Genomic DNA, 55364 nt, shown 5'->3' on the forward strand with positions numbered 1-55364 from the left:
TGATGGGGGCTTCGATGCCGTCGATCCAGCCGACGCCGCGTTCGTTGTCGAGGTCGGTGGCGTTGATGTGGATCATGACGGTGGGGGCGGCGCCGCCCATGGTCGGGGTCTTCGGGTCGCGGGCGGCCGATTCGAACACGGCGCGGAGGATGTCGGCGCGTTTCTCCCCGGCGGTGCGGCGGTCGCCGTCGTAGCGGGTGTCACCGGTGAAGGGGTCGGCACTGAAGCGCTCGGTGCCGTCTTCTGCCGGATCGAGGCCATCCAACGCGGTGTCAGCGCCGTCCACGCCGCTGCCGTCAGTGGGTTCAGCGGGTTCGGTGGGTTCAAACCGTGGCGTGCGAGACCGTGCCGACAGGTGGGTGTCGAACAGGGTGTCCATGATGCCGCGTAGTTCCGGGGTGACGTCGGCGCGCAGCGGGTAGAGCCCGTTGCGCAGCAGGCCGAAGGTGAGGGTGCTCTTCGCTTCGGTCGCGTCGTCGCCCGGGGCGGTGCCGTCGGGGTCGAGCCGCCCCTGCCACTCCAGGGCTTGGGCGCGGAGCAGGTCGGGGGCGAAGCGGATGCCCGCCCCGGGCAGCCCCGCGGTCTCCGGGGTGATCGCGCCGGTGGCAGAGGCGACCAGAGCACGTTCGACGTGGTCGAGGTCGTCCTGCATGACCGTGCCGTGCAGCGCGGTGAGAGTAGTGGCGATGATCTCCGCCGACTCGATACCCAGCTCGCCGCTGCCCAGCCCGTCGGCGATGACCGGATACCGGGCGGGCACGGGAAGGCCCATCGGGGTGCGTTCGACCGTGGTTTCACCGAGTTTGAGGCGGCGTTTAGCTTCGCGGCCGGAGATGCCGGCGAGTTGGCTGATGAATTCGACCCGGTTGCGGCATCCGTTTCGGTAGGCCAGCGACCCGCTGCCGAGGTCGGTCTCAGCACGCACCCCGATGTCGGTGGTCGAACGTAGTCTGACACCATCAACCTTGCGACCGAGACCTTCGAGGGCGGCCAGGACCGCGATGGCCTCGGCATCGTCGAGGTACCCAAACTTCACACCGTCGAACGCCGCAGCCAGAATCGACCCGGCCTGAGCGACCGCCGCCACCAGGGATCCCTCGGGTTCCGGCACAGGGCCGGGTGCGGCGGGCGGGGCGGTGAGGGTCATGGCGACGGTGCCTCCTTCACCCACAATCCTAACGCAAATCGCCAATAAAGGCGAGAGAATCTCAATAATATGATGACGTAAGTTCAGAAGTTTCTTCTTATCGCTAAGCGCCTTCCGACCGACTCAGAGGTACACCCCGCCACAAGCGGACGCCGCAGGCCCGGCCGGTTCGCCGCCAGACAGCCATCGAGCCCCGAAGGTGGAGTGCGCAGACCCTGGCCCAACGATAAGTTGGACACGTCGTGGCTATGCGGCCGAAGGAGCATCATGTCCACAACACCCCGCCTTCGCGGACCCAAATTCTCCACGCTCACCTGGATCGTGCTCGGAGTGTCACAAGTGCTGTTGCTCGTGGCCGCATCGACCGGCGGTTTTTCCGGCCTGTTCATGATGATTGGCTCGATCGGCGCCTTTACCGCCATCTACGTGCTGGCCACCGGCCGCCAATCCTGGGCTGTCATCCCCACGCGCAAGGTTGCCGGAGTCGTTCTGGCCGGGGCTCTCGTGGCGGTCATCGCCGGATCGTCGCTGGCGGCGGCATCCATCGACACCAATCTGGCGAGCTCGACTGCCCACCCGACCGCGACCGCCGCAACACCGACACTGACCCCGACCCCGACGCCGAGCCCGACGCCCACTCCCGTGGCCTTCACCGACGAAGCGCCGGCGGATCCGGCCACCACGAGGCCGGCATCCGAAGGGGCGAGCATCGTTCTGGCCGATACCGCAGCGACCGACACCACGGCCGTCGCGCTGCTGGCGACCCTGGCTGTGAAGGGACGCGCGCCCAAGACCGGGTACGACCGCAGCGGGGAATTCGGCACCGCCTGGCTCGACGTCGACCAGAACGGCTGCGACACGCGCAACGACATTCTGGCGCGAGACCTCACCGGCTCGGTGAAATCGGGCAGCTGTCGGGTTTTGACCGGCACGTTACTCGGGCCGTACACGGGAAAAACCATCAATTTCGTGCGTGGAAACGCGACATCGTCGCTGGTCCAGATCGACCACGTGGTGGCTCTGTCGAATGCGTGGCAGACCGGCGCCCAGCAACTCAGCCAGGCCCAGCGGGTGTCGCTGGCGAACGATCCACTCAACCTTCTGGCCGTGGATGGGCGCACGAACTCCAGCAAGGGTGACGGCGACACGGCCACCTGGTTACCGCCGGTGAAGTCGTACCGGTGCGCCTATGTGGCACGCCAGATTTCGGTCAAGGCAACCTACGGATTGTGGGTGACCCAGGCCGAGCACGACGCGATGACCCGCATTCTCACGGCCTGCCCCGACGAGCGGGCTACGGCATCCGCTTTTGCGCCGGAGCCAGTGGTCGTGGCCCCCGCTCCGGTGGTCGTCGCGCCGGTTCCTGTCGTCGTAGAACCGGCACCGGTTGAGCCCGCTCCGGCAAGCGCCTCTTACGAAAACTGCACTGCGGCACGAGCGGCGGGCGCCGCCCCGGTGTACAGAGGCGACCCTGGGTACGGAGACCACCTCGACGGCGACAACGACGGAGTCGGCTGCCAAAATTAGCAGTCCAGCGGGCGCAATACGGGCCCAGGACTGCGCCCATAGACCTCACAAGCGGATGCCGTCCCGCCCGTCGGCCGGGTCGCCTCCGCGTCGCAGACCGTCGCGACCGCCGACTCTGAACTAACGCAGCTCCGACCTAACGCAGCTCCGACCTAACGGCGACCGGCGAACAGGGCGTGCAACAGGGGGGCGACCGACGCGACCATGATTACGGTGCCCAGCACCGCGTCATCCGCTCGCAGAAGTACACCGGCGATGAGCAGTGCGCCGAACAACACGGCCGAAACCGCCTGCCGGGTGGAGCGTTCGAGGCGCGCGACCCGCTTCTCCAGGCCCGGGCTGGCGACGCCCACCGAGCCGTCTTCGACTCGGGTGATGAACTCATCCAGTCGCTTCGGCAGACGAACGGCGAGACCGACCGTCTCCATCGCCTGCTTAATGATGTCCTGCACCAGGTTGCCGCTCTCGTCGCGCAGCAGTTGCGCGGCGTAGGGCTCGACGGAGTCCCACAGGTTGAACGCGGGGTTCAGCGCACTGGATACCCCGGAGGTGAGTGACATCGCCCGAATGATGAGCAGAAAGTTCTCGGGCAGCTGAAACGGCAGTGAGCGCACGACGTCGCCGAATTGCACCGCGAAGTCGCGGAACTCGCGCGGGTCGACCTCGCGCAACTCGGCGAAGCCCATTCCGCCGAACCGGGCGAACAGGGTCGTCATCGCGCGTTCGAGTTCCGTCGTCTCGGCCGAGGGAAGGAGCACGCCGACGTCGTTCATAGCGTTGACCAGTCCGCGCCCGTCCCGTGAGGCGGCGGCGATCAGCATTTTGCGCAGTCCGGTGCGTGTACTGGTGGGAACCTCACCCATCATGCCGAAGTCGATGAACGTCAGCTTCCAGCCACGCTCGCTCTCTGCGTCGGAGGTGACGAAGATGTTTCCGGGGTGCGGGTCGGCGTGAAAAAAGCCCATCGTGAACATCTGGTCGAACATGACCTCGGCGAAGACCGGGGCCACCTCAGCCGGGTCGATCCCGGCAGCACGCAGGGCCTCGACGTCGGTGATCTTGATCGCCGTCACGTCTTCGAGGGTGAGCACCCGGCGGGTAGTACGCTCCCAGACGACACCGGGCACGCTCACCCGGTCGTCGTCGGGGAAGGCCGCCGCAAAGCGCTCGGAACTGGCTGCCTCGTGCAGGTAGTCGATCTCTTCGAGGCTGGTCTGGGCGAATTCCTCGACCAGCGCTGGCATGTCGACGCGGTTGTACACCAGCCGAACGTGGCTGAGCCACCCGCCCACCTTGCGCAGGGCGGCGAGGTCGACGTCGATGATCTCGTCGATTCCGGGTCGCTGCACCTTGATGATGACCTCGTCGAGTCCCGTGTCAGCGGCATCGAGTGCGGTTAGTCGGGCTCGGTGCGCCTGCCCGAGCGATGCCGCCGCCACGGGCGTCTCGTCGACCGACGTGAAGGCCCGCTCGAGCGGCATGCCCAGCTCGGTCTCGATGGCAGCGCGAATGGCCGCGAACGATACCGGCGCGACTTCGTCTTGCAGCCCCTCGAGTTCTTTGGTGATCTCGGGCGGCAGCACGTCGAGGCGCGATGACATGAACTGCCCGACCTTGATCATGAGACCGCCGAGGTCGGCCGCGAGCACGTGAAAACCCTTGGCGAAGCGTTGCATCCGCTTGGAGCGGGTGCGCTCGGCGATTTTGACCAGCCCGATGCGAGGCAGGAACAACTCGAACCACCACGTTATGGCGAGATACCAGCTGGCAAAACGCAGTATGCGGCGGTAGCGGGCGCGCATGTTTCCCGCGCCCGAATTCGAGTCGTAGCTACCTCGTCGAGCCAGTGGCACCCGTCAGTCCTGGGCGAGGATCGAGTAGAGCTTGCGACGGGCGTCGTCGAGCACCGTGACGGCTTGCTTCACCTGCTCGGGCGAGCCGGTGCGGCCAACCTGTGCCGCTGCCTGGGCGAGCTCGATACCGGCCTTCGGCAGTGCCGCATGGCCAGAAGGCGACGGGGTGGCTTCCCAGGGCGCGCTGGTGTCGGCGTCAGCGACAGCGGCGCGACCCTCGTCGGTCAGGGAGTAGATCTTGCGCCCGTTGCTCTCTTCGGCGCTGATCAGGCCTTCGTCGGCCAGCAACTGTAGGGTCGGGTAGACCGATCCGGCGCTGGGCTTCCAGCTACCGCCGCTGCGCTCTTCGATTTCGTGAATGATCTGGTAGCCGTGCATCGACTGTTCCGCGAGCAGCGCCAGCACTGCCGTGCGTACCTCGCCGCGGCCGGCGCGGGTGCCGGTCTGCTTTTCGAACCGCGAGCGGAACTGTTCCATGGCCTGCCAGATGCCGTCGATGTTGCCAGCGTTGAACCCGCCTGTTGGGAATGTATTGCCCATGATTGCCTCCTCTAGGAACTGCGAACGATATACAGCGATATCTCAACGATACCCAGCGATGCCTGCGAACGACACACCCAAACGGATGCTCAGGGTTCGCTCCCAGCCAGCGCCGATTTTAGCAATCACCATCGATCGAGAGAGAGGCGGCCACGGGTCTAGCGTTGAATCATGGAACACACAACGCTGCCCCTCACCCACATCGCGAACGTTCGGGCCGACGCCGCGGTTGAACCCGGCCGACTCGGGCACAGCACGGTTCTCGCCTCCCCCGGCGTGCGCGTGGTCGTGCTCACCTTTGAGGCCGGATTCACGCTCAAGAAGCACTCAGCGCCCAAGATCCTGCTCATGCAAGCCCTCGACGGGAGCCTCCGCGTCACCGCCGGCGGGCAGGTCACCGACCTGGTGCCCGGCGCCCTGCTGCGGCTCGATGCCAGCCTCGAACACGAGGTCGAGGCGCTCGAGGAGTCGCGGCTGATGCTCACCCTGATCGGTTAGACGCCACCTGCGAGAATAGAACCACCATGAAGACTCTCCTCAACATCATCTGGCTCGTGCTCTCCGGGTTCTGGCTGTTCATCGGCTACATGGTGGCAGCCCTCATCATGTGCGTGCTCATCGTCACAATTCCCTGGGGAATCGCGGCGGCACGCATCGGCGTCTACGCGCTCTGGCCGTTCGGTAAAACCGTGGTCGACACCCCGAACGCGGGCGTCGCGTCCCTACTCGGCAACGTCGTCTGGGTGATTCTGGCCGGCTGGTGGATCGCCCTCGAGCACCTGCTCTCTGGCATCGCGCTCTGCATCACCATCATCGGCATCCCGTTCGGCATCGCTAATTTCAAGCTGATCCCGGTCGCGCTCATGCCGCTCGGCAAGCAGATAGTCGACACGCCCTAACGTTCATCGGTCGCACGCCAATGCTTTGCAGAAAAGCGGATGCCGCCGGCGCCGGCACCACAGGCAGGCCTGGGTCGAACTTTCCCATAGAAAAGTCTTACGCTTCGTATTACGCTGGCATCATGGCGATAGTCAACTTCCGCACCGACGAAGTCACCCAACAGGCACTCGACGAGCTCACAGCCGAGGGCTCAACCGTCTCCGCCGCGATTCGTAAGGCTTTACTCGATGCGGCACGCCAGAAGCGGCGTAATTTCATGCGGCGCGAGTCCACTGCCCTTCTGAATGACGCAGCCGACCTCGCAGAAAGCCGTGCCGCGCTCCGCGATATGGACGACCTGCGTGCGTGGTGACATCCACCGGCTGCGCGCACCTCACGGCACGCGTGGCCACGAGCAGTCGGGCGAGCGTTTCGCGGTCATCCTGCAGTCCGACGATCTGATGCTGTCGACCGTCTTGGTGGCCCCGACCTCTCGTTCTGCGCAACCCAGAAGCTTTCGCCCGACAATTTCGATCGCGGGCGAACGAACGCAGGTGCTCGTGGAGCAGACATCCCCTGTCGCGCCCGAACGTCTCGGCGTGCTGATAGGTCATGTCAGCCGCGAGGAACTCAACAGCATTGACGATGCCCTCCGTCTCGCCCTGCAACTGGACTAACGGCGCCGGCCGAGGCTGACGTACGCGATTCGCCGGTCGAGGAGCCGGCATGCCTTTCGCCGGCATCTCGAGACCTGGCGAGACCACCTGTCGAATCTCAGACGGGGAGAGCCCTGCGGTACGTGACGTGTGTGACCAGTTCCCGCCCCACCGAGCTGAGCTTCTCAAGCTTGAGGTCGTCTAGCCCCGCCAGCAACGGCTCGCCGGCGCGCAGCAACGCCGTCGCGATGTGCAGCCGCAGTTCGTCGATCAGCCCGGTTGACAGGTATTGCCGCGCAGTGGCGACCCCGCCCGCGATCGCCACCTCTCGCTCCCCCGCAGCGGAGCGAGCCTGCTCCAGTGCCGATTCGATGCCAGCGGTGACGAACGTGAAGGATGTCCCGCCTTTCATGGTCAGCAGAGCTCGCGGGTAGTGCGTCAGCACGAACACCGGCGCGTGGTACGGCGGGTCGTCGCCCCACCAGCCCGTCCATTCGTCGTCCCACTCGCCGCGGCCAGGACCGAACATATTGCGCCCCATGATGTAGGCGCCCGCGGTCGCGATGGCGGCGATCTCGGCGGCGTTCTCGTCGGGCCGCTCGAAGCGCCAGCGGGCCAGACGTTCGCCGCCTTCTCCGAGCGGATGCTCCAGACTCTGATTCACGCCGGCCGCGTAGCCGTCTTCCGAGACCATCATGTCGCAGGTCACTGTCATGTCGATCGCTCCTGTTCTGGTCACACTGATTGGTTACGACCGGGCGTCGCGCACGAATGGTCGGCCTAACGAGATCAAGACCCGGTCTGCGGTGAGCAGGGTCATACCCTCCACGTATGCCTGCGCGAGAATCAGACGGTCGAACGGGTCATGTCGGGCGAGTTCAGGGAAGACTCCCACAGCCTCAGCGTGGCGGTGGTTCAACGGTAATTGTTGGATCCCATTGGCGCGAGCAACAGCGGCGAAGTCCGGCGGAACGGAGAGCTTGCCCAGCATGGTCTTGATCGAGATCTCGAAGAGCGAAACTGGAGACGAGTAGACCTCGTCGCTCTCGGCCAACAGACGGAGGGAATTCGCGCCGAACTGTTTCGGATCGCCGAGCACCCAGAGCAACGCGTTGGTGTCAAGAAGGATCATCAGTGTGCAGGGGTGCGTGATCACCGTAAAACATGGCATCGATCTCGTCGTTCGGCCACGAGAATGCGTCTGTGGCCACCCAGATCTGGCCCTCGAGCGCCCCGAATTGCAGCCCGTTACCGCCTTGATGAGGCACTAAGTCGGCAATCGGCTTGCCAGCCCGGGCGATGACTACCCGCTCCCCACCCTCGACGCGCTGAAGCAGTCGCGATAATTGGGTCTTTGCGTCGTGGATGTTCACGATCTCGGTCATGCAGCCAGCGTACTTAGTCCACTGGACTAAGTCCAGATCTGCTGGGTTATCGCCGCGGGCGCATGCAGGCCTGTCGATACAGATATCCAGAACCCGGGCATCTACGATTGCAGGGCTCACGCCCAGGTGATCAGCGCGGCGCGTGCTAGCCGACGGGAGGCATCCGTGTCGAGCCCATGCGACGACAGACCCCGCGGCGGCAGCAGGCCGCCCGTTCCCGCCCAGCCGAGCACTCTTCGGGTGTCCGAGGCGTCGTTCAGAGCTGACTCGTTTCCATATCGACCGCGCCCACCGAAACTCCACCCCACCATGGAGGTGAGCAGGTCGAGCGACTGGCGTGTGCGCTCCCATTCCCCGGCGTCACCGGCGGCGACCAGCAGCAGCAGGAGCAGCGCGCAGTCGTGGCCGTAATCGGTGCGTTCCACTGGAAGCCGTGCCGCGACGTGGTGCCAGAGTTCAACGGGTGTCTCGCGCAATTGGGCACCACGCTTGGTCAGGCGCAGCTCGCCCCGATACTTGCGTATCAGGCCAAATTGCGTGAGTGTTTCACGCAGAATGAGCAGCGGGTACGTTTGCGCTTCCCGGTTCGCCTCGCCCTGCCAGCGCTTGTCTATGTCAAGCTCTCGCATCAGCGCCTTGACGTGCACGGGCGGAAGATATCCCGCGCTGGTCAAACGGATGCCTGCGCCCACATGTTCGAGGAAGGCACGGATCACCGCGGTGGCTGCCGCCGCCTCGGGCTCCCCAACCTCAACCGGCTCCTCCACTTTCGCCGCCGCAAGATAGCCCGCGAGATGCCGCTGCGCCTGTTCACTAAGGCCCGCGAGGAGAACGACGAGTGGGGATGGCTCTTCGCCGGCATTCGACTGTTGACGTAACGAAATGAGCGCGGTTCGCGACCCTGCCAGCCGCTCCAGGCCCCGGTTGATCTCGGCGAGATCGATCTCGTCGACGAACGCGTGCAGGCCCATCTCGAAGGCGATCTCCCGTTCCTCCGGGTAGTCAGGAGCCACGGTGCCCGCGGCCACCGCCAGAAGGTGCTCCCAGCCATGGATCCCACCCACGTCTTCAGCGGGGCCTTGGCGGCGGCCGTCGATGCAGCGCACTGCGGCATCTGTCGCCGGCAGCACCTCTTCAAGTTTGATCGTGTGGTCCCAATCGTCGCCGAAGTCGTAGGTGTAGAGCAGCGAATCGCCCTTCTTTGCCACGAGCTGGTCGAGCCGCAACTCGATCTCCAACATGCCCTCCTCACCCTCCGCAATGTCGTAGGGGGTAAGGATCTCCTGCGTCTGACGAGCGTAGCGGTCGCCGGTCAGCGCGAAGCGGTGCAGGTGGCTGTCGGTCCAGCCGAAGGATGTCTGCAGGACGGCGTGCAGCACGTCGAGAGTCATATTTGACGGCACGATGACCCGCCGCCAGATCGGCGGATGCGAATCCTCGAGGTCAACGCGCAGACGGAACTGTACCGGAGTGGCCGGCGGCTTCTTCAGCGGAAGCGGCTTCAGCGGCGCTTCGGGGAATGTCCCGGTTGAGAGGTCTCGCATGGCAGCGCCCACTGAGGGCGCTCCCGCGACAGATATCGCGCCGAGCCGTGCCTTGAATTCGGCGAAGTCGGTCAGGTTGTCAGACTTGAAGTCTTGGTTTCGCGGTGTCGTCATACCAACAGGTTATTTGGCCACGGTCGACCGCGCGCCGCTTCACAAGACCTTCTTCAGTGCGCTAGCGCGGAGTTCGCAACCGAATCGCGCCCTTGGCGGTCGACGGGTCGACCACGACTCCGCCTTGGGTAATCTGCAATTCGCCGCGGGCGACCATGCGGCGTGCGGCTCGGCGGGCCGGCTCCATCAGGTCGCGCCATTCCTCTCCGCCGATGGCTCGCGCCGCGTCGGACGGGCAGATCGTGGAATCGTGTGCCCGGGCCTGGAGCAGCGTCACGATGGTCGCTTCGAGCTTCAGGTCTGTTGCATTGACGCCGTGGGAGCGGCACGCTGCCGAGCAGTACTTTACCGAATCCCAATTCTTGGCCCACTTTGCGCGCCCCTCGATGCGTCGCCCGCACGACGCGCAGGTCTTATCCACCCGGGCGGCTGCGGGGTCAGCATCGGAAGGCGTTGGTTGACGGTGGGCCATGACCTCTATCTTGCCCGGAGAGCCGAGATAGTAATCACTGATTATCGAATAAAGCCTCGTGACCTTTCATTGATCCGACCGCTTCCAGCCATGCGGATGCTGGCGCGCTATCCCGCGAGCGGGAGAACCTCCGGCCGTGGCTTCTGCTTTTCGTTCCACAGGTCGTAGGCAGTCTGCATTCCCAGCCAGAGTTCCGCGCTCGTCCCCAGAAGCAGGCCCAGCCGCACGGCCATGTCCGCGGTCACACCGGAATGGCCATGGCGAATGCGGGAAAGCGTCGCCCGAGTCACTCCGAGGCGCCGTGCGGCCTCAGACAGACTGACCTCCCCGAGATAGTCCTCAAAGAGCAGACCCGGGTGAGGCGGGTTGTGCATTCCGGTCATCTTCGTTCCTGTCCTCCTGGTCCATTCGTTTTGTGGAGCCCACAGAGCCGTGTCTAGGTATAGCAAGAGCGTACGGCGCCTGCAGCGTTATTTGTGAGTAATCCTGCGCAGTACTTGCTGACTCTAAAGTGCCACTCAGAGCGATCAGCGGAGCGGAAACGCACCCGCCAGCCGGGCGAGAGCAGCCTCCCCCACGATCGGGATGCCATAATCGCGGGCCTTGCGCGCCTTGCCCGAGAGGGAGTCCGGATCGGCAGCCACGAGCAGCGTGACTTTCTTGGTCACCGCACTTTTCGGGGCGAAGCCGCGGGCGAGTAGCTCCGATTCCCAGTCACTGCGCGGCCGGGTCATGTCGCCGGTCAGCACCACGAGGTCGCCGAGGTGCAGTTCGAAGTGTGCGCTCGCCACCGCGACGATGGCTTCTTCCGGCTCGTCCAGGGCGGCGTCGAGGGCATCCGCCGAGATGTCGAGCAGGTTGGCGACGTCGACGAGGTCGGCCATCTCATCCGTTGTGAGCACGCCGTCGCCCCAGGCGATGCGGGCGAGCGCAGCGAAATACTCCCCGTGCAACAGCTCGCAGCGGTGCCGGCTGAGGCCGAGCTCCTCGGCCAGCTGCACGAGCGCCTGCGCTTCGTGGGTGGAGAGCTGCCGGTCGAGCAGGCAGCGGTCAAGCAGGGCGAGGTAGTCCTGGTGTTCAGCCGGCCCGGTGATCTCGGGCAGCCGCACACTGATGCGTTCCAGAAAAGCGGATGCCGTCTGTTCCGTTGCGAAATCCGGCCGCGGGAACCACGGGCGCTCCGACAACGACAGGGTCGGCCACCGGTATGCGGCGGCAAGGTCGAGGGCGTCGGCCCACAGGATCGGATCGGCGGCACCGGAGATGTAGTGGCTGAGCAGTTGGGCGGTGGCGTAGGTATCGACCGAGGCTCGGTGGGCGCCGGTGAGATCGATGTCGTAGGCGGCGCAGCAGTCGGCGAGCGACCGACCGGTGCCCGGTAGAAAGTCACGGGCGAGCTGCATGGTGCACAGGCTGATCACCGGTTCGAAAATCGGGTAGCCGGCGCGGGCGAGTTCGGCGAGCAAAAAGCGGGTATCGAAGGCGGCGTTGTGGGCCACGATGACGCGGCCGTCGAGCAGCGCCACGAGCTGGGGGGCAATCTCGACGAAGCTGGGCGCGTTCATGACATCGGCGGCGCGCACGCGGTGGATATCCTGACGCCCGAGGTCCCGCCCGGGGTTGATGAGCGTCTCCCACTGCCCTTCGATCTGTCCGTCAGCGCTGACATGCGCGACGGCCACCTCGATGACCCGGTGACTGCCGCCCGCAAAGAGTCCGGTGGTCTCAAAGTCGATGACGGCGAAACCGGGCATGTTGCTTCTGAGCTGAGGGTGGTGGTTTCTTGACTGTAGCGAGGGACAGACGTGGGCGCGGACCTCGGACGAGGGGTCATCAGCGGTTACGGCGGTACGGCCTGTACGGTTTGCGGTACCCGACCACCGGCTTAACGACCGGCACCGACGGGCTCCCGTCGATGGACAGCGTCGCCTATCAAGTTCCTCGGTCAGACAAAGTCAAATTTGTACGATTCGTCAATCCCATCCGCCCAGGACGTTCACCACAACGACATCGATCGCCCCAGCGGTCAGCAATTTCCGCTCAGCAACCGGCGAAGCGGCACCAATGGTCGCATCTAAGTCTCGAATATGTCCGACGGAGCCCAGAAATCGTCGGAGCCATCAGCGTCCGCGTAGAAGAGACTTCTCACATGGTACTCGGCCGTTCCGTCCTGTCGCTGCCTAATACCCCTCACCACAAACCTCTCGTGAGATCTGTCACGCTTGTAAATGTCGTTGCCAATTTCCCGGCCAAGTGGATCGACCCATTCTGCAACGTCCTGTTCCTTCCGAGCTTGCATGGCGCAGCGAGCCTCCATTCGCGCCTCGTCAAGCTCGCGTGACAGCCGTTTTGCGGCGTATCGAGCGTCGTCACGTTCGCGCACGAGCTGCCGCACCGTCTCTCCGTAGCGAAGGATGAAGCCGCTCAGTTCGCCAAAAGTAGTCGGCGGGATCTCGTCACGGCTAGGGAGGGCGGTAAGGATCTTTTGGAGAGAGGAAGCCATGACGGCAGATTCACCACGTCCAGCCGAATTGGGGCGGATGATGCTTGTTTCGGTCACCATTTCCCACGGAATCGCCATCGGAGCGCTAGAGCGGCTGTAGGCGGAAACCGTGTACCCAGCGTCCCCGCGAGTCACGCGCAGCGTGCGGCCATCGGTGAGTTGGAGGTCAACGACTGTATCAGGCGCGAGAGTTTGCAAATAGCTGTCGAAATTGTCGTGACTTGAAATGGGGTTCCTCCCTTGAAATGGTTGACGCTCGCGCAGGAGTCGCGAATCGCTGTTCCCACTGACGCAGGTAGTGGCGGTTCGTGAATGAGAAATGGGCAAAGGTTACCGGCGCTGAATGTCGCTGACTTGAAGTTCACTACGCCTACGGTACTTTGAATAGTGGCTTCTGTGAGCTTCACCGGTGGTGCGGGTGAACGCCGCTGTTTGGTTTCTGATGCGCGCTCTTCAGCACCACTATCGGTGTGGTTAAGCCCCACCAGAAAGGCTCTGTCGACTCGATGATGGCCTCGTGGTGAAAGGAGTGCCGGTAATGGTGCGAAAGATCAAAGCGAAGCTGGTGTTTCACCTGCGTAATCAAAGTCTGTCGCGACGAGCTATTGAGTCCCCTCACACAAACCCGGCCTGCGCGGCCACACCATCCCGCTGATCGAGCCTGCCGAGATCGCCATACGACCAACGCAACTTTGTCTCCATCAGCGGTTGCGGCGGTACGGCGTGAACGGTTTGCGGTACCCGACCACCGGCTTAACGACCGGCACCGACGGGCTCCCGTCGATGGACAGCGTCGCCTTGCAGCGCGGGTAGCGGCGGCAGCCGAGGAACGGGCCGCGCTTGCTGGTGCGTTCGAGCATAAATCCGCGGCCGCACCGCGGGCAGACGATCGAGTGCAGCTCCTCGCCGATGGCGTTTGTGCGCAGCACACTCTGGTCGCGAACGAGTTCCATGACGAAGCGTGATTCGCGCTTGTCGATCGTCACCAGGAGTACGCTGCGCCGCGCGCGGGTCAGCGCCACATAGAACAGGCGACGTTCTTCGGCCTTCGGAAATTCTTCGGCGGCCGGCATCGCGAGACGCAAGACCGGGTCGTTGGGGATGGTGCTCGGGAACCCCCATTTGCCTGAGACCAGGCCGGGCATCACGATGTAGTCAGCCTCTCCACCCTTGGAGGCGTGAATGGTCGTGAACGAGATGTCGAGCAGATCCGCGAGATGTTTGCAGCCATCCAAATAGCTACTCTGGTGGCGATACCGACCGAGCACAAGCACCGATAATTTGCGGCCTAAAGCGCTGGGAACCGCGCCACTCGCAACGCGGGCGTGCAGGGTCGTCAAACGATGACGGATGGCTGCTGCCACGACAGTATCGGCTTCGACCGTCATGATTTCCACAGGTGGCGCATACTCTGCGGTCGACGAGACAACGCTCTTGGCGATCTGCACGGGGTTTTGCATGACGAATGCGCTGGAGACATCCGCTATGGATTGCGGAAAACGAAAGGTGCGCTCGAGGCGCATGGTCTCGCTCGGGCCGAACCAGGTCTCAAAGTCGGTCATGACCGACACATCGGCACCAGCGAAGCGGTTGATGCTTTGCCAGTCGTCGCCAACCGCGAACAGGAAGCGTCCCGGTGTGGCCACAAGCGCCCGAGCCAGGCGGGCGCGGGCATAGCTGGCGTCCTGGAATTCGTCGACCATCACGAGGTCGTACGGGCTGTCCCAGTCTCCGTTCTCGAGGTGCTGTGCCGAGAGCGTGAGCATGTCCTCGAAGTCGATGCAGTCGTCCGCTGCCAGCTTCCCGTCCCATTCGCGGCGGATAGCCGCAAAAAGTCTCAGAAACGATGCGTCGCGATAGCGCACCGGGCCGTGGGCTAGTTCTGCGAGACGAGCGGTCAGCTGTTCGTCTGTGAGGCAATTGCTCTTCGCGTGGATGAGGAACGTGCGGAACGTACCCAACAGGAGGGCATTCTCGACCGGTTTCTGGCCGACGGCGAGCCGATCGGGGTCGGGCTGAAGGGAGATGCCCCGTTTCGTCAGTTGCTTTGCGAGCGCGGTAAGTGCCGTGCCACCATAGAGCTCGCCCCTCGTGGTCTCGAGCAGTGTGGTTCCGTTGGTGCGATGCAGCTTGCGCTTCCACGCGACGTCGTCCAAATACCCCTCGAACGGCGACGAGCCATCTGCATCGATCGCCCAATGCTCGTGGTAGGCATTGATATCTGGATAGTAGAAGTCCGGCCGGTAGTGCCCGTGCTCGGCGTCGGCGGTCTCAATCTCGTAGCGCGTCTCGTAGATGTAATCGACCCCGTTGAAGAAGAGCCAATCCGCGATTATTCGCTCAGCGGGGCTCCGGACAGGAACGCCTTGCAAAGTCTGAAACCCCTCGCTCGCACCGGCCTTCTCTCCGTCGTCATCAGGGTAGTCACGGGCCAGCACAGCGCGAAAGAAGTCCCACTCGGAGCGGAACATGACGTCGGTGGCACGCAGCCGGTCCACGATCAGGCCAAGTTGTTCGATGTCCTTACCGCCCTCGAGCCAGGGCGCTAGCGACGGCTTCTTTCCGGTGGCCTGGCCGATGACTTCGAGGCCGAATGCGTGAAATGTGCGGGCGACGACCTTGTCTGCGTCAAGTCCGAGCGGGGTGAGGCGGTCGCGGGTGCGCTGCTGCAATTGTTTGGCTGCCGCCGAGTTGAAGGCGAGCATGAGTATTTTGTCGGCCGAAATGAGGTTGCGGTGCAGCGCGTAGCCGGCCTTGGCCACCATAGTGGAGGTCTTGCCAGAGCCGGCGGATGCCACGACGAGCATACGGTTGTCAAAACAGATCACGGCGCGGGTCTGCTCTGGGGTCAACGGCGAGGATTCCACGTTGTCGAAGAATTCGCGGCACTCATCCGTTTCCCGCTCGAGGTGATTCAGGTTCTCACGGGCAGTTACATCCTGCACGTCTTCCGACCAGTGCGCAATCGTGTCCGCGACGTTGCCGGTCTGGGCCGCAATATGGTAGTGCAGAGTCTTGTTGTCGAGCAGGTGGCTGAAGCCCACGGCAGCCTTGCGGGCCGCCCAATCTGTGTCGAATTCGGTAGTGATCCAACCCTTTGTTTGCCTGTGTTCGGTGAGCGCGGTAGTGAAGCTATTCAGCCAGAGCGTGGCCTGGCGGGCTGCCGTATCGAACTCCGTAGTGAGCTGCCGAAGCTGCAATGACTGCCGTGACGTGGTGAAAGCGTGCTCAAAGGCAGCAGCCTCTTTCGAGCGGATCCCGCGGAGCCGGCTCACCCGCTCCCCCACCTGCAGCTCAATTTGACTCCAGAACAGGCCACCGGTGACAGCCACTGTCGCGACATCCTCGACCGCGGTCGCAATGGCAGCACCGTCAATGGTGACCGTGACGATGTCGTCGTGGAGGGCAAGTTGCCAGTCACCGGAGCCGGTGAGAGTTTTGGCCCAAGCGGAGGGCTGCCAGGTTGGGAGGGCGTGTTTGATCATCGGGATTTGCGCAGTAGTTTGATCGTGCGCATGATAAAGGCAATCAGTGATATCGGAATTGTGAACATGAGGAACGTCTTGGCTAAAGAATTCATGACCGAGATCGACTCCGCTGAAACGTCTGAGGCGCCCAGCCCGTATTGCCGCACGAAGTACCCGGCCCCGGCCACGACAACTGTGAAGCCCAGCGCCATCCAGAAGAGTTTCAGACCGTTGTGTCGAATTACCTGCACGACGCCATCGAGCAGCCATGAGGCAACAAACGGCAGGATGCCAGCCCACAGCATCACGGCCGCGACCCCTGCAAATTGCGACACGATAATGGAAGAAATAATGGTCAACCCCCGGTTGCTTCATCTTGCCGCGGCTGATTGGCTGCCGTCACACAAGCAGATCCAGCCAAGCACCAGCTTTGACACGTACTTCGAACTATAGAGACAGTCCGTGTCCGGGCGCGGCCCTCGGATGGGCTGCAGGCAAGAAACTCAAGATAGAAACCCTTTTCTCCTCCCGAACGGGGTCCAATACAAAGCGCACCGCTCACGGTAAAAAATCGATAGCCTGGTGCAAGGGGGACAAATGGGCAAATTCTTTGGAACACCGGACGGGGCAAAGGTCGGTCAGCTATTCGTCGACCGCCGTGAATTGCATGACGCGTTCGTTCACCGGCCCTTACAAGCGGGAATTAGCGGTACGAAATCAGACGGCGCCGATTCTGTCGTTGTTTCTGGTGGCTACGCCGATGACGACGACCACGGCGACTACATCATTTACACGGGTCACGGCGGCAAGGACCCGAATAGTAATCGACAGGTCAAAGACCAATCCATCGATGCTCCGGGGAATGCTGGACTAATCACCAGCTATGTAAATGCACTGCCCGTGCGTGTCATACGTGGCAAACACAAGGCATCACCTTTCGCCCCACCGGCCGGATATCTATACTCCGGTCTGTATCTGGTGACGCAATGGTGGCTCAAATCTGGTCGGGATGGTTACGAGGTCGTTCGTTTTAGGCTCGAGCGCATTGATGAGCAGCCCAGGTTGGAGCCGCAAAGCGCAAACGTCCCGGATCCAGAATTTTCGACGACCATCGTTTCACGCCGAATACGCGACTCGGCACTTGCGCGGGACGTGAAAAAATTGTACGACTTTCGCTGCCAAATTTGCGATACACAAGTGGTCACGTTTGATGGCAATGTTTACGCCGAAGGTGCTCACGTACGTCCCCTGGGGCGACCACATGTTGGTCACGACGCTTTAGAAAACATCCTGTGTCTCTGCCCCAATCACCACACTCAATTCGATTTCGGAGGGCTCGTGCTTTCCGATAATTTGGAGGCAGTAGAGACACAGAAAATGACGGTGATCTCAAATCTCTCATTTCGAAAGAATCATGTCGTAACCACTGAAAACGTCAGATATCACCGTGAGTTGTGGACTCCAGCGACCTATTCGGCGTCGGAGAAACTGGCTGTCAGCTAGCTATCAACGATAAGTCGATGCTGCCGCCTGCGGGAAACGAATATATGTGGCCAGCATTTAATGTGGGGCCAGGAAATCCTGAAACACCGCGGTGATGAAGGATGGCCCTGCTATAACCAAAATTGCCGTCAAAGAAACGATGCGGAGCAGCTTCCAGACGGTGCGCCTCACGCGCGCGGTTCGAAACTCGCCGTCGATCACAGCGAATTTCGCCATCAGACTCGGAGTCGGTCCCGATGTGAGCGCAGTCCAGGTCGCTGGCGCGTCGACTATCGCCGCGAGGTCGACCAGATCGGCTTCGATGAGAGAGACTGGCCGTTTCAGAAGCCAGCGCCGTAAGTCGTTTGCATCCATGACTCGCACTTCGTCGGGCTTCTTTTTGATCGTGATCTGCCCGGGGCCGACCAGCGCGATCACCGCCTGCGCTGGCGGGAGCTGCGGCATCCGCTCTCGAAGCATTTTGGTGACGCGAGTTGCCTCGAATTTGGAGTTGCGCAGGTAGGGCTGTTTGTGGCCGTCGACCATAATCGTCCGTTCGGCGATCCAGATTTTCTTGCCGCGGTGGTGCTTGGTGTTGATGGTGAAGATTCCGCCGGGGCCAAGTACCAGGTGGTCTATGTCGGCGCCGGCTTTGCCGATGGGGAGGGCGTGGAAGACTCGCCACTCGGGCGGGAGACGGCTGAGAATCCTGCCGACCTCGATCTCGCCCTGGGCGCCGCGATACCAGGCGACGCTGTCGGCGCCCAGCGGGGAGTATCCCCAAAATCGGGCGAAGCCAGAGCGTGGCGGCACGGCTTGCTGCAGGCGGAGCAGCTCTTCGATGACCGATTGGGCCGCGATCTGGTCGCTCATGCCCGGTGCCTGCGTTGCCATGCGTCCCCCGATGGTTTAGTGCCAATTTAGCGGGAACCGCTGGTAGCTCAGTCTCTGAATGACTTCTGCACGGCGAGCACACACTCCTCTGGCCTTCTTATTCTGCTACGCGAGAACCGCGGCGAGCTGCTGGTAGGCGTCCGCTTGATGGTTTACGCGCCGGATGCGCTCGGCCGGGTCCTTGTGCCAGAGTGCCTGGAGTCCTGGATGGTAGGTCGGGATGACGGTGAGATCTTTGGCAATATTCGGCGAGCGCCGAAGCACCCGGCGCCAGGATCTGCGGGCGTCCCCACCTTGCAGCAGCACGACCTGGATCGCTGGGGCCAGGCGGAGCATTTCGAGTACGGTGTCGACGCCGTCCTCCAGCTCGGCGGCTTTCGGGGCACGGTTGATGTACCAGGGGTAGGCGTTCCACGGCAAGATGTCATACGCACTCAGGCCGACGGACTCGAAGCGATCGCATTGCCGTTCGGCGGTGGGGTCGTCGTTCTCGATGCTGATGAATCCGCTACCGGTCTCTCTCTGCGTTGCCGGGCCCGGATCGCGCAGCACGGAGAGCACGCGAGCGTTGATGCCGCCGTGGATGGGTGCGACGTAGGGAACCCAGAGGTCGGGCGTGCGGATCGCGTCGACGTAGTCGTTAATCGGCTTGATGTGCGGATCGCAGCGATGTTGCCACTGGTCTGCGCGGTAATTCTTGTCTTGCATGCGTCGACTCATGGGATGAACGTACCCGAGTTGCCGCGGTTGTCGAGGTTCCCGGGCTGGACGTTTCTATATCGCGGGTTGCTAGCCCGCCGTCAGCAGACGAGCATCCCTTTGGCTGGCTAGTTTGCGATCGAATGTGTACAGCGGTTGATTCGACGTCATGTCTGCCGACGTCACGAGGTAGCAATCTTCGAATGACAATTTGGCATTCTGGACGTATAGCGTCAATGCTCGATCGAACAGCGAGGCTTTGGCGATGATCTGGGGCAGATAAATGAGACCCTGAATGGCCTCGCGCTGCTGCTCGCGAGTGAGTCCATACGCGCGCCCCAGCACGAACGCCGTCTCGACGAGTGCGATATCTGAGACGACAAAGGTGCCACCCGCCTGCAGCAGAGCCACAGCGGCGTCATGCTGTTCGGGCACATCATTGAGCAGCAATCGGAGAACGACATTTGCGTCCAGGGAGGCGCTCAATCTGCGCGCTCGTCGTCTCGATGTTCCTGATAGTAGGCGTCGACGTCGGTGATGGGCTCGATGATAGTCACGTAACTGGAGATGCGCGCGCTGAGCGCTTCGATGCCGGCGATCGGCGCGATGTTTATCGTGTTGTTAGCTTCGTCGATCGAGATTTCCAGTCGATCACCGCGCTCAAGTCGTAGGGCTTTGCGCACCGCTGCGGGAAGAGTTAGCTGTCCCTTGCTGCTCAGGGTGACGATGGCCTTCATGGCTTACATTTTAGACGGTGTAAGACTATGACGCCAGAGACTGCGGTCAATCGTGCAGCAGGGCCTGATGGGCTGACTAAAGCCGGTCGGTGATTCGTTGCGGCGGGATGACGCGTCGCTTACACACTCGCTGCGCCTTCGACTGCACCCTGGTCTCCAGTGGTCAAACTTGTGCGCCTTTCAGTGAAGGCCACACACGTCGGCGCGGTGCGCAATTCGCAAAACATAGACGATTTGCGCGTTTTCGTCGATCGCAACCAGAACGCGGTAGGCGATAAGCGGAGCAATTCGAGGATGGTTCTGTGCAGGAACTGCTTCCAGGCACTCGTGGATGTCGCCTCGACGAGTAGTTGCGAAGTGAGCCTGCGGTCGGGGAGGCGGTCACCGGAGGTTTGGTGACGCCACCGAAGGCATCCGCTGTATCAAAGCGTCGACGCGCACGGCGCAGGATGGCTGCGGGGCTGGGAGGCTTTGCTCAGGTTTGGCTGGGCACAATAGAAACCCCAGCCAAACCGAAGGGCCCCCAATGAGCAACCTCCAGCGCATTCTGAGCATGGCATCCAAGGCCCTTGATAAGAAGGGGCAGCCGTCCTCCGGCGGCTCAGGCAAGACCGATTGGCGCGAGATGGTGCGCACCGCAGCCGACAAGGTCACCGGAGACAGCAGGCCCCCGGCGAATAACGCGCAAAGAAGTGCCGCTCCCGTCTCAGCTGCGAAAGCGGCGCCGGCGGTGAGCGCGGACGACCGCGCGGCTATCGCCCGTTACGACTACCTGCTGCAGACCGCGCAGCCGCAGCAGCTCGAGCAGGTGCACCGCGATGCGTTCGCGCGGCTCACGCCGGCTCAACGCGACGAGGTCAATTCCCAGTTGCGCGCCGAGCTGCCCGCCAACGAATACCCGGCATCGACCAGCCCGGACGACCTGGCCCGGTCGGCCACCCGCGGCGAAGCCCAGAATCCCGGCTTCCTGAAGAAACTGTTCGCGAAGCCGTCCGGCCGAGGAGTCGGCGGCGCTCTGGCCGGAGCCGCTGTCGGGCTCGGGGCCGGCGGGCTGCTCGCTGCCGTCGCCGGTGGCGCGGTGCTCAGTACTGTGGCCGGGCCTCTGCTGGAACAGGCGGCCGGCTTCGGCGTCGATTTCGAGAACCTTGCCGGCGGTCTTGAGGGAGTCACCCAGGGCGTTGATTTCGAGAACCTTGCCGGCGGTGTCGAGGGAGTCACCCAGGGCGTCGCCGACGGCGCGGGCGAGTACGCGACCGGACTGGGCGAGCAGGTGAAAGATCTAGGATCGAACTTTGAGATCCCCGGTCTCTCGGCACTCGGCAACCTGTTTGGCCGCGACTAGGCCATACCGACAAAGCTGGCTGCCAGCCGGCACGCTGCCTGAACCTGGGGAGCCATCGGAACGATGGCTCCCGCGCTACGCTGGCATGTGCAACTTTCCCTATGGCTGGCCCTCGTGGGCGCCGGCGTGCTGATCAGCTTCACCCCGGGCGCTGGCGCGATCAACACCATGAACAACTCGCTGACCAGTGGGTTTCGCCGGTCGATCTGGGGAATTTTCGGGCAGCAGGCGGCGCTCGTCGTGCACGTGATTGTGGTGGCGCTCGGCGTCGGGGTGCTTGTCACCAGCTCACCCGTCCTGTTCAACGTCATTCGGTATGCCGGGGCCGCCTACCTGGTGTTTCTGGGCATCCGTTTAATTCTGCAGAAACCCGACCCGTCTCGAGACCTGGCTGCACCGCGAGCCAGGGAACTCGCGTGGTCGATGTTTCGCCGCGGCCTGTGGGTGAACCTGCTCAATCCCAAGGCTCTCGTGTTCTTTCTCGCGTTCATGCCGCAGTTCATCCAGCCGGAGCAGCCGCTGCTCCCCCAGTATTTGGTGCTGACCGTCACCGTGGTTCTTATCGACGTCCTGGTGATGTGGTTCTTCTTCGCGGTGGCGGCGCGGTCGTTTCAGCGGTTCACGAACACGGCCCGCGGGCAGCTGATTCTCAACCGCACGTTCGGCCTGCTGTTCGTGGCTGTCGCGCTGCTGCTGGCGCTGGTGCACTGAGGCTGCTCAGGGCGCGACCAGCGGGAGGTCGGGAAACGCGGTACGGTACCGGCGCGCGTCTCTCGTTACCAGGGTGAGCCGCTCAACGACGGCATGTGCACCGATGAAAAAATCCGGGAGGGTCGTGGTGCGGGTGCCGCCGCGGCTGCGATACGCCTGATGCGCCCGAGCCGCAAGAAAACCGGCGGGCCAGGGCAACGGGGCGCGGCGAAAAGTTTTCGGGGGCAGCGCGGCGTCTTGCGCGGCAATCGATGCAAAGGCCAGCGACACGTCCGCGTAAACGATCGGATTGATCCAGACCTCTCCCGAGCGAGCGGCCTCGGCGAGCGCGGCTTCTGACCACGTCGACCAGAGAGGATCTTGAGTGATGATACCGAGCAGAACGTTTGAATCGATCAGGAATCCGCGCGACTCAGTCATCTTCATAGGCGCGGGTAAGTTGCATGATCTCGTCAGTGGTCAGGGACTTCTGGGCGGACCCCCTCAGCCCGGCCAGCATCAGATCGGCTCGATCGTGCTTCGAGGCAGAGGCCAGCGGGGTGAGCACGACCATTCCGTCGCGTTCGGTGAACTCGACGTCGGTCTGGGGCATGAGTCCGTAGCGCTCACGCACCCATTGTGGAATCGTCACCTGGCCTTTCGAAGTGATTCGCATGCCTCGAGTGCAGTTCTTACTGGTCATGGTAATACTTACGATTCGAGCCCAGCGGCATCCGTTTTTGGGAAGCGCGGCGCGACCGACAGCTGCCCACGCTGCTACGTGCTGCTCGCGCGACCGGCAGGCCACACGCGCGAGCCGCTTTTGGGCGCGCGCCAGCTCGAGCGGGAGGCGTGTCCAGCGCGACCTCACCCGCATCGAGGGGTTTCTACGCTCAGTGATTCTGCCGCAGCTCGCCGATCCGCTCACTTTCGACGTGGTGCTCCCGCTGGTGCAACGGCTGACCGGCGCGAATCGCGCCAGAGCGGATGCAGCGCTGGCCCGGTGGGCGCACGACGGCGACCCCTGGCTGAACCGGGCCGCCGGCATCGTGAACGAGCGGATCGCGAGCAAATAGGGAGCGGGGGCATCCGCTTAGGGGAGTTGCGCGGCCGGAAGCTGCCGGCGCGGCCACCGGCTGCTCGCGCTGCTGGCACGCCACGCGCTCCAGCAGGGTCGGCGCGCGCGGGCAGCGGCATCCGTTGGCAGCACGCGACGCCGGGTCGCACCTCGCGCGTAGGCTGCGGGTATGCGCGCAATCATCGTGAACTCCCCCGGCGGGCCGGATGCCCTGACCCTTTCGACCGTGCCCGACCTCGAAATCGGGTCCCACGACATTCGAATCGAGGTAGCCGCGGCGGGTGTGAACCGAGCGGATGTCTCGCAGCGGCAGGGCCGTTACCCTTCGCCCGCCGGCGCACCGCAGTGGCCGGGGCTCGAAGTCTCCGGCGTGGTCACCGAAATCGGCGACGACGTGACCCGTTTCGGCGTCGGAGACCGGGTCTGCGCCCTGCTTCCCGGTGGCGGGTATGCCACCGAAGCCGTGGTGCACGAAGGCCTGGCGCTGCTGGTGCCGCTGTCGATGGACCTCATCGATGCCGCCGGCCTGGTCGAAGCCCTCGCCACGGTGTGGTCGAACGTGTTCATGAGCGGCGAGCTCGCTCCCGGTGAGACCCTGCTCGTGCACGGCGGCGGCAGCGGAATCGGCACGACCGCCATCCAACTCGCCCGACTGATGGACGCCCGCGTAGCCGTGACGGCCGGGTCGGCCGAGAAACTCGCCGTCTGCGAGACCCTCGGGGCCGAGGTGCTCATCAACTACCGCGAGCAGGACTTCGTGGCCGAGATCAAGGCCGCCACCGACGGGCGCGGCGCCGACGTGATCCTCGACATCATGGGCGGCTCCTATGCGGCACGCAACATCGAGGCCATCGCGGTCAACGGGCGCATCATGGTGATCGCCAACCAGAGCGGCGAACCGGCCACCTTCGACCCGTTCCGGCTCATGCAGAAACGGGCCCGGTACTGGGCGACCACCCTGCGCGCGCGCTCGCTGGCCGAGAGAATCGCCATCATACGTTCGCTCGAATCAATGGTCTGGCCCTTCGTTGCGTCGGGCGAGTTTCGCCCGGTGATCGACGGCCGATTCTCGTTTGCGACCGCAGCGGATGCGCACCGGCGGCTGGAATCATCCGCTCACGTCGGCAAAATCGTGCTCGTGCCCTGACCCGCTCGGGGCGTCAGGGTGATTGTTGCCACCGTCTCCACGAGCGGATGCCGGTGGTCGCCGGCATGGACGACTCCCTTCTCCCACCGAATCGTGAGCCCGGCCGGGGTGTCGTCGAGGCTCGCCAGACAGTTGTCGAACCAGGGCCCCTTGATGCCCGCCCAGCGGAACGGCGGCGACGCGACTCCAGCGGACCGGGCCAGCCGGGCGCTCAGTCGCGTGGCGATGCCATAGGCGAGTACGGCGGAGAACGATCGCATGGCAATGGGGAGCGGATTGCGGATCGGCGAGCAGACGGCCTGCACGATGCGGCTCCCCGAGGTTCGCTCGACCTCGGAGACTGTGGAGTAGTGCACGTCACCTGACAGGAACGTCACCGTAGCGGGCGCCGTTCCGCGTTGGCCGTCGGCCACCTCGGTGACCATCCGCGCCACCTCGCGGAAGCTGCGCTGGAAGGCACCCCAATGCTCCAGGTCGACCAGCTGACGCAGCCGTTCGCCGACCCGCGCGGCCGACCGACCCCAGGCCCCTTCGGAAATGGCTTCGTCCCAGGATTCCAGATGGTGGAGGCCGGGCGGAAGCAGAAAGGGCAGCGAGGTGCCGATCAAAAGGTGCCGAAAGCCGCCTCGCATCCGCTCATTCAGCCAGCCGATCTCGTCGTCGTCTAATAATGCCCGCCGGGCCGGGTCGAGTTCGCGGGCTGCGCGGGAGTCGACCACGATCAGTCGAACATCGCTGATGTCTCGGCAATAACTCCATCGGTAGCTCGTGGGCTGCTGGTCACACCGTTCGGCAAATGCGTCGAGCGCGACGCTCAGGTCGAGTTCATCCGGGCCATCGTGGGCAGCGATCAGGCGCCAGATGTCATCGCCGGCTCGTTCGGCGGGTGACATGTTGCCGAGATGCTGGTACACCCAGTAGGAGGCCAACCCCGCCACAATGCGCCCCCGCCACCACGTCGTCGCCTCCATCTTGCGCTTCCAGCTCAGCGAGGTATTCCAGTCGTCGCGAATGTCATGGTCATCGAAAATCATCGCGGTCGGCACGGTCGACAGCAGCCAGCGGTTCGCGTCGTCTGACCAGGCCAGGCGGTAGAGGTGTGCGTATTCTTCGTAGTCGGCCAGTTCCTTGCCGGGCGGCTCGCTGATGTCACGCCGAGCCCGAATGAACTCCTGCATCTTCTCCGTGGTCAGGTCGGCGTAGACCTGGTCGCCGAGAAAGAGGATCAAATCCGGCCGCGGCACGTCATTGTTCGGCGAGGCCAGGCGAAGAGCGCAGGCTCGCAGGGCGTCGACGCCGTGCGTACGGTTGCCCTCTTCGTCATGGGGAACGCTGGTGCGGCAGGAACCAAACGACAGGCGAAGCGGATGCTCGCTTCCCAGCGTCGCGATGACGGACGCCGGAAACGAGGACTCCGAATCGGGCCACGCCGAGGTACCGTCGATCTCCACAGTGTACGGCAGGGTCGAATCGGGTTGCAGGCCGTCCACGTGCACGAGGGCGTAGTGGTGGCCGTGTACGGCGAAGGTGCGCGCCGCAAAGGATCGACCAGCGGCCCGCACCACGACCTCACCGGCATCCCGCATCTCGAACCAGATGCTCGCCGAGACATGGTCGACGTACCGCATCATCGGGCCGAGAATCACGCGCGAACTCGTCATGAGTCAGTTGTACCGCTCCAACTCCGCGATGGCTACACTCGAACGCAGGCTCCCCCCGATGTGGTGTCGGGACATCTTGGCCAGGGTCGCTTAAACTCCAGATAACCTCAACGGGATAGTCGAACCAGCTTCGTCACGTAGGGCCGCAGATCCGCCATGGGCGGGCTTGGCGGTGATGGGCCATTCCCATCCGAGCTGAAAGACGATCCACCGTGATTTCTCGTTCTGAGCTACACCTGTCTGAAAAATCACGGCGGCGCGGTCTTTTCGGTTCACTGGCTGCGGCGCTGGCCATTGGTCTTGGTGCGGCGAGCAGTCTCGTGCTCGCCGCCCCCGCCGCGGCCGTGGGCAACAATCCGATGCCGAATTGCGTACTCACCGGTGATGAAGCGCGATGCAGCTTCACCTATTACAGCACCGGGGCTGAACAAACCTTTACCGTGCCCGACGGGATCACGTCGCTGGATATCACGCTGGTTGGTGGCTCGGGTGGCTCCTGGCCTTCCTATCCAGGAGGCGCCGGAGCGTCAGTGACGCAGAGCATTGCGGTAACACCGGGCCAGTCCCTCTATGTCCTCGTCGCTGGAAACGGTCAAAACGGCTCGTACGATGGCGGCGGGGCCGGCGGTTACAACGGCGGCGGCTGGGGCGGCGGCTCTCCGTATTCAACGTGGGTCGGCGCGGGCGGCGGCGGCGGCTCTGACATTCGAACGGTCCCTCAATCCGGCTCAGATTCGCTTTCATTGAGAACCTCACCAGCGTGGCGGCCTATTCAACGACCGAACCGACCGACGAGTTTCTCGATAACACCATCCGTTTTACCGTCGCCGGCAGCACTATCGTCACCGCTGGCTACGGCGGATTCAGCACGAACACGACCATGACGATCGTCCCGGCCGACCTCACAGCGATCATCATCTCCCCCGACGCAACGACCGTCACGGCGGGAACCCCCCAGGGGTTCGACCGCTACGGCAATACCCGAGGTGATTTCACCGGTGCGACGGCGTGGAGCAGCACCGAACCGGCCGATGAGTTCACCGCGAACTCGGTGCGCTTCACCACGGCCGGAACGAGCACGGTGACGGCGTCCGCCGGCGGATTCACAGCGGATGCGACGCTCACCGTCGTGCCGGCGCCGCTGGCTGTGCTGGTAATCGAGCCGGCAGCATCCGCTCTGACAGCGGGCGATGCCGTAGCGTTCACGACCAGCGGATTTGACAGCTTCGGGAACAGCCGCGGCGATGTCACCGACCTGAGCACCTTTTCGAGCTCACAGCCCGCGGATGAGATCCGAGAGAACGTCGTCGGGTTCACGACGTCGGGCACCAGCCGCATCACGGCTCGCATCGGCGAGATCGAGGCTCAGGCAACGCTGGTCGTGACCCCCGGTCCCCTGGCATCGGTCACGGTCACGCCCGGCTCGGACACGACCGACGTGGGAATAGCCCAAACCTTCTCCTCGGAGGGTTTCGACACCTTCGGAAACTCCCGCGGCGATCTGACCGCTGACGCCATTCTCACCAGCCTCGACGACACCGACGTCATCACGGCGAACAGCATCCTGTTCGTCGTCTCCGGCCGCAATACCGTCACCGCAACCGTGGACGGCATCGCCGGCACGTTTCCCCTGACGGTGATCGCCGGAGAGGCCATCAGGATCACCCTGAATGCCAACGCCACGACCGTGCGCCAGGGCGATTCACTGACCTTCTTCGTCACCGGCGTCGATCAGTACGGCAACAATCTGGGCGACCTCAGCGGCCTCATCACTCTCACGAACAACTGGTCAGAGGACATCATCAGCGGAGCCACGGTGACCTTTCCGCACGCCTCGCCGCACATCATCACGGCAACCTTGAATGGTGTGAGTATTTCCGTGAATATCGAAGTCATCCCGACACCGCTCGCGAGCGCGATCCTGGCCATCACGGGCGCAGACAGTGCGCTGCCACTGACCGGGGCGCTCTTGACCCTGCTGCTGGGCGTGACCGCGGTCATCGCACGGGCTCGCCGCCGGCAGGAGGCCTGATTGGCCGAACGCCGCTGCCAGCCTAGACTCGGCGCATGCCCCGCGTCGTCGTCGTTCTGCCGCTCACACCGCTTCAGACGGGCGACCGCTTCGCCGTAGAACACTGGCCGTTGCACATCACCGTGCTCGCCCCCTTCGAAACGGATGCCGCGCCCGCCGAGATCGTACACGTCACCGCTGTCGCCCTGGCCGGGGTTCTAGCCTTCACGGTGGTCGCCGGGCCGGACGAGCTGTTCGGCCGTCACCACGACATTCCGGTGACCCTCATCGACGACGACGCGGTGTTGACGAGGCTGCACGACCGGCTGGTCGAGGCACTGCGGTCGCTCGCCACTTCTTCAAACGAGGCGGCCTTCGCCGGATCGAACTTTCGGGCGCACGTGACCGTGAAGTCGCAGGGGCGCGTGAACACGGGCGACGAACTCAGACTCAGCCAGATCGCGCTCGTGGACATGGCGCCGCGGGCCGCGACCAGCGGACGCACGGTGCTCGCGACGCTCGACCTGGTTCCGACCAGATAATGCGTGGCTCGCCGCTGCCCCGGCGGCGAGTACGCTCGAAACGTGTTGTCCCGCGATCTGATTCGTCTCTACCCCGAGCTTTACCACGTGGCCGCCGACGAAAGCTGGCCCGCCATCGAACGGCACGGGCTGCTCAGTCCAGCTGCGCTCGTGACCCGCTGGGGCGTCAAGCAGGGAGCCCCGCAAGCCGCCATTCTCGGCAAACGCCGCGGTGAGTCACGCGTGCTGGAGCATGCGGAATTCGGCACCGCGGTCATCCGTCATCAGAAAGCCATTCATGAGCCCTCGCTCGAGGACGCCCTCGAAGACATGACGCTCGCCGAATGGTACGCGGCTCTCAACGACCGCGTCTTCTTTCACCTGCAGCCGCGACTGCTGCGTGACCTGCTGAACGCCCGTTCCTATCGGGATGACGCCCACACCGTGATCACCCTGAACACCAGGAGCCTGGTCGCCGCCCACGAAGACGAGATCGAACTGAGCGCCATCAATTCCGGCTTCGCGCAGCGACACAGCAAAGAACCGCGCGGGCGGGACACCTTCGAGTCGATCGAGGATTACCGGCACCCCACCCGGTCGCACGCGGTGACCAAGGGGCAGGATATCGCCGAACTCGCCATCCCCCGCGGGGTGCGCGACCTGCGCAACCACGTCGTGCGCGTCGAACGGATGCGTGAGGGCACGGTTCTCGAACGCCTCGCCTAACGACCCGCTCAGCCGGCGGCGAGGTACTCGACGGCGGTGACGATGAGGAGCGAGGTCGCCAGAGCGAGCACGGTGGCAGCCGCAGCGGCGGCGAGAACGGTGAACGTCGTGCGCCGGGTGCGGGCAGCAGCGACCTGCTGTTCGAGCGCAGTGAACCGGGCGTGCAGGTGCGCCGGCGCGAGCGGCTGTCCGGCCGCACGCCAGGTTGCGGGGTCGTCGACGAGCGCGATGAGCGCGGCCTGTTGCTCGGCGTTGAACACCTGCGGGCGTCCGACGAGCCACCGGCGCAGGCGCGGCGAGTCGATGACGGTCACGATATCGGGTTTGCGGGCGAGCAGAATCTTGTGCGGGTTGACCAGCACGATCACGGGCTGGACCACGGTCGACGCCGGCATGGCTGCGGCGAGCAGCGCGGTGATCTGGGCCGATTCGAACCGGGCGTCGCGCAGGTACGGCATGGCGTGTTCGCCGATCGGAATCGAACGCAGCGACCCGGTCAGGTCGCGATCCCAGTGGGTCTTCGAGTTGATCGAAAAAATTCCGCCCGGCCCGACGACGAGGTGATCAACCCAGAACGCCGTGTTGCGAATGGGCAGGGAATGATAGACGGTGTAGCCCTCGGGCAGCCGTCCGAGAATGTCTCCGACAACCATCTCGGCCTGGGCGGCGCGCAACCAGCTCAGCTCGTTCGCATCGAGCGGCGAGGCGCCCAGGGTGCGGGCGAGCCGGGAGCGCTGCGGCCGGTCGCCGTGCTGGCGGAGGAGTTCTTCGACGACGGACTGGCCGGCGAACCGACCGGGAGCGATCGGCGAGACCTGCGCGACCGTGGGTGCTGGCTCGCTGTCACGGGACGGTACTCCTGCGCCGAGAATTGTTATAGCCACGTTCACTTGCCTCACCACGGGGTCACACCCCGTACTATCGTGGCACCGACACCTGCCGATTCCGTGTTAACAATCGGCCGTGTCGCAGCGTTGGTTAGCAATTCCTAAGTAATGCTCATTCCGGTCTGGAACGACGTGCGAGGCTGGCGCGGAGCATCCGCTGTCAATATAGGGGTGCGACCCCCAACACTGCCTCCCCCACTAAGTAGGGCAACGTCGGCTAGCCTGAAAGTCACCCCACCGATTGGATTCGCTCGTGAAGCACCTGACTTTCAACGTTTGCGCGATCGCTGGACTCGGTTTCAGTGGCCTGGCCGTGCTTCTGTTGCTGGCCAACCTGCTCTCGGGCAACCAGTTCGTCGACGTGATCCTGCCGGCGGCCGTGGTCTCGCTCGTGGTCGGCGGCGCCTTCTCGGTGCGTGCACGCCTACTCTCCGCCAAGGGGCGCGGGCCCGCCAAGCGCTAGCGGCCGGTGCCCAGATCGGGACGCGGCACGATCGACGGGCGAATCCCCCAGGTCAGCGGGTTGTCGATCACGGCGGCGAGATCCATGCGTTCGATCGGGCGCAACGCCTGCGGGCGCGCTGCCAGCCAGTCACCGAGCATGGCTGCGCCGAGCACCGGAACGGGCGGCGCCTTGCCCGAACTCATCCGACCGGTCACCCACAGGGCGCGGGTACCGAGAACGACGAACGCCGGCTGCACCGCGGTGCGCAGCGGCAGCCGCCCGCGCAGCAACGTGGTCAGGCGGTGCGCGGCGGCTTCGGCGACAGCGAGATCCGGGGAGCGCTGCCCGGCGACGAGCACCGTGTGGCGACGCACCCAGGCAATCTGGCCGTCATAGAGCTGGGCATGCAGCGCAAAGACGCCGCCCGGGCCCACCAGCAGTCGGGCCGCGCTCGCTCCGTCACCGCCCAGCGAGGTGAAGGCGGCCCAGTGTTCCGGCAGTGTCGCGAGCAGCGTGTCAATGGCGGCCTCACTGCGCGCACGGGCCAGCGCCAGGTCGGTCGGCGTAGCGGCAGGGCGCGACGCACGGCTGAGCAGCCAGGCAGGGCCAGTCGAAGATCGAGGCGCTCCGGTGCGAGTCGATTCGGGCAATTCCGGGGGCGTCGCCAGACGCCGCCGCGTGGAGAGTATGTGAGTCATGAGTGCTCCTCGCCGGGTTCTATATCTTGCCAGTGCCGCCCTCACCGCAAGACCCCCAGAATGGGTGACTTTTCACCAAGCTGATGCCGCCCACTCGCTGCCTCAGGCGGGGGCCAGGGGCAGGGTCAGGGCGAACCGGGCACCGCGCGGCTCGGCTGCCACAGCGCCGCCGACCGGAGAAACCGGATCGCGGCACTCGAGGGTGCCACCGTGGGTTCGGGCGAGAGCGCGGGCAATCGACAGACCCAGGCCGGAACCGCCGCGATTGCTGGCCCGCGACGGGTCGAGGCGCACGAACCGTTCGAAGATACGCTCCCGGTCGACCTCGGGGACACCTCCTCCGGAATCGGTCACCTCGAGTTGTGCGGCGCCGTTGACAACGACCAGGCTCGTGCGGATGCTCGCGCCCACCTCGGTGGCGTTGCGCGCGTTCCCGAGCAGGTTCGTCACGATCTGGGCCAACCTCTGCGCGTCGCCGCTCACCCACACGTCGGGTGCGACCGTCACCTCGAACTCGCGGCTGGCCCCGAGCAGACGCTGCTCGGCGACGACACCGCGGGTGAGTGCTGAGAGGTCGACCGGTGCGAACGCCGCGCCCGGGTCGCCCTGGTCGAGCCTCGTTATCAGCAGCAGGTCGTCGACCAGCCGGGCGGCCCGTTGCGTCTGCTGGATCATGCCGACCGTGAGGCTCTCCCGCTCGGCGCGGGGCGGATTGTCGCGCAGCAGGGTTTCCGCGCTCGCCTGCAGGCCGGCGACGGGGGTGCGCAGCTCGCGGGAGACGTCGGCGAGGAGCTGGCGCATCCGCTCCTCGGCAGCGGCCGCGACCTGGGCTGCGTCGCGGGCCGTGGTCTCGGCGGCTTGCGCCTCGGCGGCGGTCTGGGTGACCGAGACTCGGTCGCCGCTCTGCGAGACGACGGCGCCCGGCACGGTCTCGGCATGGGGCGGGGCGCCCGGGCCACGGTCGCCAACACGGCCGCCATCCGGATCGCCGCCGGGAGTGGGATCGGCCCGGCCATAAACCGTGTCGCCGCCGACCGAGTACGTCACGGTGACGCCGTCGCCGGTCAGTCGGTTCGCCAGGCTCTGCGCTTCGAGGCCCTCTTCGGCCAGAATCTGCGCGTAGCCGGCCCGGTCGATCAGTCGCTGCTGCAGGTCGGCGCGCAACTGTTCGCCGAGCACGAGGTTGACCAGAATTCCGACCGTCACCAGCACGATGGTGAGCATCGCCAGGACGGCGGCGACGACTCGCACTCGCAGAGAGGTGGTGCGCATGGGCGTACTTTCGCAGAAGCGGATAAACGGATGCCGCGTTCGCGACGAGCACCGGCATCCGCTGTCGCGGGGCAGCGCCGAGTCGGGTCAGCCGGTGAGGCGGTAGCCGATCCCCCGCACGGTGTGGATGAGACGGGGACCGTTGGCGTCGAGTTTGCGGCGGAGCGTGCTCACGTAGGCCTCGACCAGGTTGGGGCCAAACTGAACGTTTGCTATGCGCCGGCTGACTGTTTATCGGCCCCGGGCAAGATTCAGTTCGTCTTCAGATTCGCCCCCAAGGCTGAAAAAAGAGCAACCGGCTTGACCCCCACTTTTGTCACTGCGTCAGGAGACACCATGACCCGCACCAACGATTCCCAGCCCACCGACCCGACCGAGGCACTCGACTCTCAGTCGGCCCTGCCCTACGACGCGCAGGCCACCGTGCCCTACGACTCCAACGCGACCGTCCCGTTCAACGACGCACCTTTGAACAACGCACCCCTGAACGCCGCGGCTGCCGGTTATGCCACTCCGGACGCTCCATTCGACCCCGCCACGCCGAAGAAGCGCGCCTGGTACCGCAAGCCGGTCGTCTTCGGCAGCGTCGCGGCCGCTGCGCTCCTTCTCGGAGGCGCCGGGATCGGCTTCGGAATTGGTGCCAACGTCGGTTCGAACGCCGAATTGGCGTCGAACAATTCCAGCATCTCCGACGGACCCGGCGACGCGCACGACGATTCGGCCCCCAGGGCTGGTCACTCGCTCGGTGAAGGCGGCCCCGGTGAAGGCGGCCCGCGAGGAACGGATGACGGCACCCTTCCGGTCGCACCGATCACCCCCACGGATACACCGACTGGCGCGCCGGCGGTCCCGAACTCCTAGCCCCTGACCAGCCGCTCTGCTCCTGCGAATCCCAAGGGCCGAGCGGCTGTGCTGTGCCCGCGTCTCGCGCTACAACACGCTCACGAGACGGGGCAAGGTCAGAAGAAGTTCCAGCGCCGCCACGCTGGTGAGCACCATTCCCAGCGGCAACCACAACCGGCGGGTGCGACGGGCACGAGCCACTTCGGCTTCGAGCACACCGAATCGCTGCAGAATCTCGGCCGGCTCGAGCGCGGCGAGGGCCTGCCAGAGCACCGGATTCTCCACGAACCCGGCAATTTCCAGCCGGTCGAGGGGCGCCAGCACCGGAGGCAGCCCCTGAAGCCACACGCACAGGTTGGCCGCCTCGATGATTTTCACCCGCGACGGCGGCGCCTTCACGGTGACGCTCTTGGTATCGACGAGCACGACGACACCGTGCACTGAAGCGGCGCGCGGCATCCGTTGGGCGAAAAGAGTGGTGAGGCAGACGGCTTCGTATTCCGCTTCCCTTATATAGGGAATCTTGCGGGCACCGACCAGAACGCTGCGCCCGGCGACCTGCACGGCTTTGCGGGCCTGCCGGTCGGAATGGAGCGCGAACACGCCGCCCGGGCCGATCACGAGATGGTCGACGTCGGCGCCACTGTCGCCGACCGGGAGGGAATGAAAGACGATCCATTCCCGCGGCAGTTCGGCCAGAGCCAGCCCCACCGCGATTTCGGCGCGGGCGGCGTCGAAGCACCGAACGGCGTCGGCGCCGAGCGGGGAGCGACCGATCAGGCGTTCCAGCGGATTACGAGGCGCGACCAAGCGCTGCTCCAGCAGGAGCACTTCTATGATCGACTGCGCAGGGCAACGCTGTCGCATGATCGGAGCATCGATGGTCACGGTTCTCCTGTTCGGGTGTTTGAATATATCCGTCCCGAGGATGACCGCAAGAGCCCCCATTTGGGGCACTTGCGCGTGGGGGCCGATCGGCGCGCCGGTGAATTGGCTGTGGCTTGCGAGCGCACGTTAGGGGGCGTATATACCTTCGCTTAGGCTGAGTCAGCAACTTAGGCCGGCCGTTTGGTCCCCTGCGCCTGGGGGCTCCAACGTAAAGGCACCTGCACCATGAACAAGAAGAATATTCTCATCGCCACGGCCGTAGGAGTCGTACTCGTCTTGGGCGGCGCGGGCGTCGCCCTGGCCGTCAGTGACATGGGCGACAACGACGGCCCGCTCTCCGGCGAGACCCTCGACCGTGCGAGCAACGCCGCCCTCGCCGAAGTCGGTCCGGGCACCGTGACGAGCGCCGAGCGCAACGATGACGGCGGCAGCGCCTACGACCTCGAGGTGCGTCTCGACGATGGAACCACGGTCGACGTTGAGCTCAACGATTCCTTCGACGTGGTCTGGGTCGGCGACTACGACAGCGACAACAACTCATTGAACAGCTCAGCAGCGCCGAGCGCCAGCGCCACCGCCACCACCACCGCCACCGACCTGGCCGCCAGCGAGCGAGCCAGTGCCGAAGCCGCCGCCCTCGCCGCGATCGGCAGCGGACGCGTCACCGACTTCGACCGGGACGACGACTGGGATCACCTCTACGAGGTTGAGGTCACCCTCGACGACGGCAGCGATAGCGACGTCGACCTCGACGCCAATTTCGTCGTCGTGAGCATTGACGACGTGCAGCAGTAAGTCTGTTTCGGTGAAGCGCTGGGCGAATTCGCTCAGCGCTTCAGCGACGTCAGCGTTCGACCAGAATGCCGTCTTCATCGCAGTACACGGTGCGTCCGGGAGTGAAGACCACGCCGGCGAACTCGACGACAGCATCCGCTACCCCTGAGCCGGTCTTGGAACTCTTGCGAGGGTTACTGCCGAGGGCTTTCACCCCGAGGTCGAGGGCGCCGATCGCGACCCGGTCGCGCACGGCGCCGTTGATGATCGCGCCGGACCAGCCGTTCGCGACGGCGAGGTCGGCGATCATGTCGCCCATCAGCGCCGAGTTGAGGGAGCCGCCACCGTCGATGACGAGTACGGCGCCGTCACCGGGTGTGGACAGGATCGACTTGAGCAGGGCGTTGTCTTCGAAGCAGACGACCGTGCGGATCGGGCCGCTGAAGCGGGCTCGCCCACCGATCGTCTGAAACTGCAGGGGTACGGATTGCAGCTCGTCGCCACGCTCGTCGTACAAATCGGCGGTCAACACGGTCATTGTTCCTCCAGGGTTTCGTTGCTTCCAGAGTAGGCCCCGCGCCAGCTAGAAACGGATGCTGGTGCTGCTGGCGGTGACGCTGGCCAACACGTCGGGCAGCACCGCCACGCCGATGCCGGGGCCGGTCGGTACTCGTAGATGCCCGTTCTCAAGCTCAAACGGTGCGGTAAGATCCTGCGCGAAGTACCGGTTGGAGGCCGACGTGTCGCCCGGCAGTACGAAGTTCGGCAGGGCGGCGAGGGCCACATTGGCCGCGCGGCCGATGCCGGTTTCGAGCATTCCGCCGCACCACACGGGCACGCCGTGGGCCGCCGCGACATCGTGGATACGGCGCGCCTCAAGGTAGCCGCCGACTCGAGCCGGCTTGACGTTGATGATGCTGCAGGCGCCGAGGGTGATCGCTGTGGCGGCGTCGCGAGCCGATTCGATCGACTCGTCGAGGCAGATCGGCGTCGTGATGAGTTTGGCCAGGTTGGCGTGACCGAGCATGTCGTTTTCCTTCATCGGCTGTTCCATCAGCAGCAGGTCGAAGGGGTCGAGCAGGGCGAGGTGGCGGGCATCGGCGAGGGTGTACGCGGTGTTGGCGTCGACCTGCAGCAGCATGTCGGGGCCGAATTTTTCGCGCACGGCTCGCACCGGTTCCAGGTCCCAGCCCGGTTCGATCTTCAGTTTGATCCGCAGGTACCCCTCGGCGAGATAGCCGGCGACGGCGTCGAGCAGTTCCGGGATCGAGTCCATGATGCCGACCGAGACCCCGGCCGGCACGGTGTCGCGCACCGCGCCGAGGTGACTGCCGAACGAGACGCCGGTTGTCTTCAGCTGTGCGTCGAGGATGGCGGTTTCGAGCACGGCCTTGCTCATCATGTGCCCCTTGACCGGTTCGAGCGCGGTGGCCACGAGTTCGGCACTGAGCCGGTTGCCGAGCGCCTGCAGCCGGGGCACGAGGTGGTCGCGAATGACCAGGTCGCTCGCGTCCAGAAATTCACTGCTGTAGAGCGGATGCGGGTCGGCGGCGCACTCGGCCCAGCCCTCGGCATCCGCTGTGATGACGCGCAGGACGGTGACTTCCCGCTCGGTGGAGGTGCCGAAGGACGTGCGGAACGGCCGCACCAACGGCAGGTGCACGCGACGCAGTTCGATGGTCTCGATTTTCATTCTGTTCCTCCTGGTGCGAGTCGGTACCAGCCGTCACGGCTGACCCCGCGGGCTATATGCCCGGAAGCGAATACATCGGTAAAAATAGAGCGGATGCTGCTCCGCCACTCGGCGGCGACCTGCGGGCTCTGCGCGCGCAGCGCCACAATATCGTTGGGAACCCGGCACCACAGGGCTCCGTGCGCGTTCACCAGAACGGGGTCGCCGTCGGGGCCTTCTTTGAGCACATCGCTGCGGCTGAAGGACGGGTGGTCGACCGGGATCGGACGGTCTTCGCTGCAGGCCGCGGTCTCCGCACTCGTGAGCGGCCAGACGGCGACCAGACGATCGCTCTCGTCGTTGGCGTTCATGTCGCCCTGCATCGGTCCGTAGAAATCAACGGCGTACTCGCTCGCGTCGGCGCCGAGTTTGCTGAGATTGAATCGGGCGTTGCGGCTCACCAGGGGGTCGAAGGTCCAGGTCATCTCGGTGAGGTCACGCGCCAGGCCCCAGGCCCGCTGGTGCTGCTTGAGAGCGAAGCCCACACCCCGGTCGCTGATGCCCGACGCAACGCCGGCGATGAGGGAGTACATCGACTGGGACTGCGGGGTTACGATCGCCGCGGCAGCGCCGATGATTCTGCCGGTCTGGTCGCGCGCCGCGGTCACATTACAGCCCGCATGACTGATGCTGCGCAGGAGCTCGGACGGAATGGCACTCTCGCCGGGCGGCAGCAGCCAAATCCGGTTGAACAGGGCTTCGATTTCTAGGAAACCGGCAAGGCTGCCCTCGTCGCTCACCCGCACGCCAGCCGAATGGGCCGCGACCAGGGCCGCGGTTTCGGCCTGTTGGGTGAGGGCGGCGCGTTCTGTCGGCAACATCTGACCAGTGTGGCAGTCTCAGCCGCTACCGGACTGCCCGAGTCCATCTGAGAACGGCGCTTGCTGCCCGAATACGTCTACGCAGAGAATTCCCAATATATCTGAGTATCCCTCGACTTGCCGGGCTGAGCTTGGTACACTTGTTCTATGAGCCAGCGCGGCGACACCCCCCAGCCGGGCCTCGTCGATCCGTTCTTCGCGGCCCACGGCTACCGGCCGTCCACCCCCGAGGAGCGCGCTGAATTTGATGCGTTCTGGGCGCAGTACCAGGCTGATTGGCGGGTCGAGATCGCCGAAGGCCTCGGGCAATTCGCTCCGTACGACGGCCTCGAAGACGTCGATACCGAGCTCGTCAGCACGGACCCCTTCAGCACGGGCCCCTTCGTCGCGGCTCCTGTCGGCCGGGCGTCCTACCGCCGTGAGATGCCTGACGGTCCGCCTGTGCCGGCCGGTCTGGACCTGACCGAGGTGTTTGCCGCGGTGCCGCTCGAGCATCGGTTCGATGACGACCTGCGTGAGGAGTTCCTCTACGCCGAGTATCTCCGCACCGAGCACGACATTGAGGATGAACCGGGCGAGGCGCTGCCGGCCGACAGCCCGGCCGACGGTTTGAGTCCGTTCCAGCGGCACCAAGCGCAGTTCGTCGACCGGGTGCGCTACTTCGAGAAGGTGATCGCCTGGGCGCAGGCGAGCAAGGCGGAGGTCCTTACCGACGCCTGGGACTACACCACCAACACCGCCGAAACCGGCCGGCCCCTGGCCGGGCCCGGGCACGAGCACGACTGGGACGCGACCTTCGCCGCCCAACAAGGCCTCGTCGCCGAGATGGCCTGCGCACTCCGCATCCCCAACGGCACCGCCTCCGGCCTCCTCCGGGACAGCCGCGTGCTGGTGCACTCCCGCACCCAGACCCTCGATGCCCTCCGCACCGGGCAGATCTCCCTGCGGCATGTGCGCCAGATGCTCGACCAGCTGGGCTCCGTCCCGCAGCCCGCCCGCACCGAACTCGAGGCGGTGCTGCTGCCGCACGCCAAACGCCTCACGCCGACGCAGTTCGACGGTAAGGCCCGCAAATTGCGGGAACGGTTCCACCCTGACAGCATCACCGTGCGCCGGGCGAAATGCCTCGCCGACCGCCGGGTGCAGTTCTTCCCCGACAAAGACGGCATGGCCACGCTCTGGCTCCGCGCCGCCGGTGACGACCTCCAGGCCGTGTACACCCGCATCACCGATGCCGCGATCAGCCTGCAAGGCCCGGGCGAATCCCGCACCCTGAGTGAACTCCGCGCCGACGTCGCTGTCGACCTGCTGCAGCAGGGCGTCACCGGCACCGGCCTCGGCGCCGGGTTGACCGCGAACGTCAATATCACCGTGCCGGTGCTCACCCTGATGGGCAAGAGCGAGGAGCCCGCCGACCTGGAAGGGTACGGGCCGATCGACCCGGAGACTGCCCGCCGGCTGGCCGGGACCGCGACGAGTTTCCTGCGGGTCCTCACCCACCCGCACACCGGCATCGTCCTCGACGTCAGCGCCGAACCCTTCCGGGTGCCCGCAAGCCTGAAGAAATACCTGCGGCTACGCGATGGAACCTGCCGCTTCCCCGGTTGCAACCGCTCCGCCGGGCACAGCGACCTCGACCACACCATCGACAAACAATTCGGCGGCCCCACCACCGCCACCAACCTGCACTTCCTCTCCCCGGCACACCACAACCTGAAGCACTTCAGCGACTGGAAAGCCGTCGCCGACCCCGACGGCACCCTGCACTGGACCAGCCCCGCCGGCAAACACTACGCCACCGACCCCGCCACCCGCATCAGCCCACCGCGACAACACACCGAACCAGCATCACCAGCACCACCCCCGGCGGCTGCACCACCCAGGCCAGACCCATGGACCTCGGCCGGGGACAGCATCTGGAATATCGACAACCCTGACCCCGACCCGTTCTAACCGGCTATTCCTTGAGGTCGAGCATGGGCGTCGGTCGGCGAAACCCGCGGGTGAGCACCAGCAGGTAGACGAATCCGACCGGCAGGTTCGCCTCGGTCGAGGCCCACAGACCGACATCAGTAAGAACCGCGCGGGTCGCGCGGAGGCGGAGACGGGCGCACAATAGTGGGGTGATTCGCAAACGAGTACTCGCGCGCGGCGAGGTGCAGGGCGTCGGATTTCGCTACCACGCCCGGGCCCAGGCTCTGCACCTCGGGTTGGTCGGGTATGCCCGCAACCGGCAGGACGGGTCGGTGGAACTCGAGATTGAGGGGCGGGAAGAACCCATTTCGCGCATGCTGCTGTGGCTACAGACCGGACCGCGCTACGCCTTGGTGACCGCCCTCGAGGTGAGTGATATCGCCGCAATCGGCGAGAGCGAGTTTCAGATCACCGACTGAGGTCGGGGGCCGCCCGGCGCTGGCGTAGCGTTAGCCTATGACCGCGCGCAGGAGCCCCGCCGGGGGGCGGCAATGAGAGCGCGCACCGCGTTCGGTGTGGCGCGCCTGGGTCTGACGGCGGCGGGACTGGTCGCGCTGATCGGCTATTTTCAGTACACCCTCGGGGTGGCCACCTTTGCGATCGCGAACTTCTTCAGCTATTTCACGGTGCAGAGCGCCATCGCGTCAATCTTCGTCTTCGTGACGGCCGCCGTGGTGGCGTTACGACGGCCCACCGACCCGGCCTGGCTCGACATGTTGCGGGCCATGGTGACGACCTACATTCTGGTCTCGGGCGTGGTCTACGGAATCATCGTCTGGCAGTCTTCGGGGGCAAACTACTCGATCGAGGTGCCGTGGTCTAGCCAACTGCTGCATTTCGTGATTCCGACCTGCGCCCTGATCGACTGGATCGTCGACCCGTTCAAGGCCCGCCTGCCGTGGAAATATCTCGGCTGGGCCATTGTTTTTCCGGTGTTCTGGCTGGTCTTCACCCTTATTCGCGGACCGATCGTTGGGTGGTACCCGTACTTCTTTCTCGACGCCCGCCAGGTGAGCGGCCCGGGCGAGACCGTGTTTTATTGCCTGATCATCGTGGCGATCATCACCGGAATCGCGGCGCTGCTCACCTGGATCACGCGAGTGAAGCGGATGCCGCGCCACCTGCTTCCGTCTTGGCGCGCCTGAGCTATTCGTCCGGTACAGCGAGGAACGGCTCGAGCGCGGTGAGTGCTGCGGCCAGAAACTCGTCGTCGTCGAGTTCGCTCAACCTGGTTGCATTCTCGGCGGCGACCAGTCCCATGAGGATGGGCTCCCCGGTGAGCGGCATCATGTTGATCCACACCGGAAAGTCGGCGTCTTCGCCGACGATGGTCCAGAGCCGGGCAGCGGTGTCCCAGAACGGCACGTCGAAGCGCAGCCAGACCTTGTCGACCACGCCCATGCCCAGAGCCGCGATGGCACCCCGGTGGGCAAAGGGCAGCGCGGGCGAAAACTCGATCGCCGCAGCCTTCAGTACGCCGAGCGGCACCGTCACGATTACCCGATCTGCCGACAATGACTCGCCGGTGCCGAGCCGCAGGCTCACACCACGGTCGTCGTGGGCGATGCGGTTGACCACGCTCGAGAGCAACAGTTCGAGGCCCTCGGCGTCACTCGTCAGCAGGGTTGAGTAGCTGCCCACCACGATCTGATCATCGTCGGCGCTCGCAATGTCAGTCGTGTACCAGGCCGATTGCTGGCTCGGCGTCGCCCCGGTTTCGACCTTGAGCCTGGTGGCGATTTCGTACTCGAGCCAGTCGGCATCCGACAGCCCTTCGGCGTTCGGGGTGGTCGACAGGCCGGCTTCGCCCGAATCGACGAGGGCACGTTCGACCGAGACGTCCTGCTGCTGATCGGCCGCCCATTCGAGGGCGCCGGCGACGGCCTGGGCACCGAGCGGTGACACTTCGACGACCAAACCGGCCCGGGTGCGCACCTCGGGCGTGCGCACGAACGGCAGGAGTGTCACTCCGAGGGCGGTCAGCTCGTCATGCAGAAAATTTTCGGAGGTGCGGTGCACGAATGAGGGACCACGCTCGATCGGAAATGGCCAGTCGCCGCTGACCGTGTCGATGCGCCCACCGATACGGTCGCGGGCCTCGATCACGACCACAGTGAAACCGGCATCGACGAGCTGGCGGGCCGCGATGATGCCGGCAATACCGGCACCGACGACGATGATGCGTTCGCCGGGCGCTGCGACGTCCTGCACCTGGCTGGCCGCGAGCAAGCCCGACGCGCGCGCGCCCTGCACGGTGCCTGGCTCATCCCCCGCGGTGGCTTCACCGGCGAAGAACACCCGGGCGTCGATGGCCTGACCGAGGGCCGTGCGGTGCTCCGGCGTGGCGCCGACGGCGGCATAACTGAAGGAGCCCCGGGAGAATGGGTCGGTCGACCAGTTGGTGCGGGAGACCATGAGGGGCTGGGGCACCAGTGAGGGCGTGAGCGTGGTGGGCGAAGCGGATGGCGTCGGCACCGGCGCCGGCGCCACGCACGCTGCGAGGGCCAACACGGAAAAACCCGACGCCGTGCCGAGCAGAAAAGTGCGCCGCTTCACGACTGGCCCGGTTCAGAACGGTCAGTCGGTCCGGCGCCAGTCATGAGACCAAACTACCTCAGACCGTGTGGGTTGACGTTTTCTTCTCGAGGTAGTTAGTTAGTTGCATGACCAACTAACCCGTGAACCGAAGCGGGCGCAGCATCCACTGAAAGCAGGCAGTCCTTGATCGAAGCGGGCAAACCGATCTTCCTGCAGATCGCGTAGCAGATCGAGAACGACATCATCGATGGCGTCATCGAGGATGAGCCAGAAGTACCCAGACAGCTTTCGCCCGCAGCACGATTTCGCCGCCCGTGTGGCACGCAGGGCATCGCGGGCATCTTCGCCTGGCTGCTGGTGCCGGCAGCACTGGCCGGCTTCGGCGGGTTTCTGGCCCTGCGCCGGGCCACCCCGAAGAACTAAGCGTTACGCCGGGCGGCGCTCCTCAGCCACGGAGTTGCCGCCGTCGACGACGATCACCTGCCCGGTGACATAGGCAGCGCCGGGCGAGGCGAGGAACGCGATAACGGATGCGACCTCTGCCGGCGTACCGCTGCGCCCGGCCGGAACGAGCGCACCTTCCAGCGCTTCGCTCGTGAGCTGGGACCCGGTCGCGATCCAGCCCGGCGCCACGGCGTTGGACGTGATGCCGGCGGCGGCCTCGTCGACGGCGAGGGCGCGGGTCAGTCCGACCAGGCCGGCCTTGGCCGCAGCGTAGGCGACGTCGCCGCGGCTCGCCATGATCGATCCGCTCACGCTCGACACCGTCACGATGCGGCCCCAGCCGGCCGCGCGCATGAAACCGATCACCGCGCGCGTCGCGTGGAAAGCCGTGGAAAGGTTGATGGCGAGGGCGTGGTCCCATTCGGCGGGGCTGGTCAGGATGTCGCCGTGCCCCATCTCGGCGTCGCCGACGGCGACCATGCCGGCATTGTTCACGAGGATCGTCGGCTCGTACCCGCCCGCGGCGAGCGCCCCCTCAAGTTCCGCGGCTCCCTCGGACGAGTCGAGGGTGCAGACCATTCCGACGACGCCCCGGCCGGCTGCGGCGAGTTCCGCTGCCCGGTCGTGCACCCGCGCCGTCGTGCCGGTGAGAATCACCCGGGCGCCGAGGTCACCGAGCATCCGTGCGGCGGCAAAACCGATGCCGGTGGCGCTGCCCGCCCCGGTGACGAGCGCCGTGCGCCCGCCGAGGTCGAAGGCGGCCGGGAGCACGGGTGCAGGAGTCATGGCGTCAGGTTAGCGCTAGACCGGCTCCGGCACGGTCAGAAACCCGTCCACCAGCAGGTCGCGCACCTTGGGCAGCAGCTCGGCACTCAGCGCGACCTCATCGGCCTCGAGCAGCTGGGCGAGAGCACCGATGATGGCGCCGACCGCGAGGTCGCCGTCACAGGCACCGACCAGACCGGCGAGGGCCGTGTCGAGGGGTACCGCACGGCCGAATCCGCTGCCCTGGCGCAGGGTCATCACGGTCGGATCCTGCTGACCGGGCCAGTAGTGACGCTCCTCGGTGACGTCGGAGGCCACGGTGAGCTGCGTGCGCAGCAGACGCGCGTCATCCGTCTGCGCCTGCCAGTCGTGGGCGGTGAGGCACTCGGCGAGGTGCGCGCCGAGGCCGGCCGGGTTGTGACCGAGGGCGTCGGGCATCCGTTCGAGGCGGCGCAGGGTGGGCGGGGCGGAGGAATCGACCGGTCGGCGCAGCAGCAGGTAGCCGAACCCGACCCGGCGCACGCCACGCGCGTCGAAGTCGTTCAGCCAGGCGTCGTACAGTCGGTCGAAGTCGGGGCCCGGCCGGGTGCCGCCGTCACGAATCCAGGTCTCGGCGTATTCACCCGGCGACTGCACCTCGCGTTCGATGATCCACGCGTCGAGCGTTGAAGAAGGCGCCGCCGGGCCGGCGACCGGCGTGAGCCAGCCTTCGACCCGCTCGAAGGCATCCGTGTCGCCCGGATATTCCCAGTTGCCGAGCAGCTGCGCGACGCCGCCAGGCGTGAGATGGTCGGCGGCCCCGCGCACGACGGCTTCGACCAGGGCATCACCGACCATGCCGCCGTCGCGATACTCATAGTTCGGCACCCCCTCGGCGCGCGGCGTGATCACGAATGGCGGATTGGAGATGATGTGATCGAACCGCTCCCCCGCCACCGGCTCGAACAGGCTGCCCAGCCGAAACTCGATATTGTCGATGTCGTTGAGCTCGGCGTTGAGGGCGGCGAGTTCGAGCGCCCGCACCGAGATGTCGGTGGCGACAACATACTCGGCGTGCCGCGAGGCGTGCAACGCCTGGATTCCGCAACCCGTGCCGATGTCGAGCGCACGCCCGGCCCTGGTCGGCATCATGAGCCCGCTGAGGGTGCGCGAGGCTCCGCCGATGCCCAGAACGTGGGTTTCGCCGAGCGGATGCCCGAGCACCAGCTCCCCGAGATCGCTCACGATCCACCAGCTGCCGGCGCCGTGCGCGTCGATGAAGTTGTACGGGCGCAGGTCGACGATCGGGCGCACCCCGCCCTCACCGTCAGCAACGACGAGTCCGAGCTGTTCAGCCCCGGTCGCGCCGAGCTCCGGCAGCGCGGCGTCGAGGTCGGCGCGGGAGACCGGGTCGCCGAGCAGGAACAGCCCGGCGAGGGTCGCGGCCGGCTCTTTGCGCCCCAGTGTGGTGGCGAGCGCGGCGAGTGCCCGCCTGGCCGGAACCCGCTGGTTGCGCTGCAGGGCGGCGTCCGCTTCGATGCCCCACAAACCGGTCAGGCCGGGAACAGAGAAACGAGCGGCGGCGAGGTCGGAGCGCAGCCGAGGGAGGAGAGTTGCAGAAGTCACCTATCCATTCAACTCGATGTGCGCCGTCACAACCACCGCATCGTGAACGCCCGGGCCACCAGCTCGTTGGCCGGCGGCAGCGTGAGACCGCGCACCAGGGCGTTGCGGGCGCCGAGCCGCAGGCCGTGGGCCGGCCGCCCCATCACCATGTTGAATCCGGCCTGCCGGGCCGCTCGGCGCGCTGCGCTGCGTCGGGTACGGTCGTAGTCGCCCAGAACGGATGCCGCCGCCGGCGGCTCGAGCAGCGCCCGCTGCAGCGCCGGCCGGAGTGCGACGGCGTCGAGCCAGCCGAGGTTCATGCCCTGCCCACCGATCGGACTGATCTGATGCGCGGCATCACCGACCAGCACGACACGGCCAGCGTGCATGCTCCCCGCGAGCCGCTGCTGCACCGCGAACGCGCTGGCCGCCCCGAGCGGTTCGGCCACGCTCACGCCGGTTCGATGACGGATGACCGCGGCCAGGTCGGCACTGTCGGCATCCGCTGCCAGATAATCGGTCATCGCCACCCAACGCCGCCGGCCGCCGGGCAGTGGAAACGACTCGACCACACCGCCGCGCTCGAAATAGAGTACCGCGCCGGTATCGCGTGGATCCGTGTCGGCGAAGTCGCCCATGAGATAGGTTTCCCGGCCGCCGAACTGCTGCCAGCTGATGCCGGCCTGCTCGCGCACGCGACTGCGCGCGCCGTCCGCACCGACCACATAGCGGGCCAGGGCCGGGCCGGCGGTCGTTGCGAGTTCGAGGGCATCGCCTCGGTCATGGAGCCCGGTCACCGTAACACCGCTGTGATACCGGCCGGGCCTCAACTGGTCGAACCGGTCACGCAGCAGGGCTTCCGTCTCGTATTGCGGCAGAGCGACGACGAACGGATATTCCGGCGCGGCCCGCTCGAAGGACAGGGCCCCGAGCTGACGGCCGTCGCAGCGCACCTCCCCGGCGCGAATGCGCACGGCCCGCGTAAGCAGCGCGTCGGCAACGCCGATCCCAGCGAGGGCGGCGAGCGACGGCGGGTGGATGCCGATCGCCCGGGAGCGCATCGACGGCGTCTCACGCTGTTCGAGCACCTCAACGTCGAGGCCGCCGACGGCCAGCACGCAGGCGAGCATCGTACCGACCGGTCCCCCTCCCACGATCACGACATCACGCATCGGGCGCGGTCCAGCTCAGCACAAGCCGGGACGGCAGGCCGCGCGACACCGTCCACCCGGCGGGCACCACAGCGCGCAACTCGGCGGCGGTGTAACTGCGCCGAATCGAAGTGAGCCCGTCCGGGCGAATGTAGGAGTGCCGGAAGAACGGCTTGGTAGCCGCCGCGAACCCGAGATAGGCGTAGTTCGTGCGTTCCAGGTCGGCGTGCAACACCCGGCGCCGCACGAGATCCTCCGAATCCACGAGCAGCCCCTTCAGCTCGGCCACGCTGAGGTGGTGCAGCACGTGGTTGGAGACCACAAAGTCGAACCGCGCGCCCTCGGCCACGAGGTCTGAGCTCAACGCCCGCCGAAACGACAACCCGGCGATTTTCGGCTGACTGGTCGAAAACACGTGTGCGCGGGCATCCGGATCGATGCCGGTCACCGTGAGGCGCAGGCCGTCTCGCACCGCCCAGCGAGCCAGCGCCCGCGAAACGTCTCCACCACCGGATCCGACGTCGAGCAGCGTGGCTTCGGTCGTGGTGGACAGCTCCGGGCGGATGCTGCGGCGATAGATCCCCCACCAGCCAGAGACCAGCGCGTTGACCACGCGAAAATCCTGATACGTGCGGGTGAGCATGGCCGGGTCGCAGAGCGGCGAATCCATAAGCTCGACCGCTCTATGTGCCCGAACCCGCAGTGATGGAAGGGCCATTCAGCCCTCGATCACGGTCATCAGGCCGGATTCCACGGTGAGGCCAGGGCCGAACGCCATGGCGCAGACCCGTTCCCCGTCGGCGGTGGCCGGGCCGTCGAGAATGGCTTTCATCACGAACAGGATGGTCGCGCTGCTCATATTGCCGTTGGTGCGCAGGGTCTCGCGGGAAGGAAGGAGCTGGTCGGCGCGCAGCTTTAGCTTCGCCTCGGTCTTGTCGAGGATGCTGCGACCGCCGGGATGGATCGCCCAGTGCTCGATTACCGAGCTGAGCGAGGCGGGGGGTGTAATGGTGAGCACCGGCGCAGCCAGGGCGGCGGCGTCGAACGCTGATGCGGCATCCGCCTGGAGCGGAGCGGCGAGCCGACCGGTGATCGACGCATCGCGGGCGAACAGCGGGGCCAGGGCGCCTTCTATGTGCTCGTCGATGATGTGCGGCACGTAGGTGCTCAGTATCATTTCGAAGCCCTCATCGCCGATCTTCCAGGCCATGTCGCCCTCACCGACCGGGGTGATCACCGTTTCGAACAGGTCGAGGCCGAGGGCCTTCTCGCCGGGCAGCGGCGCCCGGGCGCTGACGATGCCGGCAGCGGCGCCGTCGGAGAACAGCGAGGACGCGACGATAGTGTCCGGGTCGCTCGAGGTGCGCAGGTGCAGCGAGCAGAGTTCGGCGCTGACCACGAGCACGACCGCGTTCGGATCGGCCTCAACGAACTGCTTCGCGGTGCGGAGGGCCGGCATCGAGGCGTAGCAGCCCATGAATCCGAGGTGATAGCGCTGGGTGCTGGCTTTGAGGCCGAGCTCCCGCACGAGCATGTAGTCGGGGCCGGGCGCGTAGAACCCGGTGCAGGAGACGGTCACGACGTGGGTCACGTCGTCGGGGCGAATGTCGGGGCAGGCGGCGAGCGCACGACGGCCGGCCTCGACGAAAAGCTTGGTGGCCTCGGAAATATACAGCTCGTTGCGCACTTTGGTGCTCGGCACCAGCAGGAGTTGCTGCCGGGCGTCGAAGAACTGCGGATCAGCGGCGTCGTTGTCGAGGGTGAGCTCGGCGATGACGGTATGCCGGGTCTCGATGCCCGACACATTGAAACTGGTGCTGACCAGCCGTTGCGCCAGCCGGCTGAGCCCGGGCTGGGCGGCGAAGATGTCGCGCACCTGCTCCTGGATCAGAATCGTCGGGGGAACTACGGTCTGGAGCGCTCTCAGCGTGACGGCCATGAGTCAGTGTTGCACGCGACCTCGATCGAGTACACCCCGACTTTGCACAGCTACGGCAGGCGGGCGAACAGCCGGGTTCCGCTGAGGGCGAGCAGCAGGCCGGCGGTCACGATGGCCGCGACACCGCCGAGGTAGGCAACGAGGGTGCCGACTGTTCCGACACTATCGAACAGGCTGCTGTTCGCAACGAGGGTGGCGATGAAGGCCAGGCTCGAGAGCGCGCCGCAACCGATCGACAGCCAGCGAATGATGCGAATTGTGGAGCGGCGGAGTCCCGTGAAAGCTGGCCACCGTGAGCTGGAGGCCGCCGCCGCTGTTCGTGGCACGACGCCCAGGCGCGGCCAGGCCAGCACCGCCCCGGCGAGGCACCCCCACAGGGCCACCCAGAGCAAGGCGGCGATCACGTCGCTGGGCCGGTGCCACTGATTGGCGAGCGTCGCCACGCCGGCCAGCACGGCGAAGGCGGTGCCCCAGCCGGCGACCATCGGGCGCATGCGCGGGCTCGCCACCAGAAACACGACGAGAGCGGATGCCGCCGCCACCGTCGTATGCCCCGACGGAAATGAGTTTCCCGCGTAGCCCTCGACGGCGAGGTCGGGTCGGGCCAGGATGCCGTACTTCAGCAGCTGGGCCGACGCCGTGGCCGCTGCGGCAGCGACGAGCGCGACGAGGAGGGTGCGCCAGTTTCGGCGCACGAACGCGATGACCGCGGTCAGCAGCACCCCGAACGCCACAGCCACGTCGGGTACCGAGTCGAGCACCCGCCCGGTGAACGGGGTGATGCTGCGGCGACCGAATTCGGCGCCGTCATAGGCGAGCTGATCGGCTTCCTGGCCGATCTGGCTGCGCACAAAGAAAAGGTAGAGGCCGATGAAGGCGACGGTGGTGAGCACGGCTCCGGCGACGTAACCGAGCGTTCCCCGGGTGAGGGAGCTGGAAAGGGACCGGATGCGCACGATCAAGCATGCCACAGTGTATGTGGGAGGAACCTGCGCTCGAGCCGCCTACCGGGTGCTGAGCACGACCTTGCCGCGCAGGTGCCCGGCCATGAGGTAGCGGTAGGCATCCTGCACCTGCTCGAGCGGAAACACCCGGTCGATCGGCAGCACGATCTCGCCCGCGGCGATGAGTTCAGCGAGCGTCTGAAGGTCGCGGAGGTCAGCGACCTGGCCACCCACCTCGGTGATTCCGGCTCCGGCCCGATGACCACGCGCGGCGATCGTGTTGATGCGGGCGCCGGGCACGCCGAGCTCGAGGGCCGCATCGATCGTCGCTGCACCGTTGTAGTCGAGGGCGGCCGTCACGGACGGGGTGATCGCGCGCACCCGGTCGACCAGGCCGTCCCCGTAGGCCACCGGCAGGACGCCGAGGCCGCGCAGGAAGTCGTGGTTGACCGGGCTTGCGGTACCGATCACGGTCGCACCGGCTCGGAGCGCGAGCTGGCAGGCGAGCACGCCGACCCCGCCGGCGGCGGCACCGATCAGCACGGTGTCGTCGACACTCAGCCCGAGCGAGGCCACGCTGGCCCAGGCTGCGCGCCCGGCGATGTCGAGGCTACCGGCCTGTTCAAAGGTGAGGGCGGCCGGTTTCTTGATGATGCGGGTCGCGTCGACGACGACGTAATCGGCCTGGGCGTTCATCCGTTTACCACCGAAGACCGCGTCCCCGAGCTGAAAATCGGTCACGCCGTCACCGAGCTCGTCGACCACACCGGAGAAGTCGTTGCCGTTGCCGCAGGGTGGAACCGCCTCGTAGCGCGCAGCAGCCGGGCCGCCGTGAAAGATCTTGTAATCCACCGGGTTGAGGCCGGCAAAGAGCACGCGCACCCGCACCTCGCCCCGCCCGGCCTGCGGCTGCTCATCGTGCACGATGCTCAGCACCTCCGGACCACCGAATTCGTCAATGAGTACGTATCGCGCCATGCGGCCAGCCTAGGGCCACTGATCCCTTGCCCATTTACCCCGTGCGTTGCAGATTAACGCGTGGCGTACACCGGTTGTTCAAGAACGTCTGATCAAATAGTGTCAAGCATCGTAGAAGCGTGCTCGCAGAGCGCGCCCAAGACAAACGAATGGACGCTCCGTGAGCATTCGAACGGCTGAGTACCCCCGGCCGGACCACTTCCTGCTACACCTGAGCGACACCCACCTGCTGGCGGGAGGCTCGAAGCTCTATGGCAGCGTCAACGTCGAGGCCCATCTGGCGGGGCTCTTCGCCGAGGTTGAAGCCTCCGGGGCCCGCCCCCAGGCCATCGTTTTCACCGGCGATCTCGCCGACAAGGGCGAACCGGGGGCGTATGAAACCCTGCGCAACATCGTCGAGCCCGCCGCGGCTCGGCTCGGCGCCCGCGTCATCTGGGTGATGGGTAACCACGACAACCGTTCGGCCTTTCGCCGAGAACTCCTCGACCAGGAGCCGAGCGAAGCCCCGATCGACCGCTCGTATGACCTCAACGGTCTGCGCCTGATCACCCTCGACACCTCGGTCCCCGGCCATCACCACGGAGCGGTGACCGACCAGCAGTTACTCTGGCTCGCCGACGAACTGCGCGTGCCCGCACCCGACGGCACCATCCTCGCCATGCACCACCCGCCGATCCCGAGCGTGCTCGACTTGGCCGCCGCCGTGGAGCTGCGCGCTCAGAGCCGTCTGGCCGACGTGCTGCGCGGCACGGATGTGCGCAGCATCATCGCCGGGCACCTGCACTATTCATCCATGGCGATGTTCGCCGGCATTCCCGTGTCGGTGTCGTCGGCAACCTGCTACACGCAGGATCTGAACGTTCCCGTCGGCGGTACCCTCGGCCGCGACGGCGCCCGCGCGTTCAACCTCGTGCACGTCTACCCGGATACCGTGCTGCACTCCGTGGTGCCGCTCGGCCATTACCCGACGCTGGAGTATGTCGATGCCGCCGAAAGCGCGCGTCGTCTGCGCGCTTCCGGCGTCGAGATCACGCCGTCGGAAACTCTGCCTGCATTGCGCGAGCCGCCGATGACCAGGCCGATCCCCGTTCTGCACTAGTCGCCGGGCTGGCCCGTTCCCACGGTGCCACGATCGGAAAGTACAGTTCGAGAAATTCGGTGACCGCGGCGCGACGCACCTCGGTCGAGATCTCCGGGTGGCTGCCGTCGTTGAGGCAGAACATGTCTTGGTCGCGGCGCTTGCGCAGCTGGTTCATCTGCCGCAGGGCGATGCGCAAAGTCGTCTCGATGTAGAGCGAGTGCACCTGCGTCTGGGCCACCGCCCGACCGGTCATCAACGCGTAGTAGTGATACAACGAGTTGGTGACCGAGATGTCGGTCGCCGACCGAAAACGACTTGCCGCCGTGCGGCTGAAGTCCTCGGGAAACTCACTCTCCAGCTCGAGCAGAACGCTCTTGCGCATCGGGGCCGGCGTGTGCTCGAGGTGCCGGGTGGTGACCTTGCCGAAACGCCCGCGCAGCAGCGCACGGTTCACGCGGGCGGCGTTCTCGAACCCGCTGCGGGTCGGATCGTTCTCCCCCAGGCCGATACGAGTGGATGCCTCCACAAACTTGGTCACTCCGCCCGGAGAGAAGAACAACTCCGGACCCACCGGACGACCGAAGAACATGTCGTCGTTGGAATAGAGAAAGTGCTCAGCGAGCCCGGGAATGTGGTGCAGCTGGCTCTCGACGGCGTGCGAGTTGTGGATCGGCAGCACGCTCGTGTCGACGAAGAAGTCTTCGCTGCGCATGATCGTGACCCGGGGATGCTCGGCGAGCCACTCGGGTGCGGGCGAATCCGTGGCGATGAAGATGCGTCGAATCCACGGTGCGAACATGTAGACGCTGCGCAGGGCGTATTTAAGTTCGTCGATCTGGCGAAAACGAGCGTCGGAATCGTCACCTTCGCCGACCACGTACGCCTGCATCCGCTTGGCGCGCTCGCGCTGGAACTCATCGCTCGAGCCGTCAACCCAGCTGAACACGAGGTCGATGTCGAAGGAGACGTCGCTCGCGAGGTCGTCGAACATGTTCTGCAGGGTCAGCCAGGTGCGCCCATACAGCTCGATCGTGGTTTCGCGGGCTTCGGAGCGAGGCAACCGGGTACGCATGAGGGCGTTCTCGACCGGGGCGATGATCTCGTCTTCGCCGAAACGCCACAGTTCGAACTGGAACGCGGTCTGGGCACCATAACGCAAACGGCCGATCGGTTCGATGCGCGGGCGGTAGACCCGAAAAACGCTGGACTTGCGCAGGGTCGTGAGCGCGCCGTCGGCGAGCAGAAACTGCTGGCTCACGTTGCCGTCGAGGGGCTTGGCATAGAAGGGCTCGTTGGCGAAGGCCCGGCCCAGAACCTTGGTGATTTCCTTGCGCTGCTTGCGGTCGACGGCGATGACCGGACGGTTGTGGTCGCCGCGCACCAGCAGGAATTCGATGCCGGCGCCGGTGAGGGCGTCGTGCACGGCCACGAGGTCCTTGACCATGGACTCGTGCGGGGTGTAGTGGCCGTTGATCAGGGCGATCTCCCCCTTACGCACAACCAGATCGTCGCGGTCGAAGCGGCGGGTGCGGGCATCCGGTGTGATCAGGACCAGCTCGGGCTCGCTGCTGAGCGACAGCGTCGGGATCAGGCCGGTGTTGGTGGGGGGTTCCGGCTCACTCGAATCGTGACCGACCGAGTCGGGGCGGAAGGCGTCGGTGTCGAAGATCTCACCGGAGAACGAATCGGCGTAACCCAGCTCGGGAGTTTCCGGTTGTGCGTCCGGGATGTCGAGTGTCGCCATGGTCCTCCTTGAAAAAAATGGAACACTCGATCGCGAACAGCCGGGGCTCTCGAGGAGTGCGGCCGACGATGTCGGCGTGGATGCTTCAGTGTGGTGCGCAGCGACGATCTTCTCGAGAAGTGACCTGTTCTCGATGAGCGACTGGCGTTCGGGGAACGCGGTGGCTTTCGTCACGGTGCTCGTTTGCCCAGTGTACGTCCCGAGGTCGGTAGTTTGCTGCGCGAGCGGGTCAGAGCGCGGAGATGCCGAACAGCCCGATGATCAGGGCCATGAGCAGAATCGTGACGAGTTCGTGGGCGAGGTTCAACACGGTCAGACCGGCCGGGCGGCGGTCGAACGCGTCGTGCGTGACCATGCGAGCTGCGGTGAATCCGGCCCAGAGGATGAGCGCGGTGAGCAGGGTGTTGAACAGAAAGTTGCCACCGTAGAAGTTCTGGGCGATCGCCGCGGCGCCGGCCAGCACTGTGGCGGTGATGAAGCTGACGATGATCGTGATGATGACCGCTCCGGTGCCGCTGCCCTTCATACTTTCTTCGGTGTGGCCGACGGCTTTCATCCAGTACCGGCCGAAGACGGCGCGGGTGTACCAGATGGAGCCGACGACCATGCTCGACGCGGTAGCCAGGAGCACTGCCCAGATGTTGATTTCGGGAACCATGATGGGTCCTTTCGGGTGGTCCCAGGAGCGGGACGGGTACCCCGATGTTAGTGCTTGTGCTGTCGATCCGATTGTTGCGCTTCAGCGGCAATTTCGGCGAGGAGCACGGCGGTGGCGTCCACTGGGGGCAGCTGTGCCGGGTCGGTGACCGGCAGCTGGCAGACGAAGTCGCGGCAGAGGTAGGCGGTGGGCTGGCCGCTCGATGAAATGCGGGCCGCGAACAGGTCGAATCCGGCTGCGGCGAATGCCCGCGCCTGGGATTCTGAAACGGATGCGACGACTGGCGCCGGGTGGCGCCGAGCGAGGTCCTGCAGGGTGACCGGGTTCGGGGATTCGATCGCCTGGCCCGGCTGGTCGGGCGAGACGATGACGAGCTGCTCGATCGGTGCGTTCAGCTCGTCGAACAGCCGCAGCGCGGCGCCGTAGGCCAGGGGGCGGGCCGGAGCGAGGCCGGCGACGAGCGCGAGTCCGGCCTGGGCCGCACGCCGGTAGCGGTCGTCGCCGGTGAGGCGGTGCAGGAGCAGTGCCGCGTCGGCGGTGGCGGACAGTCCGGAGGGGTAGGCGCCCTCGGAGGGATCGATGGCGCCGACCAGGCCCTGCCAGCTCAGCACCGGATCGGCGCCGTGCGGCGGGCGGAAGGCGGGCGCCGTGGCGGTGTCCGTGTCCGTGTCCGTGTCCGTGTCCGTGTCCGTGTCCGTGTCCGTGTCCGTGGTGCCCGATAGTGTGCTCTCGAGCAGGTGACGAGCCTGGGTGGCGCCGGGAACGTCGCCGGTGACGAGTGCGAGTTCGAGGAGTCCCCATGAGTACATGCCGTAGTCCTCCAGGGTGGCTTTCGCGGCCGAGATTCGAGGTTTAGTGCTATGTCCGCTGACCGAGGCGCGCACGAGGGTGCCGTCGGCGCGCACGTGGTGCGCCTGCAGGTAGTCGGCGGCGCGGCGGGCAGCGTCGATGAGATCGGGCCGGTCGAAGGCGAAGCCGGCTCGGGCCAGGGCCTGCATGGCGAGACCGTTCCAGCCGGTCAGTACCTTCTCGTCGAGTGCTGGCGGGGTCTGCCTCGCGCGCTCCCCCGGTTCGAGTGCGTAGTAGCCGCCCTCGACCCGCTGACCGTCGACGGTGCTCTCGGAGTCCTGGGCGCTCGCGAACCCACCGCCGGGCAGCTGCATCACCGTGCAGAGAAAACGGGCGATGCCCTCGGCGACCTGACGGGCCCACGGCTGGCCGGTGAGCACCCAGGCACGGGTGTAGAGGCTGAGCAGCTGGGCGTTGTCGTAGAGCATGCGTTCGTAGTGCGGGTCACTCCAGTTTCGGTTGACCGCGTAGCGAAAGAAGCCGCCCTCGATCGGGTCCCGCAGCGGTGACGCACCCATGAGTTTGAGGGTGCGCAGGGCCAGGGCCGGTCCGTCGCCGGGCGCTGCACCGTGCCCGAGATCACCGTGCGCGAGTAGAAAGGACAGTGCCGGGGCCACCGGAAACTTCGGGCTGCCGCCGAAGCCGCCGAACCGGGCGTCTTCGTAGCCGATCAGTTCGGCGACGGCCCGGTCGAGTGCGTCGATGCCGGGCTGGGCGGCAGCCGCCGCACCGCCCCCAGCGGCGAGCTGCCGGGTCGATTCGGCGAGCAGGTCGGCTACCCGGGCGGCACCGGCCGTCACCTCGGCACGGCGGGTGAGCCAGGCCGTCGTCACGGCGCTGAGAACATCGCGGAAGGACGGATGCCCCGGCATCGCGACCGGCGGAAAGTACGTTCCCGCGTGGAACGCCTGGCCGTCGGGAGTGACGAATACGTTGAGCGGCCAGCCCAGCCCCTCCACGAAGGCACTCGCGGCGGCGAGATAGCTCGCGTCGACGTCGGGGTGCTCTTCCCGGTCGACCTTGATGCTCACGAAGTGGGCGTTGAGATACTCGGCGATGGCCGGATCGCTGAAGCTCTCCCTGGCCATGACGTGGCACCAGTGGCAGGTGGAATAGCCGATCGACACGAGCACAGGAACGTCCCGCTCGCGGGCCTCGGCGAAAGCCTCATCGCCCCAGCCGAACCAGGCGACCGGATTGTCGGCGTGGCTGCGCAGGTAGGGACTGATGGCGTCGGCGAGATGGTTGGGCATGCTCCATTCTGCGCCCAGCGCACGGGT

Annotated in this window: 60 protein-coding genes and 1 pseudogene; 21 read left to right on the top strand and 40 right to left on the bottom strand. The window is 65.6% G+C overall.

All coding sequences use genetic code 11. The features are described from left to right. A partial coding sequence (locus E3O06_RS08120; RefSeq protein WP_134502578.1) for a DUF222 domain-containing protein occupies positions 1 to 1147 on the bottom strand: 1147 nt, incomplete at its 3' end. Between the two features lie 267 nt (positions 1148 to 1414). On the opposite strand from E3O06_RS08120, the gene E3O06_RS08125 reads away from it, so the two are divergent. Beyond that, positions 1415 to 2674, top strand: a complete 1260-nt coding sequence (locus E3O06_RS08125; protein ID WP_134502580.1) for a GmrSD restriction endonuclease domain-containing protein — start codon at positions 1415 to 1417, stop codon at positions 2672 to 2674. Between the two features lie 152 nt (positions 2675 to 2826). Here the strand turns inward: E3O06_RS08125 and E3O06_RS08130 are convergent, their stop codons facing one another. Then, positions 2827 to 4476, bottom strand: coding sequence for an ABC1 kinase family protein (locus tag E3O06_RS08130; protein WP_134503002.1), 1650 nt, complete (start codon positions 4474 to 4476; stop codon positions 2827 to 2829). A 54-nt stretch (positions 4477 to 4530) separates the two neighbouring features. Continuing rightward, the gene (locus E3O06_RS08135; protein ID WP_134502582.1) at positions 4531 to 5067 is read right to left on the bottom strand and encodes a PadR family transcriptional regulator; all 537 of its coding nucleotides are present in this window, start codon (positions 5065 to 5067) and stop codon (positions 4531 to 4533) included. 171 nt (positions 5068 to 5238) lie between these two features. Here E3O06_RS08135 and E3O06_RS08140 point away from each other — a divergent pair, with 171 nt between their 5' ends. The 4 genes from E3O06_RS08140 (at position 5239) to E3O06_RS08155 (ending at position 6623) form a co-directional block, all read left to right on the top strand. Beyond that, positions 5239 to 5565: a cupin domain-containing protein gene (locus tag E3O06_RS08140; RefSeq protein WP_134502584.1), complete on the top strand. Its 327-nt coding sequence runs from the start codon at positions 5239 to 5241 to the stop codon at positions 5563 to 5565. 26 nt (positions 5566 to 5591) lie between these two features. Continuing rightward, the gene (locus E3O06_RS08145; RefSeq protein WP_134502586.1) at positions 5592 to 5966 is read left to right on the top strand and encodes a YccF domain-containing protein; all 375 of its coding nucleotides are present in this window, start codon (positions 5592 to 5594) and stop codon (positions 5964 to 5966) included. Positions 5967 to 6088: 122 nt separating this feature from the next. Further along, positions 6089 to 6319 (top strand): hypothetical protein, encoded by a 231-nt coding sequence (locus E3O06_RS08150; RefSeq protein WP_134502588.1) that lies wholly within the window; start codon positions 6089 to 6091, stop codon positions 6317 to 6319. Then, the gene (locus tag E3O06_RS08155) at positions 6309 to 6623 is read left to right on the top strand and encodes a type II toxin-antitoxin system PemK/MazF family toxin (RefSeq protein WP_134502590.1); all 315 of its coding nucleotides are present in this window, start codon (positions 6309 to 6311) and stop codon (positions 6621 to 6623) included. The genes E3O06_RS08150 and E3O06_RS08155 overlap by 11 nt, the downstream gene beginning before the upstream one ends. Positions 6624 to 6720: 97 nt before the next feature. On the opposite strand, the gene E3O06_RS08160 is transcribed toward E3O06_RS08155, so the two are convergent. The 10 genes from E3O06_RS08160 to E3O06_RS17515 all read right to left on the bottom strand — a co-directional run bounded on the left by E3O06_RS08160 (position 6721) and on the right by E3O06_RS17515 (position 16446). Further along, on the bottom strand, positions 6721 to 7317 hold the full coding sequence (locus E3O06_RS08160) for a dihydrofolate reductase family protein (RefSeq protein ID WP_134502592.1): 597 nt from the start codon (positions 7315 to 7317) through the stop codon (positions 6721 to 6723). A 33-nt stretch (positions 7318 to 7350) separates the two neighbouring features. After that, positions 7351 to 7734 carry a type II toxin-antitoxin system VapC family toxin gene (locus E3O06_RS08165; RefSeq protein ID WP_166788142.1) on the bottom strand — a complete coding sequence of 128 codons (384 nt, stop codon included), beginning with the start codon at positions 7732 to 7734 and terminating at the stop codon, positions 7351 to 7353. Beyond that, positions 7721 to 7987 carry a type II toxin-antitoxin system Phd/YefM family antitoxin gene (locus E3O06_RS08170; protein ID WP_134502595.1) on the bottom strand — a complete coding sequence of 89 codons (267 nt, stop codon included), beginning with the start codon at positions 7985 to 7987 and terminating at the stop codon, positions 7721 to 7723. Before E3O06_RS08170 ends, E3O06_RS08165 begins: the two co-directional genes overlap by 14 nt. Before the next feature lie 116 nt (positions 7988 to 8103). Further along, a complete protein-coding gene (locus E3O06_RS08175) occupies positions 8104 to 9645 on the bottom strand; it encodes a plasmid pRiA4b ORF-3 family protein (protein ID WP_134502596.1) in 1542 nt (513 codons plus the stop codon). 61 nt (positions 9646 to 9706) lie between these two features. Then, positions 9707 to 10117, bottom strand: a complete 411-nt coding sequence (locus E3O06_RS08180) for a DUF2256 and DUF3253 domain-containing protein (RefSeq protein WP_134502598.1) — start codon at positions 10115 to 10117, stop codon at positions 9707 to 9709. 107 nt (positions 10118 to 10224) lie between these two features. Then, on the bottom strand, positions 10225 to 10500 hold the full coding sequence (locus E3O06_RS08185; RefSeq protein WP_134502599.1) for a HigA family addiction module antitoxin: 276 nt from the start codon (positions 10498 to 10500) through the stop codon (positions 10225 to 10227). A gap of 144 nt (positions 10501 to 10644) precedes the next feature. After that, complete coding sequence (locus E3O06_RS08190) at positions 10645 to 11871, bottom strand: exonuclease domain-containing protein (protein ID WP_134502601.1); 1227 nt, start codon at positions 11869 to 11871, stop codon at positions 10645 to 10647. Positions 11872 to 12191: 320 nt separating this feature from the next. Beyond that, positions 12192 to 12620 carry a hypothetical protein gene (locus E3O06_RS08195; RefSeq protein WP_134502602.1) on the bottom strand — a complete coding sequence of 143 codons (429 nt, stop codon included), beginning with the start codon at positions 12618 to 12620 and terminating at the stop codon, positions 12192 to 12194. A gap of 701 nt (positions 12621 to 13321) precedes the next feature. After that, complete coding sequence (locus E3O06_RS08200; RefSeq protein ID WP_166788143.1) at positions 13322 to 16105, bottom strand: UvrD-helicase domain-containing protein; 2784 nt, start codon at positions 16103 to 16105, stop codon at positions 13322 to 13324. Further along, a complete protein-coding gene (locus E3O06_RS17515; RefSeq protein ID WP_166788144.1) occupies positions 16102 to 16446 on the bottom strand; it encodes a hypothetical protein in 345 nt (114 codons plus the stop codon). The genes E3O06_RS08200 and E3O06_RS17515 overlap by 4 nt, the downstream gene beginning before the upstream one ends. A gap of 238 nt (positions 16447 to 16684) precedes the next feature. On the opposite strand from E3O06_RS17515, the gene E3O06_RS08205 reads away from it, so the two are divergent. Then, a complete protein-coding gene (locus E3O06_RS08205) occupies positions 16685 to 17590 on the top strand; it encodes a YDG/SRA domain-containing protein (RefSeq protein ID WP_134502606.1) in 906 nt (301 codons plus the stop codon). Between the two features lie 57 nt (positions 17591 to 17647). On the opposite strand, the gene E3O06_RS08210 is transcribed toward E3O06_RS08205, so the two are convergent. The 4 genes from E3O06_RS08210 to E3O06_RS08225 form a co-directional block, all read right to left on the bottom strand. After that, a complete protein-coding gene (locus tag E3O06_RS08210) occupies positions 17648 to 18442 on the bottom strand; it encodes a nuclease-related domain-containing protein (RefSeq protein WP_166788145.1) in 795 nt (264 codons plus the stop codon). 126 nt (positions 18443 to 18568) lie between these two features. Further along, positions 18569 to 19171 carry a uracil-DNA glycosylase gene (locus E3O06_RS08215; RefSeq protein WP_166788146.1) on the bottom strand — a complete coding sequence of 201 codons (603 nt, stop codon included), beginning with the start codon at positions 19169 to 19171 and terminating at the stop codon, positions 18569 to 18571. An 81-nt stretch (positions 19172 to 19252) separates the two neighbouring features. Continuing rightward, entirely contained in the window at positions 19253 to 19648 is a 396-nt protein-coding gene (locus E3O06_RS08220; RefSeq protein ID WP_134502612.1) for a PIN domain-containing protein, read from the bottom strand. Further along, complete coding sequence (locus E3O06_RS08225) at positions 19645 to 19899, bottom strand: AbrB/MazE/SpoVT family DNA-binding domain-containing protein (protein ID WP_134502615.1); 255 nt, start codon at positions 19897 to 19899, stop codon at positions 19645 to 19647. The genes E3O06_RS08220 and E3O06_RS08225 overlap by 4 nt, the downstream gene beginning before the upstream one ends. Before the next feature lie 526 nt (positions 19900 to 20425). Between E3O06_RS08225 and E3O06_RS08230 the strand changes: the two genes are divergently transcribed. Both E3O06_RS08230 and E3O06_RS08235 read left to right on the top strand, forming a co-directional pair. Next, positions 20426 to 21241, top strand: coding sequence for a hypothetical protein (locus tag E3O06_RS08230; protein ID WP_134502618.1), 816 nt, complete (start codon positions 20426 to 20428; stop codon positions 21239 to 21241). Between the two features lie 87 nt (positions 21242 to 21328). Next, positions 21329 to 21952 (top strand): LysE family translocator, encoded by a 624-nt coding sequence (locus E3O06_RS08235; RefSeq protein WP_134502620.1) that lies wholly within the window; start codon positions 21329 to 21331, stop codon positions 21950 to 21952. Positions 21953 to 21958: 6 nt separating this feature from the next. Here E3O06_RS08235 and E3O06_RS08240 read toward each other — a convergent pair whose 3' ends face one another. Both E3O06_RS08240 and E3O06_RS08245 read right to left on the bottom strand, forming a co-directional pair. Then, the gene (locus tag E3O06_RS08240) at positions 21959 to 22372 is read right to left on the bottom strand and encodes a type II toxin-antitoxin system VapC family toxin (RefSeq protein WP_134502623.1); all 414 of its coding nucleotides are present in this window, start codon (positions 22370 to 22372) and stop codon (positions 21959 to 21961) included. Further along, on the bottom strand, positions 22365 to 22583 hold the full coding sequence (locus E3O06_RS08245; protein ID WP_198415797.1) for a hypothetical protein: 219 nt from the start codon (positions 22581 to 22583) through the stop codon (positions 22365 to 22367). The genes E3O06_RS08240 and E3O06_RS08245 overlap by 8 nt, the downstream gene beginning before the upstream one ends. A 244-nt stretch (positions 22584 to 22827) precedes the next feature. Between E3O06_RS08245 and E3O06_RS08250 the strand changes: the two genes are divergently transcribed. Together E3O06_RS08250 and E3O06_RS08255 are read left to right on the top strand one after the other, a co-directional pair. Next, complete coding sequence (locus E3O06_RS08250) at positions 22828 to 23007, top strand: hypothetical protein (RefSeq protein ID WP_134502629.1); 180 nt, start codon at positions 22828 to 22830, stop codon at positions 23005 to 23007. Positions 23008 to 23178: 171 nt separating this feature from the next. Then, the gene (locus E3O06_RS08255; protein ID WP_134502632.1) at positions 23179 to 24156 is read left to right on the top strand and encodes an NAD(P)H-quinone oxidoreductase; all 978 of its coding nucleotides are present in this window, start codon (positions 23179 to 23181) and stop codon (positions 24154 to 24156) included. On the opposite strand, the gene E3O06_RS08260 is transcribed toward E3O06_RS08255, so the two are convergent. After that, positions 24126 to 25817 (bottom strand): alkaline phosphatase D family protein, encoded by a 1692-nt coding sequence (locus E3O06_RS08260; RefSeq protein WP_134502635.1) that lies wholly within the window; start codon positions 25815 to 25817, stop codon positions 24126 to 24128. The two genes, E3O06_RS08255 and E3O06_RS08260, sit on opposite strands and share 31 nt — an antisense overlap. A 359-nt stretch (positions 25818 to 26176) precedes the next feature. On the opposite strand from E3O06_RS08260, the pseudogene E3O06_RS18405 reads away from it, so the two are divergent. The 4 genes and pseudogenes from E3O06_RS18405 to E3O06_RS08275 form a co-directional block, all read left to right on the top strand. Then, positions 26177 to 26539 (top strand): annotated as a pseudogene (locus E3O06_RS18405) (glycine-rich protein); the annotation flags it as partial. 38 nt (positions 26540 to 26577) lie between these two features. Continuing rightward, entirely contained in the window at positions 26578 to 27849 is a 1272-nt protein-coding gene (locus E3O06_RS17985; RefSeq protein WP_241979994.1) for a hypothetical protein, read from the top strand. Between the two features lie 35 nt (positions 27850 to 27884). Beyond that, positions 27885 to 28370, top strand: a complete 486-nt coding sequence (locus E3O06_RS08270) for a 2'-5' RNA ligase family protein (protein WP_134502640.1) — start codon at positions 27885 to 27887, stop codon at positions 28368 to 28370. 42 nt (positions 28371 to 28412) lie between these two features. Continuing rightward, on the top strand, positions 28413 to 29075 hold the full coding sequence (locus E3O06_RS08275; protein ID WP_134502643.1) for a DUF7002 family protein: 663 nt from the start codon (positions 28413 to 28415) through the stop codon (positions 29073 to 29075). An 8-nt stretch (positions 29076 to 29083) separates the two neighbouring features. On the opposite strand, the gene E3O06_RS08280 is transcribed toward E3O06_RS08275, so the two are convergent. Next, positions 29084 to 29959 (bottom strand): nuclease-related domain-containing protein, encoded by an 876-nt coding sequence (locus E3O06_RS08280; RefSeq protein ID WP_134502646.1) that lies wholly within the window; start codon positions 29957 to 29959, stop codon positions 29084 to 29086. Positions 29960 to 30215: 256 nt separating this feature from the next. Here E3O06_RS08280 and E3O06_RS08285 point away from each other — a divergent pair, with 256 nt between their 5' ends. Beyond that, entirely contained in the window at positions 30216 to 30425 is a 210-nt protein-coding gene (locus E3O06_RS08285; protein ID WP_134502648.1) for a hypothetical protein, read from the top strand. On the opposite strand, the gene E3O06_RS08290 is transcribed toward E3O06_RS08285, so the two are convergent. The 3 genes from E3O06_RS08290 to E3O06_RS08300 form a co-directional block, all read right to left on the bottom strand. Further along, positions 30422 to 31105: a hypothetical protein gene (locus E3O06_RS08290; RefSeq protein ID WP_134502651.1), complete on the bottom strand. Its 684-nt coding sequence runs from the start codon at positions 31103 to 31105 to the stop codon at positions 30422 to 30424. The genes E3O06_RS08285 and E3O06_RS08290 overlap by 4 nt on opposite strands. A gap of 102 nt (positions 31106 to 31207) precedes the next feature. Beyond that, a complete protein-coding gene (locus E3O06_RS08295; RefSeq protein WP_134502653.1) occupies positions 31208 to 32377 on the bottom strand; it encodes a sensor histidine kinase in 1170 nt (389 codons plus the stop codon). Between the two features lie 87 nt (positions 32378 to 32464). Further along, on the bottom strand, positions 32465 to 32593 hold the full coding sequence (locus tag E3O06_RS08300; protein ID WP_198415803.1) for a winged helix-turn-helix domain-containing protein: 129 nt from the start codon (positions 32591 to 32593) through the stop codon (positions 32465 to 32467). Between the two features lie 120 nt (positions 32594 to 32713). Here E3O06_RS08300 and E3O06_RS08305 point away from each other — a divergent pair, with 120 nt between their 5' ends. After that, positions 32714 to 33238, top strand: a complete 525-nt coding sequence (locus E3O06_RS08305; RefSeq protein WP_134502656.1) for a hypothetical protein — start codon at positions 32714 to 32716, stop codon at positions 33236 to 33238. A 69-nt stretch (positions 33239 to 33307) separates the two neighbouring features. Here E3O06_RS08305 and E3O06_RS08310 read toward each other — a convergent pair whose 3' ends face one another. After that, complete coding sequence (locus E3O06_RS08310; protein WP_166788147.1) at positions 33308 to 34108, bottom strand: nuclease-related domain-containing protein; 801 nt, start codon at positions 34106 to 34108, stop codon at positions 33308 to 33310. Between the two features lie 225 nt (positions 34109 to 34333). Here E3O06_RS08310 and E3O06_RS08315 point away from each other — a divergent pair, with 225 nt between their 5' ends. Next, the gene (locus E3O06_RS08315) at positions 34334 to 34903 is read left to right on the top strand and encodes a PepSY domain-containing protein (RefSeq protein ID WP_134502661.1); all 570 of its coding nucleotides are present in this window, start codon (positions 34334 to 34336) and stop codon (positions 34901 to 34903) included. Positions 34904 to 34952: 49 nt separating this feature from the next. Here the strand turns inward: E3O06_RS08315 and rraA are convergent, their stop codons facing one another. Genes rraA through E3O06_RS08330 form a run of 3 tightly spaced genes read right to left on the bottom strand, consistent with a single transcriptional unit; the run spans position 34953 to position 37435 of the window. Beyond that, positions 34953 to 35420 carry a ribonuclease E activity regulator RraA gene (gene rraA / locus E3O06_RS08320; RefSeq protein ID WP_134502663.1) on the bottom strand — a complete coding sequence of 156 codons (468 nt, stop codon included), beginning with the start codon at positions 35418 to 35420 and terminating at the stop codon, positions 34953 to 34955. 45 nt (positions 35421 to 35465) lie between these two features. Further along, complete coding sequence (gene menC, locus E3O06_RS08325) at positions 35466 to 36575, bottom strand: o-succinylbenzoate synthase (protein ID WP_134502666.1); 1110 nt, start codon at positions 36573 to 36575, stop codon at positions 35466 to 35468. Further along, complete coding sequence (locus E3O06_RS08330) at positions 36572 to 37435, bottom strand: chorismate synthase (RefSeq protein ID WP_134502669.1); 864 nt, start codon at positions 37433 to 37435, stop codon at positions 36572 to 36574. The genes menC and E3O06_RS08330 overlap by 4 nt, the downstream gene beginning before the upstream one ends. Positions 37436 to 37582: 147 nt before the next feature. On the opposite strand from E3O06_RS08330, the gene E3O06_RS08335 reads away from it, so the two are divergent. Further along, entirely contained in the window at positions 37583 to 39388 is a 1806-nt protein-coding gene (locus E3O06_RS08335) for an HNH endonuclease signature motif containing protein (RefSeq protein WP_134502671.1), read from the top strand. Positions 39389 to 39392: 4 nt separating this feature from the next. Here the strand turns inward: E3O06_RS08335 and E3O06_RS17520 are convergent, their stop codons facing one another. Beyond that, positions 39393 to 39551, bottom strand: coding sequence for a hypothetical protein (locus E3O06_RS17520; RefSeq protein WP_166788141.1), 159 nt, complete (start codon positions 39549 to 39551; stop codon positions 39393 to 39395). Between the two features lie 7 nt (positions 39552 to 39558). Between E3O06_RS17520 and E3O06_RS08340 the strand changes: the two genes are divergently transcribed. Then, positions 39559 to 39828, top strand: coding sequence for an acylphosphatase (locus E3O06_RS08340; protein ID WP_134502673.1), 270 nt, complete (start codon positions 39559 to 39561; stop codon positions 39826 to 39828). A gap of 72 nt (positions 39829 to 39900) precedes the next feature. Then, positions 39901 to 40554, top strand: coding sequence for a Pr6Pr family membrane protein (locus tag E3O06_RS08345; RefSeq protein ID WP_134502675.1), 654 nt, complete (start codon positions 39901 to 39903; stop codon positions 40552 to 40554). Between the two features lies 1 nt (position 40555). Here the strand turns inward: E3O06_RS08345 and E3O06_RS08350 are convergent, their stop codons facing one another. From E3O06_RS08350 to E3O06_RS08385, 8 genes are all read right to left on the bottom strand, one after another. Then, on the bottom strand, positions 40556 to 41965 hold the full coding sequence (locus E3O06_RS08350) for a flavin monoamine oxidase family protein (protein ID WP_134502677.1): 1410 nt from the start codon (positions 41963 to 41965) through the stop codon (positions 40556 to 40558). A 408-nt stretch (positions 41966 to 42373) separates the two neighbouring features. Continuing rightward, the gene (locus E3O06_RS08355) at positions 42374 to 43177 is read right to left on the bottom strand and encodes an SDR family oxidoreductase (protein WP_134502678.1); all 804 of its coding nucleotides are present in this window, start codon (positions 43175 to 43177) and stop codon (positions 42374 to 42376) included. A 15-nt stretch (positions 43178 to 43192) separates the two neighbouring features. Continuing rightward, positions 43193 to 44761 carry a DUF7059 domain-containing protein gene (locus E3O06_RS08360; RefSeq protein ID WP_134502680.1) on the bottom strand — a complete coding sequence of 523 codons (1569 nt, stop codon included), beginning with the start codon at positions 44759 to 44761 and terminating at the stop codon, positions 43193 to 43195. A 26-nt stretch (positions 44762 to 44787) separates the two neighbouring features. Then, a complete protein-coding gene (locus E3O06_RS08365) occupies positions 44788 to 45912 on the bottom strand; it encodes an FAD-dependent oxidoreductase (RefSeq protein WP_134502682.1) in 1125 nt (374 codons plus the stop codon). Continuing rightward, complete coding sequence (locus E3O06_RS08370) at positions 45905 to 46609, bottom strand: class I SAM-dependent methyltransferase (RefSeq protein ID WP_134502684.1); 705 nt, start codon at positions 46607 to 46609, stop codon at positions 45905 to 45907. Before E3O06_RS08370 ends, E3O06_RS08365 begins: the two co-directional genes overlap by 8 nt. Beyond that, entirely contained in the window at positions 46610 to 47830 is a 1221-nt protein-coding gene (locus E3O06_RS08375) for a type III polyketide synthase (protein WP_134502686.1), read from the bottom strand. It abuts the gene before it with no gap. Between the two features lie 50 nt (positions 47831 to 47880). Then, a complete protein-coding gene (locus E3O06_RS08380; RefSeq protein ID WP_241980017.1) occupies positions 47881 to 48786 on the bottom strand; it encodes a phosphatase PAP2 family protein in 906 nt (301 codons plus the stop codon). 48 nt (positions 48787 to 48834) lie between these two features. After that, complete coding sequence (locus tag E3O06_RS08385; protein WP_134502690.1) at positions 48835 to 49752, bottom strand: NADP-dependent oxidoreductase; 918 nt, start codon at positions 49750 to 49752, stop codon at positions 48835 to 48837. 160 nt (positions 49753 to 49912) lie between these two features. On the opposite strand from E3O06_RS08385, the gene E3O06_RS08390 reads away from it, so the two are divergent. Next, positions 49913 to 50851, top strand: coding sequence for a phosphodiesterase (locus tag E3O06_RS08390; protein ID WP_134502692.1), 939 nt, complete (start codon positions 49913 to 49915; stop codon positions 50849 to 50851). Here the strand turns inward: E3O06_RS08390 and E3O06_RS08395 are convergent. The 3 genes from E3O06_RS08395 to E3O06_RS08405 all read right to left on the bottom strand — a co-directional run bounded on the left by E3O06_RS08395 (position 50781) and on the right by E3O06_RS08405 (position 55337). Further along, positions 50781 to 52577: a stealth family protein gene (locus E3O06_RS08395; protein WP_134502694.1), complete on the bottom strand. Its 1797-nt coding sequence runs from the start codon at positions 52575 to 52577 to the stop codon at positions 50781 to 50783. The two genes, E3O06_RS08390 and E3O06_RS08395, sit on opposite strands and share 71 nt — an antisense overlap. 229 nt (positions 52578 to 52806) lie before the next feature. Next, positions 52807 to 53235: a DUF1761 domain-containing protein gene (locus tag E3O06_RS08400; RefSeq protein WP_134502696.1), complete on the bottom strand. Its 429-nt coding sequence runs from the start codon at positions 53233 to 53235 to the stop codon at positions 52807 to 52809. A 47-nt stretch (positions 53236 to 53282) separates the two neighbouring features. Further along, complete coding sequence (locus E3O06_RS08405) at positions 53283 to 55337, bottom strand: thioredoxin domain-containing protein (protein WP_134502698.1); 2055 nt, start codon at positions 55335 to 55337, stop codon at positions 53283 to 53285. Positions 55338 to 55364: the final 27 nt, after the last annotated feature.

Source organism: Cryobacterium glaciale (genome assembly GCF_004402535.1).
GTDB lineage: Bacteria > Actinomycetota > Actinomycetes > Actinomycetales > Microbacteriaceae > Cryobacterium > Cryobacterium glaciale.

Coding starts and splice junctions, on each gene's coding strand:
- E3O06_RS08345 (WP_134502675.1), top strand. CDS start 39,901: ATGAGAGCGCGCACCGCGTTCGGTGTGGCGCGCCTGGGTCTGACGGCG.
- E3O06_RS08175 (WP_134502596.1), bottom strand. CDS start 9,645: ATGACGACACCGCGAAACCAAGACTTCAAGTCTGACAACCTGACCGAC.
- E3O06_RS08185 (WP_134502599.1), bottom strand. CDS start 10,500: ATGACCGGAATGCACAACCCGCCTCACCCGGGTCTGCTCTTTGAGGAC.
- E3O06_RS08210 (WP_166788145.1), bottom strand. CDS start 18,442: ATGAGCGACCAGATCGCGGCCCAATCGGTCATCGAAGAGCTGCTCCGC.
- E3O06_RS08330 (WP_134502669.1), bottom strand. CDS start 37,435: ATGTTGCCGACAGAACGCGCCGCCCTCACCCAACAGGCCGAAACCGCG.
- E3O06_RS08370 (WP_134502684.1), bottom strand. CDS start 46,609: ATGGCCCTTCCATCACTGCGGGTTCGGGCACATAGAGCGGTCGAGCTT.
- E3O06_RS08290 (WP_134502651.1), bottom strand. CDS start 31,105: ATGACTCACATACTCTCCACGCGGCGGCGTCTGGCGACGCCCCCGGAA.
- E3O06_RS08395 (WP_134502694.1), bottom strand. CDS start 52,577: ATGGCGACACTCGACATCCCGGACGCACAACCGGAAACTCCCGAGCTG.
- E3O06_RS08140 (WP_134502584.1), top strand. CDS start 5,239: ATGGAACACACAACGCTGCCCCTCACCCACATCGCGAACGTTCGGGCC.
- E3O06_RS08190 (WP_134502601.1), bottom strand. CDS start 11,871: ATGCCCGGTTTCGCCGTCATCGACTTTGAGACCACCGGACTCTTTGCG.
- E3O06_RS08305 (WP_134502656.1), top strand. CDS start 32,714: ATGACCCGCACCAACGATTCCCAGCCCACCGACCCGACCGAGGCACTC.
- E3O06_RS08355 (WP_134502678.1), bottom strand. CDS start 43,177: ATGACTCCTGCACCCGTGCTCCCGGCCGCCTTCGACCTCGGCGGGCGC.
- rraA (WP_134502663.1), bottom strand. CDS start 35,420: ATGACCGTGTTGACCGCCGATTTGTACGACGAGCGTGGCGACGAGCTG.
- E3O06_RS08200 (WP_166788143.1), bottom strand. CDS start 16,105: ATGATCAAACACGCCCTCCCAACCTGGCAGCCCTCCGCTTGGGCCAAA.
- E3O06_RS08405 (WP_134502698.1), bottom strand. CDS start 55,337: ATGCCCAACCATCTCGCCGACGCCATCAGTCCCTACCTGCGCAGCCAC.
- E3O06_RS08130 (WP_134503002.1), bottom strand. CDS start 4,476: ATGCGCGCCCGCTACCGCCGCATACTGCGTTTTGCCAGCTGGTATCTC.
- E3O06_RS08165 (WP_166788142.1), bottom strand. CDS start 7,734: ATGATCCTTCTTGACACCAACGCGTTGCTCTGGGTGCTCGGCGATCCG.
- E3O06_RS08125 (WP_134502580.1), top strand. CDS start 1,415: ATGTCCACAACACCCCGCCTTCGCGGACCCAAATTCTCCACGCTCACC.
- E3O06_RS08375 (WP_134502686.1), bottom strand. CDS start 47,830: ATGGCCGTCACGCTGAGAGCGCTCCAGACCGTAGTTCCCCCGACGATT.
- E3O06_RS08295 (WP_134502653.1), bottom strand. CDS start 32,377: ATGCGCACCACCTCTCTGCGAGTGCGAGTCGTCGCCGCCGTCCTGGCG.
- E3O06_RS08315 (WP_134502661.1), top strand. CDS start 34,334: ATGAACAAGAAGAATATTCTCATCGCCACGGCCGTAGGAGTCGTACTC.
- E3O06_RS08215 (WP_166788146.1), bottom strand. CDS start 19,171: ATGCAAGACAAGAATTACCGCGCAGACCAGTGGCAACATCGCTGCGAT.
- E3O06_RS08240 (WP_134502623.1), bottom strand. CDS start 22,372: ATGACTGAGTCGCGCGGATTCCTGATCGATTCAAACGTTCTGCTCGGT.
- E3O06_RS08225 (WP_134502615.1), bottom strand. CDS start 19,899: ATGAAGGCCATCGTCACCCTGAGCAGCAAGGGACAGCTAACTCTTCCC.
- E3O06_RS08385 (WP_134502690.1), bottom strand. CDS start 49,752: ATGGCGCGATACGTACTCATTGACGAATTCGGTGGTCCGGAGGTGCTG.
- E3O06_RS08335 (WP_134502671.1), top strand. CDS start 37,583: ATGAGCCAGCGCGGCGACACCCCCCAGCCGGGCCTCGTCGATCCGTTC.
- E3O06_RS08270 (WP_134502640.1), top strand. CDS start 27,885: ATGCCCCGCGTCGTCGTCGTTCTGCCGCTCACACCGCTTCAGACGGGC.
- E3O06_RS08180 (WP_134502598.1), bottom strand. CDS start 10,117: ATGGCCCACCGTCAACCAACGCCTTCCGATGCTGACCCCGCAGCCGCC.
- menC (WP_134502666.1), bottom strand. CDS start 36,575: ATGAAAATCGAGACCATCGAACTGCGTCGCGTGCACCTGCCGTTGGTG.
- E3O06_RS08150 (WP_134502588.1), top strand. CDS start 6,089: ATGGCGATAGTCAACTTCCGCACCGACGAAGTCACCCAACAGGCACTC.
- E3O06_RS08255 (WP_134502632.1), top strand. CDS start 23,179: ATGCGCGCAATCATCGTGAACTCCCCCGGCGGGCCGGATGCCCTGACC.
- E3O06_RS08230 (WP_134502618.1), top strand. CDS start 20,426: ATGAGCAACCTCCAGCGCATTCTGAGCATGGCATCCAAGGCCCTTGAT.
- E3O06_RS08135 (WP_134502582.1), bottom strand. CDS start 5,067: ATGGGCAATACATTCCCAACAGGCGGGTTCAACGCTGGCAACATCGAC.
- E3O06_RS08400 (WP_134502696.1), bottom strand. CDS start 53,235: ATGGTTCCCGAAATCAACATCTGGGCAGTGCTCCTGGCTACCGCGTCG.
- E3O06_RS08145 (WP_134502586.1), top strand. CDS start 5,592: ATGAAGACTCTCCTCAACATCATCTGGCTCGTGCTCTCCGGGTTCTGG.
- E3O06_RS08195 (WP_134502602.1), bottom strand. CDS start 12,620: ATGGCTTCCTCTCTCCAAAAGATCCTTACCGCCCTCCCTAGCCGTGAC.
- E3O06_RS08365 (WP_134502682.1), bottom strand. CDS start 45,912: ATGCGTGATGTCGTGATCGTGGGAGGGGGACCGGTCGGTACGATGCTC.
- E3O06_RS08160 (WP_134502592.1), bottom strand. CDS start 7,317: ATGACAGTGACCTGCGACATGATGGTCTCGGAAGACGGCTACGCGGCC.
- E3O06_RS08205 (WP_134502606.1), top strand. CDS start 16,685: ATGGGCAAATTCTTTGGAACACCGGACGGGGCAAAGGTCGGTCAGCTA.
- E3O06_RS08260 (WP_134502635.1), bottom strand. CDS start 25,817: ATGACGAGTTCGCGCGTGATTCTCGGCCCGATGATGCGGTACGTCGAC.
- E3O06_RS08170 (WP_134502595.1), bottom strand. CDS start 7,987: ATGACCGAGATCGTGAACATCCACGACGCAAAGACCCAATTATCGCGA.